We start from the raw sequence: 55,003 nt of genomic DNA on the forward strand, positions 1-55,003 counted from the left end.
GGCCAGGCCGGCGGCCATGCGGTCGGCGGCGCGGCGTTCGCGCGTGGCCGTCACGCGCTGCTCACCGGTGGTCCCCGCAGGGCCGGGACGGCCCCGCAGGTAACGGCGCTCGGCGGCGTGCCGACTGGCGACACCGAGAGGAGCCGCGAGGTCGGCCCAGCTGGCCCCCGCATCGCGGGCGGTCTCGATCAGGCCGGTCTCCCATCCGACGAGCTGCTCACGCACCTGCCGCAGCAGCATCAGCGAGGCCAGCGCCTGCTCCGGGCCCGGGCCCGGGCCAGAACCGTGGAGGTCGGGGTCCCCGTGCTGGGCGGTTCGCAGGGCGTCGTCTATAGCGGCCAGGGCCGCCGCGGCGGCGAGGAACGAGGCCGGGCTGTGGGCGTCGGCGTGAGTCGTGGAGGGCGGGTCGGCTGTGGTCACGAGCACCTCCTGAAAGCTGTCATCGAGTCATTGACATCATGTTTGTCATCCATTGGATGACATGTTGCAACGGTGTCAGTGCAGCGCATTGGCAGCAACCGTCTGGACCTGTTGGGGGTGTTTCACGATGTTGATGCGCACTGACCCTTTCCGTGAGCTGGACCGTCTGGCGCAGCAGCTGATGGGCCCGGGTACCTGGTCCAAGCCGTCGTCGATGCCGATGGATGCCTACCGCGAGGGCGACGAGTACGTGGTGGCCTTCGACCTGCCCGGTGTGACCGCGGACGCGATCGACATCGACGTCGAGCGGAACATGCTGACCGTCAAGGCCGAGCGGCGACCGGTGGCGAAGGCCGACGACGTGCAGATGGAGCTGTCCGAGCGGCCGCTGGGGGGCTTCTCCCGCCAGATCGTGCTCGCCGACACCCTCGACACCGAGCATATCCAGGTCGACTACGACGCCGGGGTCCTCACCCTGCGTATCCCGATCGCCGAGCGCGCCAAGCCCCGAAAGATCTCCATCGGCGTCGGCTCCGGCCGCAAGGAGATCTCCGGCTGACATCCTCCGACCGGAGACGGTGCGGAGGACGGGGCTCCTGATCTCCCCCTCACCCCCGCCCTCCGCACCTCCGCGAGCAGTCCCACGAGGTAGGGGTGGCCGAGATGACTCTGCGACGCGAAGCGTTCCTCGACCGCGTGAAGGAACGCGGCGAATACGGCACTGCGGCCGAAGCCGAGCGTGCGGCCCGCGTGGTTCTCGCCCTGCTCGGCGCACACCTCGTCGGTGACATCCGCGCCCAGCTCGCCACACGCCTGCCCGAAGAGTTCGCCCTGATCCTGCTCAACCCGCTGCAGAGCGCCGAGCCGCTGTCCCCGGAGAGGTTCGTCCGCGCGGCCGCCGCGTGGATCGAGGGCGCAACCGAGCAGACCGCGACCTGGGACGTCAGCGCCGTGCTGTCCACCGTCGCCGACGCCGCCGGCGAGGACCTGCTCGGGCAGATCCTGCTCCAGCTCCCCGTCGGCTACGACCTGCTCTTCGGCCGCCCACGGCCCACCTGACTCATCCACGCCCGGCGCCCGAAGCGCCGGGCATCACCTGAGCCCCGGGCGTACCATCCGGCGCCATCGGGCCGCTGACAAAGGCATCCAGACGTGATCACCGACGTGCGCGTACCGCTCGAGCCCCCGCAGCCGTACGGGGCGGCGTACGAGCAGATGCTGGGAAGGTCCGCTACGAGGGTGCCTACCCCACCCGCGAGCGGGCCGACGAAGCCGTCCGCCTCGTCCTCGCGGGACTGGGGCGGCAGATGACCGGCGACGAACGCGTCGATCTGGCCGCCTGCCTGCCCCTGGAGGCCGCACGCGTCCTGACCGCGCAGATCCCCGATACCCAACCGCTGACCGGCTGGGCCTTCGTCAAGGACCTCGCCACCCGTACCGGCGCGAGTCTGGCCACCACCGGCTGGGACACCGGCTCCGTCTTCGCGACCGTCACCGCCTACGCCGGACCCGACCTGATCACCCGCATCCTGGCCCAGCTCCCCACCGGCTACACCCTGCTGTTCGGCCGCGCCGAACTCCATCCGGCCGCATAGAGCAGGCCCGTGTCCTGTCGGCGCCGGGGAGCGTTAGACAGCGCGACGCGTGCACGGGTCGGCCAAGACCCACGGGACTCGTGCCGTCCGCGGTCCCTGGTACCGCGCCCGGAGCCAGGGACCGCAGCACGTTAGGCCTCTCCGGGCCCCGCGACGGCGAAGGTCCCGCCCCCTGCGGCCTTCGCCGCCGCATTCACCCTCCGGGCCAGGGGAGGCGGCGCACCAGCATGGTCCACTCCTCATCGCGCTGTCCGGGGACAAGCCGTCCGGCGGTTCGCCACTGGTGCGAGAGCTCGGTGAAGATCGGCTCCCCGTCGGGCCGGTGAACCGTTTCGTCCCCGCCGTGCGGTACGCCGACGGCACGTGCCGGGCGCATCGTCGTGGTCGTCATACCAGGTTCAACGCGTCGCAGTTCGGACGGGTTACCCGCCTCGGACGGCTTCCCCCAGCGCCGTGCATGCGGCGTCGGAGTCCAGGAGGAGGGCGAACTCTGCGAATCCGATCCGCCGGACGTCCTCGTCGGCCGGATTCCCGCCTTCGCCGGCGCGGGTGCGGGCGAGGTGGGCGGCGCCCAGAGCCAGGATGCGCTCCCGTTCCCCCGCTGTCCAGGTCCGTGTCGGCAAGTGCGGTCAGGACCCGCCGCCACAATGCGTCTGGTCGGTAATGACCCGGCCCCCTCGCTCTGGTGCAGCGCGGCGAAAACTCGCTCCGCGTAGTCCTCGCAGGCCGACACGCACTAACCCAGCCGCTCGGCCGCCCGGGCGGCATCCGGCGCACCGAACACGTCCCGCGCCGTCAGGTCCCGGTGCCAGCGCCGCAGCCGCTCCAGGCTCTGTTCCTCCTCCTCCAGTTCGGCCAGCGTGAACTTGGCGGTACGGATCTCCTTGGCGATCTCCTGCTCGAACTTGTCGCAGTCCGCTAGGAATTCGGCCCAGTCCTCTGATCGTGCCGCGGTGAACATCGCCTCGAAGCGGGCCGCGTCCTCGGGGGAGCGTCCGGACGCCTGAAGGGTGACGGTCTGCCCCTGGGCACGCTCGGCCAGCTCCACCGCACGCCGGGTCCCGTCGGCGAAGACCGGTACGTCCGGCACCGCCCAGATGCCCTGGCCCAACGAGAGCGCGCCGATCTTCCGCAGCTCGCGCCACACCGCCACCCGGTGCCTTGTCGGCTCGGTCGGCAGCTTGATCACGAGCACCAGCCACCGGACCCTCGCATTACTGTTCGCCACGCACAGGAATGTAGCAACCGTTACAGTTACGCCTGTATCGGCTGACGCGGGGGCGACCCGCCTCGGGTTGGGGGTGAGCGATGACCCGACGATCGTTTTCTGTGGATGACATGCGTCGGCGACGTTGAAGATCTTTGCCATGCCGATGATCAGCGCGGAGGTGGCGCGATGTGGGTTCAGGCCCGCAGGGTGCGTCGCAGTCGGCGTCCGAGGACCTCGACGGACATGCTGACCAGCAACGACGCCAGCAGGATGCTGGTGACTACGGGGAAGTCGAAGGCTGCGAGGCGTTCGCTGAGCAGTCGGCCCAGACCCGCGGCGCCGACTACGCCGACGATGGCGGTGTCGCGTACGCAGATTTCGAACCGGTAGAGGGTGTAGGTGATCAGGTGGTTCGCGGAGGGCGGTGCCATGGCCACCGCGGCGGCTGCCGCTCGGGGTACGCCGGTGTTGCGCAGGGACTCGCGGGGGCGCAGGTCCATTGTTTCCCAGGCTTCGGCGACGAGCCGGCCGAGGATGCCGCCGGTGTAGAGCCCGAGCGCCAGGGCGCCGGGCAGGATGCCGGGGAAGAGGGCGAGGAGCGCGATGATGGCCCACACGGTTGGGGGGATCGACCGCAGCGCCAGGAGCAGCGACTGGGCCGCCCACCAGAGGGCCTGCCGGCCCCCGGCCGCCGGGCCGCGGCGGTCGGCGCGTGGGCGGCTGGCCCAGGGGCCGACGACCATGGTGATCAGGACCGCGATCACCATGGCGAGGAGGGCCATGGCCACGGAGTCGAGTGCGGCGCCGGCCAGAACCTGCCAGCCGCCCTCCGGGAGTGTGGGAGGCCACAGGTCGGACAGGAGCCGGGCGCCGAGGTCGTGGGTGCGGTCCGAGGTGAGTCCGGCCGGTGAGAGGCCGGTCCACCACCAGGCGAGGGCGGTCGCGGGGATCACCAGGATCAGAGACCAGCGGGTCGTGCGCGACAGGCCGCGTGGTGAGCGGTCCTCGTCGTGGGAGCGCTCGTGTCCGACCGACCAGTCGGCGCAGGTCACCACCGCGACGTCGGAGCGGACTCGGTTGCTCCACAGTTCGATCAGCCCTGCGAGGGCGAGCAGGGCCGCGATGAGTGTCCAGACCTCGTCCCAGTTGCGTGATTGCAGGCTGACCGTGAGTTCGAATCCCAGGCCTCCGACACCCGCGAACCCGAGCACGACGGTGGAGCGCAGCGCGCACTCGAAACGGTAGAAGGAGTAGGACAGCAGCAGCGGCGCTGTCCCTGGAAGAAGGGTGTAGGCGAGAGCGGAGCCCCGTTTGGCGCCGGCGGCGCGCAGGGCTCGCAGCGGACCGTCGGGCACGCTGTCGAAGGTCTCTGCGAAGACCTGGGCGCTCTGCGCGCCGAACGGCAGGGCGAGTGCGAGGACGGCGACGAGCGGGTTGAGGCCGAGCACGCTGACGAACAGCAGTGCCCATACCAGCTCGTGGACCGAGCGGACGGCCACCAGCGCACCGCGCAGGACAAGGCGCCCGGCACGTACCGGCCAGGGCGGCGAGCTGCTCCACGCCACGTTGCAGAGGATGAGTCCGCCGGTCAGGCCGAGCATCAGCGCGCCCGCCGTCCCGAGCAGGGCCAGGGCGAGCGTCATTGCCGTCGCCTTGAGTACTACCGCGAGGAAGTCGGGGGCGAGGGAGGGATGCAGCGCACTGGCCGCGATGTCGTCGAGCAGGGCCAGACCGCCCTGGTTGACGAGCTCGCCGCCCGGGGGCAGGGCGTGCCGGGCCGCCCAGGCCAGCAGCGCGGTCACCGCCGTCAGGGCCGCGAGTCTGTGGAGCTGTACCCGTCGTCCGCTCGCGGGCTTGCGCCCCGGCACGGGGGCGGGCGGTGGCGGTGGCGGGGTGTCCAGCCGGAGTGTCATACGAGCGCGTAGAGATCGTGCAGGTCGGCGTCGCTGGTGTCGGCGGCGGGGCGGTCGAGGACGATTCGGCCGTGGCGCAGGCCCACGACGCGGGTGCAGTGCTCGCGTGCGAGGGCCGGCTGGTGCAGGCTGACCACGAGTGTTCTCGCGCTCGGAAGGGTCGAGGTGGCGAGCAGGGCGAGGATTCTGGCGGCGCGCACGGGGTCGAGACTGGAGACGGGTTCATCCGCCAGTACCAGTTCCGGTGCCTGTACCAGGAGGCGGGCGATCGCGACACGTTGCCGCTCGCCGCCGGAGAGGCGTTCGGTGCGTTCGTGCAGGGCCCAGCCGAGGTCGACGCGGTCGAGTGCGTCCTTGACCACGTCGAGTGAGTGGGGCCAGACCAGTGAGGCCAGGGCGCGGGTGGTGCTCCATCGGGCGAGCCTGCCCGCGTTGACGTTGTGCACCACCCGGACTCGTTCGATCAAGGCCAGGTCCTGGCTCACCGAGCCGATGCGTCGCTGCAGCAGTCTGCGCCGTGTGGCGGAGAGACGTGCAAGGTTCTCGCCGAAGACCTCCACGCTGCCGGTGGTCGGCTCGAGCGACCCGTTGAGCAGGGCCAGGAGCGTGGTCTTGCCGGCTCCGCTGGTGCCGAGTACCGCGATGCGCTCCCCGGTGTGGACGGTGAGATCCAGATCGCGCAGCGCCTGGTGCGAGCCGAACCGGCGCCCCGCTCCGCACAGCCGGATCACCGGAGCAGTGTCGCTCACTGCAGCAGCCCCAGTTCCCGGGCCACACCTTCGATCCGGTCGTATGCGGAGTTCGTCGTTCGGATGAACGATGTGGCGCCGAAGAGTGTGAGTACTTTGGCGTCCTCTGTGTTTCGGTGGTCGAGCCCCAGGAGCAGGGCCAGGATCTTCTGCCTCGTTCCGGCGCCGTAGGTCTTGTCGAGGTCCGGGCGGGCCAGCCAGTGGTAGTCGGCGTATCCGGGGGTCTGCCACAGCACGACCGCTTTGCTCAGGTCGACCTTGCCCGCCGCTGCGGTGGCGTCCCAGACCTGTTTGTTGACGGCGCCGGCCTCGAAGCTGCCCTTCGCGACGAACTCGATGGTGGCATCGTGGGAGCCGGAGAAGCCGGGCTTGCCCCGCAGGTCACTCTGTTCGAGTCCGGCCTGCCGCATGAAGTACTGGGGCATGAGCCGGCCGGAGGTGGACGTCTCGCTGCCGAAGGTGAGGGTGTGCCCGGCGAGGGCGCGCAACCCGTCCATCCGGTCGAACGGCCGCAGGCCCGAATCGGTGTGGGCGATGAAGAGGCTGTGGAAGTCGGCGTCGATGTCCCGTTGCGCGATGGCGGTGGCTCCCGGTACACGCGCGCGTGCCTGGACGCCGGTCAGTCCGCCCATCCACGCAAGGTGAATGTCGCCGATCTCGAAGGCACGAACCACGGCGGTGTAGTCGGTGACGGGCCGGTAGGCGACCTTGAGGCCGGTCGCTTCGGCAAACCGTTCGGCCACGGCCGGGTAGAGCCGGTTGAGGAGCTCGGGGTCCTGATCGGGAATGGCGGAAATCCCGAGCTGCCGGGAATCCGACCCGCCCTGGCGGCCGCAGGCGCTCAGCACGAGCGTCACTCCGGCACCGAGGAGCAACGTGCGACGGGTCACCGGTTTCACAGACATGGCCATCTCCCTGTCACTGGTGTCACCGGTGCTGCCGGCCGTGGTGGTGAGCGGCGGCGTCAGTCGCGCGGTGCCGCCCGGCCTGAGGCGGCGACCATTGCGGCGACCACGGCGAGGGACAGCAGGAAAGCAGCCGAGGTCGCGGTGCCGCCCAGGAACGGACCGCTGAAGCCGATCTGGGCGTACAGGGACAGGGCGGCCGCCCCGCCGACGCCCGCCGCCGCCCAGCCCAGGAGGGCGATGTGCCCGCGGGCGGCTACCAAGAGCAGTACACCGGCCACGAGCAGCACCAGGCCGCCGAAGAGGTTGTACGCGCCGAGGCCGACCGCGAGACCGGTGGACGTCAGGCCGGAGCCCCGGGTGGTGCCGGGATCGCCGGCGGAGTTCAGCACGCTGTAGGCGCCGACGACCACCGCGAGCACACCCCAGAACTGACCGAGGTTGCGGGCCGGGGCCGTGCCGGAGCGCACCGCGTCCACAGCCAGTACACGCCCGGCCGATGAGAACAGGACCGCCACATGAGCGCCGATCATCAGCCAGTAGGCCCACGGCCACTCACCCGGGGCGGACGCCACCGAGAGGGCGATGGCCATGGACTGGGCCACCCCTAGAGCCGCGGCCACCCGTACCCACGCACCGGTGAGCAGCATGACCGCCAGTGCGGTCTCGACGATCAGCACCGCCCAGCCGAACACCACCATGTTGGGCAGTACGAGATGTTCCACAATCCAGCTGTACGGAGGGAACACCGGGTGGCTCACGGCCAGGGACGTGAAGTGGAAGAGCCCCCCGCCGGTATCCCTGCCGAAGTCCGGGGGACGTTTCCACTCCACGTTGTACAGCCACATCAGGCCGAGCAGGACCCGGAGGAAGGCCGCGCCGGCTGCCTGCTCACGGCGGACCTCGTCGGTCGCTGGGGCGAAAAGCCAGCGGATGAGTGTGCGTACGTTCTCAGGCACAGCGGAACACCTCACGTCCCGAGCGGGCGGCGGCGTCCTGGACGGCGAGTGTGTCCCGCACGACGCCGAACACCTCGGCCAACGGCAGCGGGGCATCGGCGATCCGCAGACGCGGGTTGGTGACCGCCACCGGATGCCACCACGCTCCATCGGCGGTGAGCGTCGGCTCGGGCTCCAGATTCTCCAGGGTGACGCGCACACCCGTGGCGGCGAAGCCTTCACGGGCCACCGGCCGGATGACACGGTCCCCCGAGGCGATCCCGGCGTCGTCCAGACGCCGGTGCAACTCTTCGACGCCCTTGGGGTCCTCGTCGTACAACGTGGCTGCCACCCGCACCCGGAAACCCAGCGAACGGGCCAGCTCGATGCCCTCGACCGCCCGCGACCACGACCCCGCACCCCGCTGCCGGTCGTGCAGATCGGGCGTGGCCGAATCAAGGCTGATCTGAAGCACCACATCGCGGTCCAGACGCTCCAGGGTCTCCCGGCGCCTGCCCTTGGAGAAGATCATGGCGTTGGTCAGTACGGTGCGATCCAGACCGGCCGCCGCCGCGACCACGGCGCCGAGCTCGGGATGCATGAACGGCTCGCCGCCCGTGAAGAACACCTCACGGCCGCCCTGGGCCACGAACTCCCCGCACACCGCGGTAGCAAGGTCCGTGCCGAAGCGCCGGGCCGCGGCCTTCGGAGAGGACTCGGCGCAGCAGTACACGCAGGCGAGGTTGCAGTCGAAATTGGTGTAGATCCACAGCCGCCGGCCCACCGGCGTCCGCTCGCCCCGGGAGAAAACGGTGTCGGTCTGGGCGGCCCTGCCCGCCTTGCGCACGGCGAACCACCACGGGCCCCCGGCCGACTCGGCGACCGCGGTGGCCACCTCATGACCGGTCAGCTCGGCCCAGGCGGGCAGATCGGTGACGACACTGACCTGCGCGCTGCGCACCCCGAGCAGCTGCCCGGGCTCGAGCCGCCGCATCGCACGGGTGATCAGCAGCAGCAGACCGCTGCCGCAGTCCATATCGCCGCCGTCGACCAGGGCCTCGACCAAGCCGAGGGGGTTCGCCGCCGGGTCAGGATCCGCCAGTTCGACCATGGCGTCATGCTAGCGGCAGAAAGGCCCGATATCCGACATGCGGGACATTACCGAATCATGACGCCGCGGGGCCGTGCCGCCAGGTCTACCCTCAAGCCATGACGGACCACGCCATCCCCCGCCCCGACACCCCGACGGCCCGAGCGGCGTACTGGGAGGAGATCCATCACGGCAAGGACGTCGACGGGGTCTCCTGGTGGCAGTCGGTCCCCGGGCTCTCCCTGAGCCTGGTCGACCGCACAGGCCTCGCCCGCGACGAGCCGATCATCGACGTCGGCGCCGGCTGGTCAACCCTGGTGGACCATCTCGTCGAGCGCGGCTACCACGACCTGTCGGCCATCGACCTGTCGGCCACCGCGCTGCAGACCGTACGCAACCGCCTCGGCCCGGCAGCCAAGGACATCGCCCTCACCGTGGCCGACGTCCTCGACCTGCACACAGGGCGCACCTACGCCCTCTGGCACGACCGGGCCGTCTACCACTTCCTCACCGAACCCGAGGAACGCACCGACTACCTCGCCTCACTGGAGCGCTCACTGCGACCGGGCGGCTGGCTCGTCGTGGCGACGTTCGGCCCGGACGGCCCGACCACATGCAGCGGCCTCCCGATCAACCGCTACTCCCACGCCGAACTCGCCCACCAGTTCCCAGGGTTTCACCTCGTCGACACCGCCGGCGAGGACCACATCACCCCGTGGGGCACCTCCCAACAGTTCACCGCAGTGCTGATGCAACGCCGCTGAACCGCATCGGCGCGCCCCGGGCCCGTGCGGCATCGCGGGTCCGGTTCCGCCTGCCCTCACCTCATCACGCTGTCGGCTCGCCCTGGTCGTCAGCTCGGGCCCACGTTGACTCATGGCGCCCTTCTCTCCCTCAATGAACATGGGTCGCCAAGCTCACGGCACGGGGGCGCCGCCCGGTACCGGGGTGCGCCGCGGTCCGGCCGTTGCTGCCGGTGCCGGGCTGGATGCGAGGCCGCGGCGGGCAGCCGGAGGCGTACTGCCACCGCGCAATGTTGGACGCGATCCGCACCTCGTGGACGACGGAATCAAGTGGCGCGCCATGCCGGCCGACTTCCTACGCCGTGGGACCGGGCATACGCCTTCTTCCGCCGCTGGCGCGACCGTGGCCTGGTCAAGGAGTTCCACCGGCTGCGCGCCAGGGTCCGCGCGAGGCTGGGCAAGGATGCGGAGCCCACGGCCGGGGTGATCGACTCTCAGTCAAGGCGGACGCCGTGGTGGGCACCGACAGCCGCGGCTACGACGGCTGCAAGCAGACATCCGATGCGAAGAACGGCACGTCGGGGTCGACACCCTCGGCCTGCTGCTCGGCGGATGGCCACCGCCGCGGATGTCGGTGACCGCATGGCCGCGCAGGTTCTGCTGGCGCGGGTGGCCGCCACGCACCACCGCCTCGCCCTCATCTGGGCTGATGGCGGCTACACCGGCAGCCTCGTCGAGCACTGCCTGGCCGCGCTCGCCCTGGTGCTGGCGATCGTCAGGCGCAGCGACGACATGCGCGGCTTCGTGGTGCTGCCGAAACGGTGGATTGTCGAGCGTCTGTTCGCCCACCTCATGCGCAGCCGCCGCCTGGCCCGCGACCACGAACGGCGCACCGTCAGTGTCGAGGCGATGATCCTGTGGTCGATGACCATGGTCATGAGCCGCCGCCGGGCTGGGCCACACCCGGCGCGGGCGTGAACCGGCCCGGTGCCGGCTCGGCCAGCCAGCCCCGCGCCACCAGGCGTTTCGCCTTCGACCGCAGCGCCTCCACCCGCGCCGGCACCACGTCCGTACCGAAGGCGGCTGCCATCTCCTGGCAGGTCACCGGCCCCTGACCGAGCCGGGCCCGGTCCGCCCCCAACTGCAGGATTCGCTGGTAGTCCACCGACAGCACTGACCAGGCCAAACCCTCGCGCCACATGGGCACCTGCGACTTCGGCTTCGCCACCGCCGTCGACTGCGGGGCCTTTCCTGGCTGCCCTTCGGTGGCCGGCGCACTCTCGTCGGCCCGGACAGAGTCCTGCCCGGTCTCCTCCGCCGGGGCGAGCACCTCGCCGACCTTCGAGCGGGCAATCGCCCACTCCTGCCACTCCCGCTCGGCCACGGCCAGTTCGGCCTGGATACGGTCGGCTTCCTCCCGCAGCGCGTCCACCCGAGAACAACCACCCAGCTCGCGCTGTTCCAGCAGTCCGACCACGGCAGCCGGCTGTCGGGCGAGTGGGCACGGCCCGTTCGGCCGACAGCGCGAGCAGCGCCCCGCTCGTTGTGCGGATGTGCAGGACGAACGGACAGCGGTAGACCCCTACGGGGCCGGGCAGCTGCGCTGCGCGCTGAGGTTCCGCATCGAGACCGTCCTCGCCCAGCGCCTGGGGGTGATACCGGCGTCGGTTGCGTCGTCCGACCCGGAGCCTTCCGGCGGGACCAGCTGCTGCGACGGCGGGTACCGCCTCGTAGGCTGCGGCCATGACCGAGACCCAGACCCCGACGCCCCACGACGCCTTCGACCTGCTCATGGCCGGTAACCAGCGCTTCGTCTCCGGCACCCCCGAGCACCCGAACCAGGACGCCACCCGCCGCACCGAGACCGCACCGTCCCAGCAGCCCTTCGCCGTGCTGTTCGGGTGCTCCGACTCCCGGCTGGCCGCCGAGATCATCTTCGACCGCGGCCTGGGCGACCTCTTCGTGGTCCGCACCGCCGGACACGTCACAGGTACCGAAGTCCTCGGCTCCATAGAGTTCGGCGTGAGCGTCCTCAACGCGCCGCTGGTCGTCGTCCTCGGCCACGACTCGTGCGGCGCGGTCGCCGCGGCCTGCTCCGCCCTGGAAAACGGGCAGACACCGGGCGGCTTCGTCCGGGACGTCGTCGAACGGGTGACCCCCAGCGTGCTGGCAGCCCGCGCCGCCGGACGCGAAACGGCCGAAGAGATCCTGGACGAGCACATCGAGCACACCGTGGACCTGCTGCTGGAACGCTCCCGCATCCTGGCCGATGCGGTGGCCGCCGGCCGCCTCGCCGTGGTGGGGCTGTCCTACCGCCTGTCCGACGGCAGCGCCCAGCTCGTCGCCACCCGCGGCCTCGACGCGGCGGTCCCCACCGCATCCTGACCGCCCCGGCAGTGGCTGCTCACGCGGAGGGCCGGGGCCCCGCGGCCCGGCGAAGCCGGTTGGCGACCGCCAGCCCCAGCCCCTCCTCCACCGGCAGGGACGCGACGATGAGGTCGCACCCTTGCTGGTCGAGCTCACGCAGGAACCCGTACAGCCCGTGCGCGTAGGCGTCCAGCGAACCGGGCAGCGCCACCACGGCGTGCGCCTTCACCGTAGCGTCGGCGAGGGACGGGGGAAGAAAGACGCCCACCTGGTGCCCCGCCTCCTGGGCGAGCTCGGCTTCGGCGACGACCTGCTCCGGCTCGACCAGGACGACTCGCGCACGCGGCGCATAGTGCGACGGGTGCTGGCCCGGCACCCGGACACCGCTCGTAGACGGGACCGCGACCGGATGCCCCAGCACCGCTTCGAGGTCCTCACGCGTCACCCCGCCAGGTCGCAGGATGCTCAAGGTCTCGCCCGTGACGTCGACGATGGTCGACTCGACGCCGACCTGGCAGGAGCCGCCGTCCAGGACGAAATCGACGGCGTCACCGAGCTCCTCCCGGACGTGGTCCGCGGTGGTGGGGCTGACCGAGCCGAAGCGGTTGGCGGACGGGGCCGTGACGCCGCCGCCGAAGGCCGACAGCAGCGCGAGAGCCACGGGATGGTCGGGCACGCGCACCGCCACCGTCTCCAGACCACCAGTCGCTTCGAGCGGCACGCGGTGGCCGCGTCGCAGGACCAGGGTCAGCGGCCCGGGCCAGAAGTGTTCGGCCAGCAGGCGCGCGGTCGCGGGCACCTCCTCGACCCAGTCGTCCAACTGGTCCGCGGCGGCAATGTGGACGATCAGCGGATGAGAGGGCGGCCGACCCTTGACCTGGAAGATCCGCGCTACGGCGACGGGGTCCTCGGCGTTCGCGCCCAGACCGTAGACGGTCTCGGTCGGCAAGGCCACCAGGCCCCCCGCGCGCAGCACACCCGCTGCCCTCTCGATGTCAGTGGATATTGCCGTCACCCTCGTACTTCCCTCTCACGGTTCCATTCGCCACGTACCTGATCTCGCCGGCGTATGACGACGAGACCCATGCACGCCCTACCGCCCCCATGATGCCGCGCAGACCGGATGGCCAGGCCGCGCCGACCGGACCAACATGTGCAGGCCCGAGGGGGATCGGACCGAACGTGCTGCGGCTCCGGGTGCCGGGCATGTACCGGGGGCCGCCGACCTGCACAAGTCCATGAAGGCTTTCTACGACCCGTGCACGCGTCACCCCACCAACGCCACCGCGCCGGCCAGGACACGCCCGGCGTCAACACCGCGCCGCCCCCGCCTGGCACCATGCCCCTCATGCAGTCGCTGCCCACGCCCTACCCCGCCGACTTGGTCCCCGACGCCACCGCGGTCGACGCCTTCAACGCCACGTACAAGCAGGCCAAGCGCCAAAACGCAGTGTTCATCGCCGTCGAGAACCAAGGCCGGCGCTGGACGGTGAAAGCCGACGCACTGACCGCCGGCCCGGACCATACCGTCGGCAACGAGGCGTACGACACAGTCCGTGGCTCCGTCATCCGCCTGAACCGCGCCCGGGAGATCCACTCTGACTCCTCCGCCGGCCCGGTCTACTTCGTGCTGTACGGCGTGGAGACCGAGCCGCGCCCGTGAACTTGCCGCCGTGCTGCACGCGGCGCCGCACGGGAACCTCGAACCCCTCACTCGCGCCGTGCCCGAGGCGTCGTCCTGACGCCCGCCCTCACCTCGTATGAGCCGCTGACACTTCACGTGGCAGGACGACTGACGTTCTCGTGGCAGACGGCACCCACCTGCGGAAACGCCGTGTGAGGCTTGTAGATGGCGGGCCGAGTTGCCGAGAGATCGCCCCTGCGGCCCGCCGCGCTCGCTACGGTGACGACCATGGCGGACCAGAGCGAGGCGCAGGCGTGGTCGGGGCCGGCGCGGCTGGGCGCTGTCGAGCCGCCGCCCTGAGCGCCGCCCGGCACGGTGCGGATGGTCACCGGCACCCGGGCTCGGCAGGTAAACGACCAGGAGGCCCGGGACTTCGGGATCTCCACCGACCGGGTCTGCCTGGTGATCGAGCTCGTCTTCTACGAGCCGACGACGACGTACTGCGGCACACGGTCACCGTCGACTTCAGTGGCCAGCCGTACGTCACCCGGCACGTGCCCACGCCCGAGGACCTGGCGCGGCGGGAGTAGACGGGCTGTCGGGCGGTCTCGGAAATGCGTGAGGCCGGGCTCCCGGTAGTGCCCCGGGCGACCGGCCTCACGTCTTCCAGGAGCCTGCGGCTCCTGAGGACTTCCTCAGGCTGCTGGGCTCGATGAGCGACTCTGTCGGTGATCTTGGTTTGCCAAGGTCACTGTGCTTGGCGCCAACAGCGGGGCCGAGGCACTCCGAGGGCGGCGAGGTATTGCTGGAACGTGGTCGGAGGGCGGGGCCGGTAGTTGGTGTCGGTGGGTTCCTGGGTGCTGAGGCGTTCGATGTTGACGGCGATGGCCGTCAGGACGTGCTGGACGTGGGCTTTTGGGCGTGCCTCGGTAGCGGCAGCGGCGCATCTGGTGGCCGTTGACGATCTCGTTCACGGTGCCCTCGATGCCCGAGCGGGAGGCGTAGAGCCGTCGCCATGTCGGGTCCTGCTGGTCGGCGCGGTTCGATACGCCTCCGGAGTGCTGCTTGCTTCGCAGCGGAGCGCCGGCCGGATTGGAGGCGATGTTCGGCAGCAGGTGAGGGACACGTGACGGGGGGTGCCGGTTCAGGTGGTGAGGCGGTCCAGGTGCGCGTTCAGGGTGGTGGCGGGCGGGTAGGTGGCGCCGACTGCGGTGACGTGTTTCCAGTGCAGGCGGCTGTCGCTGTCGATGATGAACACCGAACGTCGCAGGCCGATCAGGGGTGCGGTTATCCCGAAGGACCTCGCTACCGTGCGCCCCTCATCGGACAGCAGCGGCATCCGCAGGCCCCTGTTGCGGGCGAACCTCTCGTGACTGTCGACTCCCTGTGGGCTGATGCCCCACACGGTTGCCCCGGCGGACTCCAGTTCGGCCAGGCCGTCGGAGTAGGAGCACAGTTGCGCGGTGCACACCGGGGTGTCGTCGCCGGGGTAGAAGGCGAGAATGAGGGGTTTGCCACGCTGTTCGCACAGCGTGTAGTCGGCCCGTTGGAAGGTTTCGCCGTCCAGGCGGCCGCCGGGCAGGCGGAAGTCGCCGACGGTGTCTCCGATCTTCGGGGTGTTGGCCATGAGGGACCTCGATGGTTTCGGGTGCGGACACTGGGCGGGGGCCTTCCGTCAGGTGGGAAGGGCCATCAGGAGGAGGGGGTCGGTGGTGGGCTGGGGTGACCCCCCGGTGGGCTCGAGGGTGAGGCCGACCGCTCCCGCGTCGGCGGGGTCGCCGGTGAGGAGGACGGTGCCGTCGTGGTCGATGAATCCGGCCGGGCGCATGGTGCCCTTGTGGTCGAGCCACAGCTGGTACGTCTTTCCCGCTCCGGGGGCGGGGAGGCTGGCGGCGGTGAAGACAGCCTTGTTCTGCCGGTCGGAGGTGACGACCGTGGTCAGGGCTCCGTTGGCTGCCCGTCCGTGGGCGGTGCGGGCGTCGGGCGCTGCCAGGACGGTGCTGACCTCAGCCAGTTGCTGTTGGGCTTGTCGGGCTTGCTGTTTGAGGTCCTGTCCGTTCTGGATCTGCCACACGGCGACGCCGCCGAGTGCGGCAGCGGCCACGCTCGCTGCCAGCGCCAACGGCATAGCCCCGCGGCGCAGCACGCCGCCGAGGGAGGATGACGCCACAGGGGTGGGGGGGATGCGGGGAGGGAGCTGGCGTACGCCGTCGATGGCGGCCATGACCTGTGCCTTGGCTGATTTGGGCGGCGTTTGGGAGACCGCGGCTGCCAGGCGTGCCGCGGTCGCCTTGAATTCCGAGGCTTCCTGTCGGCATGCCTCGCAGGTCTGCATGTGGGTGTCGAAGTCGTTGCGTTCGCTGGGGTCGAGTGCGTCGAGGGCGTAGGCGGCAGCGAGGGTGTGGGTGTCGGTGGCGTGGTGTTTCATGTGGTCACCCCCATGCAGTCGCGGAGCCGGATGAGCCCGTCGCGCATGCGTGTCTTGATGGTGGGAAGCGGTGTGCGCAGGGCTTCGGCGACTTCACGGTAGGTCAGCCCCCGGTAGTAGGCCAGGGTCACTGCCTGACGCTGGAGTTCGGTCAGTCCGCGCAGGCAGCGGCGGACCTGTTCGGACTCGAGGCGGGTCTCGACCTGTTCGGCGACCTCGTCGAAGGCGGTGGTGTGCTCGCGGGCGGCCTGGGCGTGTTCTCGGTCCGTGGACGCCTGGGCGGAGCGGACCCGGTCCACGGCCCGCCGGTGGGCGATCGTCGCCGCCCATGTGGTGACGGAGCCGGCGTCGGGGCGGTAGCGGGCGGCTTGCCGCCACAGGTCGATCATGACCTCTTGGGCGACTTCCTCGGACTGGGCCCTGTCGCGTACGACCTTGGTCACGATCCCGAACACGAGGGGTGCGAGGGCGTTATAGAGGGTGGAGAAGGCCTGTTTGTCTCCGTGGGCGACCTTCTGCATGGTTTCGGTGAGGCCGGCGTGTCCTGCTGCGGGGCCGGGGCCGAAGGGGAGTGGTTGGTTCACCGGCGCCGGTCCCGCCGTGGCGAGAAGACGGAGGGACGGCCGGGCAGGGCCGTCGTGGGGCGGGGTGTCCATCGCATGCCGGTCCTTGAAAGCTCGTCGCTCAAGCGGGGCCGGGCCGCCCCAGGGGGTCGGCCCGGCCACCACAGCAGGTGGGTGTGTCAGCAGTTATTCGTAGCCGACGGGCGCGCGGATGGGAGGCGGTTCGTCACCCGCGCACCCGCGGTTACCCCGTTCGAGGGAAGCGAGAGGTGTCGGCCCAGCCGGGGGGCGCCTGGCAGCGAAGGCATGGGTGTGGGGGCCCCAAGGCGTTCGGAGTTCCCGCACTGGCCGGCGGACCGATCGACCGGTTTCGGGTATCCCATGGAGGTAGTTCAGATGCTTCGTGTGCGACGAGGTCTTGCGGTGGCGTTGGCTGCCGGTGCGGTCGTGGTGGGTGGCGCGTCGGCGGCTTCGGCCGACGCCGGTGCGCAGGGTGTGGCGGCGTACTCGCCGGGGGTGGGGTCGGGCAGCCTGATCCAGGTGCCCATCCATATCCCGGTCAACGCGTGCGGCAGCACCGTCAGCGTCATCGGGCTGCTGAACCCGTCCTTCGGTAACAGTTGCGTCAACGCCTGATCCGGCACTGCTAGAAGAGCCCCGGTTCGCCGCCGACAAGACGGGGTGGCGCGAACCGGTGACCTGCCCGGCATCGGGTGCGTTCGAGGCCCTGGGGGTACGTCGAGCGCGCTGCGGGCCGGGCGGGTCGGCTGCGGGTGGCTGTCGGCACAGCCACCCGCAGCATCCCGGCTTTTTGCACGGACTACCAGGTGAGGACCGCGATGACCTGCTTGCCGTGAGCGCAGGGGCTGACGAAGAGATCCGCACCCAGCGCCCGGATGATCTTCAGTCCCCTCCCGCCCGGCTCGAGTCGTTGCCGGCCACCATGGTGGCGGTGGAGTTCTGCTGATCCGTCGCTGACGGCGATGCCGGCCCGGCCGTCCTCCAGGGTGAAGGTCAGCGCGTAGGGTCCGTTCGCGTGCCGGATCGCATTGGTGACCAGTTCGGAGACGATGAGGACGATGTCCCCGGCGATACTGCGGGGGCAGGCCGCTGACCGGACGGCCATGAGTCGCTCTGCGGTCTGACGTGCTTCGTGCGGCGCCTGCATGCTGGACGGCAGCGGTAGGTGCAGTGTGGCCGGACACGCGCGCGGTGCGATGGCGGTGTCCATGGTGATTCCTCACGGTGAGTGCGGCCCCTGTGGTCGGTGGCCGAACGGATGGAACGGCAAGGGGGCTCCGGTGATTCGGAACCCCCTCATCGGCAGTCCGGCGCTACCACTTGTTGTGGCAGTTCCAGTGGCCGGGAACCCAGTGACTGACGGAGTGGCCGGGCACCCAGTGCTGCTTCCAGTAACCCTTGCCCCACCATCCGTCGTGCCAGTTCCCGTGATGATCACGGTAGCCGTGGTGCCAGCTGCCCTGGTGCCACTTCCCTTCCCAGTGGCCCTTGACCCACTTCTCGGCCCGGTGGCCCTGGTACCAGGTGCACCGCTCGTGGCGGTCCCATCGGTCATGGCGGTGGTCCCGGTCGCCGGTGACCGTCGAGGTCACCGCGGACGGCGCCGTCGCGGCGCTCGCCGACGCGGAGAGGCCCAGCACGGACGCGCCGGCCACGAGTCCGGCCGAAGCCGCCCCGGCAACCAGCCGCCGCATGTGCAGGGATGCTCTCATCGCACTCACCTCCTCCCACTGCTCGTTCCGTGTGATCCGCGGCTCCTCACCATCAGGAGCCTCGTGAGGAGATTCGGGACCAATCACCCGAAGGATTGCCGGGTGCCTCGAGTCCCTCGGAGCCGTTCGGGTGACATCCGAGGTTCACGGCCATCCCTGATCTGCTCCGGTACCGAATCGGATGAGGACAGCAACGCCGGACGCCGCCTGTTCTGCGGCGGGACGGCACCGGACGGTGATCAACGAAGGGGTGAGTCTTCGTGCGGAGCTTCACTCGGACAGGTCCGCTCGTCGTGCTCCTGCTCTGGCTGGTCCTCGCCTTGGTCACCGGCCCCTACACCGTGCGGCTCGGCGAGGTCACGCAGGCCGGGCAGGACATGCAGCTGCCGCCGGGGGCGGAGTCCGCGAAGGTGGCCCGGCTGCTCAACCCGACCGGTGCGGAGCAGCCGCTGCCCCTCGCCGTGATCTGGACACCCTCTACCCGGGGAGGCCAGATCACCGAGCGCCAGTTCGAGGCGACACGTCAGGTCACCGCCCGTCTTACCGGCCCCGGCCCGGCCGTGGTGCCGGTCCTCGCCAGGAACGGCCGTGCCCTGACGTCGGTGATCGCCGCCGGGCCCGCCGATCTGCCCGCCCACCTCACCGCCATCGGCCAGGCGGCGGCAGCGGTCGAGGGTACGACCGTGCACCTGGCGGGGCCCGCGGCCGCGCAGCGTGACCTCGACGACGCCTTCGCGAGGACCGACGGCACCCTGCTTGCCGTCGCCCTCGGCGGCGTCCTGCTGATTCTGCTGCTGGTATACCGCAGCCTGCTCATGCCGCTGCTGGTGATGGCGGGAGCGGTACTGGCCCTGGCTGGGGCATGCACGGCGTTGTACGCGCTGGCAAGGTCGGGCAGGCTGCCGATCGACGGCCAGACACGGGGCATCGTGTTCGTCCTGGTCGTCGGCGCCGGCACCGACTATGCCCTGCTCCTGGCGGCCCGCTACCGCGAGGAACTCGCCGGGCAGGAAGACGCCGCGCAAGCGATGGCCGCGGCGTGGCGGGCCACGGCCCCGCCTGTGCTTGCCAGTGCCGCGACCATCGCCTTCGCGATGATGACCCTCTCCTTCAGCGCCCTGCCCTCCGAGCGGGCGCTGGGACCGGCGGTGGTGATCGCCATGATCTGCTGTGCTGCCGTTTCGCTGACCTTCCTGCCGGCCGTCCTGACGCTGTGCGGCCCACGCGTGCTGCGGCCACGCGACAGGGCCCGGGCGGGCGCAGGGCGGGCATGGCCGACGCGGGGGATCGAGTGCCGGCCGCGCCGGATGTGGCTCGGCTGCCTCGTCCTGCTCGCGGCGGGAGCGGCGTGTGCGCCGCTGATCTCGCAGAGTGGTGTTCCGCTGCACCGGGCACTGCCGGCCACCGCGCCCTCGGTGACCGGGCAGAGCGTCCTCTGCCGCCACTTCCCCGCCGGCACCGCGAGCCCCGTCGTCATCCTTGCTCCGCCCGCCGGGACCGCCGAGGCTCACAACCGGGTCACTGCGACGCACGGTGTGGCGACCGCGGTCGCCACACCGTCGGGGCCTGGCGCCAGGGTTCAGATCATTGCGACGCTGACAAACGCCCCGGACAGCGCACAGGCCCGGCACACCATCGCCCGTCTTCGCGCTTCCCTGGTCGGCACGGGGGCGCTGGTCGGCGGGCAGAGCGCACAGCTCGCAGACCTGCACGAGGCGTCCGTGCGCGGCCACCGGCTGATCATGCCCCTGGTACTGCTGGTGGTCCTGGCCGTCCTCATCGTCCTGCTGCGCTGCCTGCTCCTGCCGCTGCTGCTGGTCGCGGCCGCCTGGGTCAGTCTGCTCACCGCGTTCGGCGCCGCCGCACTGGTGTTCCATCTGGTCCTGGGCAGCACGGCCACCGAGCCCGCTGTGGTGCTGTTCTCCTTCGTCTTCCTCGTGGCGCTCGGTGTGGACTACAACATCTTCCTCGTCCACCGAATCCGCGGCGAAGCAGCCGAACGAGGCACTACTGCCGGTGTGCGGCGGGGGTTGGAGACCACCAGTGGCGTCATCAGCGCCGCCGGCCTCATCCTGGCCGCCACGTTCGCCGCACTGTGCGCGATGCCTCTCCTCTATCTCGCCCAGATCGGCTGCATCGTCGCGATCGGTGTCCTGGTCGACACCCTTCTCGTGCGGCTGTTCCTCGTCCCCGCCCTCATCCTCGACCTCGGACACCGCACCTGGTGGCCCGCGCGCCTGCCTGGTGACCGGGCTCGTGGTGATGGCACTCGGTGCCCCGTCCCGGGAGTCGGTGCCTCGGCCCGGCCCGCGCAGCCCACATCCGCGCCATAGCCCCGAGGCCGGGCGGTCACTCTTTCGGGTGTGGGACCAATCCGACGGGCAAGTGCCGCCGAATGGGGGGTGTGAGCAGCTTCCGCAGCACCCTCTCCCGCGCCGCCCTGGGCGCGTTGGCCGGTCTCCTGGCCGGGTTCACGGCACTCGCCGTGGCTGAGCTGGTAGCAGGGCTGGTGCGGCCGACCGCGGGGCCGGTGACCGTCGTAGGCGGGGCGGTGATCGACCGGACGCCGGCCTCGGTGAAGGACTTTGCGATCCGCACGTTCGGGGAGAACGACAAGACCGTCCTGCAGCTCGGCATCCTCGCCGTACTCGCGATCACCGCCATGGGTCTGGGCGTGCTCAGCCTGCGGCACCGCCGTGCCGGTTCCGCAGGCGTGCTGCTGTTCGGGGTCGTCGGCGCCGCGGCGGCCCTGAGCCGGCCCGACTCCACCGGTTTCGGCGACGCGCTCCCCTCGATCACCGGAGCGGTCGCGGGTGCGTTCACTCTCTACCTCCTGGCGTCGAAAGGCGCTGCGACACCCTCAGGAGGTGAGGCCGGAGGGTCCGGGTGGAGCAGGCGGGGTTTCCTGACCGCGGCGGTCGTGACCGCCGCAGCGGCCACAACCGCAGGCACACTCGGACGGTTCCTCGTCGGCCGCAAGGGCCAGGGTGCCATCGCCTCCCGCAACACCCTCGTGCTGCCCAAGCCCGCCTCCCCGGCGCCTCCGGTTCCTTCGGGTGCCCAGCTGAAGGTGCCCGGCATCAGCCCCTTCACCACACCGAACCGGGACTTCTACCGCGTCGACACCGCGCTCGTCGTGCCCCGCGTGGATGCCGGCACCTGGCGGCTGCGGATCCAGGGCAAAGGCGTCGCCCGTCCGCGCACCTACTCCCTTGACCAGCTCCTAGCCCGCCCGCTCATCGAACGCGACATCACTCTCGCCTGCGTTTCCAACGAGGTCGGCGGCCCCTACATCGGCAACGCCCGCTGGCTCGGTGTCCCCCTCGCCGAACTCCTCCGGGAGGCCGGCGTCCAGCCGCCTTCCCGGGGAGGCAAGGCCGACCAGCTGGTGGCCCGGTCCGTGGACGGGATGACCCTAGGCTCCCCGGTCGAGGAGGTCATGGACGGACGGGATGCGATGCTCGCCGTCGCCATGAACGGCGAACCCCTCCCGTTCGACCACGGTTTTCCCGTGCGCATGCTCGTCCCGGGCCTGTACGGGTATGTGTCGGCGTGTAAGTGGATCACGGACATCGAACTGACCACCTTCGACGCGTACGACCCGTACTGGGTCAAGCGCAAGTGGGCCCGAAAGGCCCCGGTCAAGACGCAGGCCCGCATCGACACGCCCACGCCGTTCGCCCGCCCCGCCGGCGGGACGATCACCGTCGCCGGTGTGGCCTGGGCCCAGCACCGGGGCATCACCCGTGTCGAGGTCCGTATCGACGACGGGCCCTGGCAGGTCGCCGACCTCGCCGTCCAGGACACCCTCGACACCTGGCGCCAGTGGTCATACCGCTGGAACGCCGCCCCCGGTGGACACACCATCACCGTCCGCGCCACCGACGGCACCGGTGCGGTGCAGACGGAAGAGCGCAGCCGGACTATCCCCGACGGGGCGAGCGGCTGGCACAGCGTCTTCGTCACCGTCCCCTAGACCACCGGACCGGCCCGCGAACCCAGGCCGTCTCGGCAGTACCACCCCCAAGCCAAACCCAGACAGATATACCCCTTCAGGGAGTAACTCTCATGAACAGCATGAAGATCCGCCGTACCGCGATCGCCGTGACCGCTGCCGCCCTGCTGCCCTTCTCACTGGCCGCCTGCTCCGACTCCGGCAGCGACACCAAGGCCGCCCCGACCGCGGCTGCCGGGGACCAGGCCAAGACCGGTCAGAGCACTCCCGCGGATGACACGATGACCGGCGACAACCCCTTCGGCCCGGCGTGTGCCGGTGTTCCCAAGGAGGGTGCCGGTTCCTTCGACGGCATGGCCAAGGACCCCGTGGCCACCGCCGCATCCAACAACCCGGCCCTGTCCACCCTGGTCGCCGCGGTCAAGCAGGCGGGCCTGGTCGACACGCTCAACAACGCCAAGGACATCACGGTCTTCGCGCCGACCAACGACGCCTTCGCGAAGATTCCGAAGGCCGACCTCGACAAGGTCCTCGCCGACAAGGCCACGCTCACCAAGATCCTCACCTACCACGTCGTGGGCCAGAAGCTCACCCCCAAGCAGCTCGAGAAGGGCTCCTTCGAAACGCTGGAGAAGGGCATGGTCACCACCATGGGCTCCGGCGAGTCCTACAAGGTCAACGACACCGCCAGCGTGGTCTGCGGCAACGTCAAGACCGCCAACGCCAACGTCTACATCATCGACACCGTCCTCATGCCCAAGTAGCGGCTCTCGGCATCCGCCGGTGCGACATTCGGCCCGGCACGTCCATGGAAGACAAGGACGTGCCGGGCCTGCCGTCGGCTGTGCGGACAGCAGGCCAAGTCCGAGGGCAGCAGCGACTCCCCGGCCTCCCCCGCCCACCCACAGATCTTCGGCCGCGACTGCGGCCCACCGGAGCAAGACCAGCGCGATCGAATCGGCCGGGCGGGTGCAGGGGGCGTCCAGCACAAGCCGCAGCCTGTAGTCCGCGCGAGTGATTCCGCCTATCCGTGCCGCTTACCGCAGGCGAGGAACGGTCGCGGAGCGGAAGATGAATCCGAGGCGGCGGGCAGCGGCATGACCGTCGCCGGGCTGTGGCCGCCACCTCTTCTCGCGGCCACAGCCCGTCACACGGACACCGCAGGAGCCGGCTTCACGGGCTCGGTCTACGAGATGAGCCACGGCGCCGCTCGACCGAGGCCCAACGATCGACCTGACGACGCAGCGCACGGCCGTTGCCCAGGGAAGGCGGCCACATGGACGGCGACCACCCGCCCGAGTACGGGAAGAAGCGCCCGTCCGGGGAAGCGAACGGGAGGCGTCCTTCCCCTGACCGTCGTCCACCGCACGATGCCCAGCCGCAGTCCGGCCCGAAGCACGAGGCGAATCCCGAGCCCGCTGCGGGTGCCGGCTCGCCCCGGTCGGTCAGCGGTCCCTTGGAAGGTCCTGTGCCGGTACGTGGACCCTCGCCGCACCCTCAGCCAGAACGGCCTCGGATCCGTGACCGGATTCGCATGCTGCTGGACTCGGTCCCGCCGCCGGGGCCGACCCGGCCGGGATTTTGGCGCAGTCCCCTGCGGGGGCCGTGGCTGACGGCCGTGTTCGGGCTGGTCCTGCTGTTCGGGATCAGCATCCTGTTCGTGACCGGACTGCTCTCCTACGCCGCCTACAACCCGGATCTGGATCCGATCAACGACCAGACCCCCGGCAAGGGGCTGCTCGGTTTCTACCTGGTCACCTGGCCCACCTCACCGTACTGGGGTTATCGCCTCAGCCAGGGGATCCACGTCACGCTTGGGATCGTGCTGGTCCCGGTCCTGCTGGCCAAGCTGTGGTCGGTGATCCCCAAACTGTTCGAGTGGCCGCCGGTCCGCTCGGTCAGCCACGCACTGGAGCGTCTGTCGCTTCTGCTGCTGGTGGGGGGAGCCGGGTTCGAGTTCGTCACCGGGATCCTCAACGTCCAGCTTCACTACATCTTTCCCGGATCGTTCTACACCCTGCACTTCTACGGCGCGTGGGTGTTCATCGGCGCGTTCGTCGTGCACGTCGTCTTCCGGCTCCGGCGGGCCCTGATGGCGGTCGTATCCCGCGAGCAAGGGCCGGCTCAGCCGCCCCCTGACACCGAGCCGCCCGCGCCCGCCGACCCGATGGGCCTGACCTCGCCCCGGCCCGCCGCGCCCACCATGTCCCGCCGTGGGGCGGTCCTGATGGTCGGTGCGGGATCGGCGGCCCTGCTGGCCGTGACGGTGGGACAGAGCATCGGCGGCTGGATGCGTGCGACTGCCCTGCTCGCCCCCCGCGGACAAACTCCCGGCTCCGGCCCGAACGGCTTCCAGATCAACAAGACCGCCGCCTCCGTGGGAATCCGCGCCATCGACGTCGGGCCCGCCTGGCGGCTGACCGTCCGCGCCGGCAACCGGCAGGTGCTCCTGACCCAAGACGAGCTCTACGAGCTGCCCCGGCACACCTCCCGGCTGCCGATCGCCTGCGTGGAAGGCTGGTCCACCAACGACCAGGAGTGGAGCGGCGTCCGCTTGGCCGACCTCGCCGCGCTTGTGGGCCTGACCGAGCGTCTGCCGCAGGTTCTCGTGCAGTCGGTACAACGCGGCGGTCCGTACAACGCTGTCGTCCTCGCCCCCAACCAGGTACGCGACCACCGTTCCCTGCTCGCGCTGGAGGTCAACGGGGCGGTCCTCTCACAGGACCATGGCTACCCGGCCCGGATCATCGTTCCCAACGCGCCCGGCGTCCACAACACCAAATGGGTGGGGCGCCTCACCTTCGGCGAGCCCGCATGAACCACCTCCCTGCCCGTTACGGCGCCTCCCCTCTCCACCTCGCGCTCACCCTGTGTTCTTTCGTACTCGCTCTCTACGCCGGCCTCCGGCTGCTGGAGGGCGATACCTGGGGCGTGGCCGTGTGGTTCGTCGGCGCCGCCCTGCTGCACGACCTCGTTCTGCTGCCTCTGTACTCGGCCGCCGACCGGGGGCTCCAGCGGCTCCTGCCACCGAGCGACCCTGCTGCGGCCGGGGGCCGAACGGCCTTGGGCGTCAACTACGTCCGAGTTCCGGCGTTCGTCTCGGGCCTGCTGCTGCTCGTGTGGTGGCCTTTGATCCTCGGCCGGGTGGATCAGTTCACGGCGGTCTCGGCGCTGCCTGCGGATGTGTTCCTCGGCCGCTGGCTGCTGATCACCGCCGCGCTGTTCGCGGGCTCGGTGCTCTGGGCGCTGATCCGCACGGCACAAGCCACCCGGCGGTTGCGGGCCGTGCGACGTGCTCAGCGGCCGGCGGCCCGCAAGGACACGAAGTGACGCCCCCGCCGTGACGTCCACCGTTCCCCCGCCGCCCAGCCCGCATCCGCCGCATGGCGGGGGAGAGCGTCCGCTCCGACCGTGGCCCAGGGGAATGAGCCGCGTACGGGACGGTGCCCCTCGTGCAGCCGGGCCAGATGTCGCCGGTCGGTCCCCCCGAGCGGGACCTCGACGATCAACAGGCCCCCCTCGGCCACCAACGCCCGGATACGGCGCATCAGCGCGGGCGGGTCTCCGCCGATGCCGATGTTGCCGTCCAGGAGCAGTGCCGTCTGCCAGCGGCCCTCGTCGGGAAGCGGGTCGAAGACCGACCGGCACAGTACGCTGCTTCCCCGGCTCACCGCCGCCCGGACCGCGGGCAGGGAGATGTCGATGCCCAGGGCGCGATGGCCTTGTTCGTCAAGAGCCTTCACCACTCGGCCGGGTCCGCATCCGATGTCGAGCACGGCTCCTTTACAGCGGCGGACCACCCCCATGTCGCAGGCGTCCGCCCGCCCGCACCACCGGGTGGTCGCAAGCGGCAACACCCACCCCGTGCCGTCCCTCAGTGACAGGTCCGTGCTGCTGCAGACGAGAGCCCGTGCGTAGGGGGCGGCGTTCCAGTGCTCCAGCGACCGGTCGCGCCGCTCGGCGCCGGTACCCGAATGAGCAGACAAGGATTCCATACCGTTCGTTGAAGTCGGCGTAGCCACATCATGTGGAGGACGGAAGGGACGATGAACCGGCGGTGGTGTGCGGGTGGCCGCACTATGGGCGGCCACCCGCACGCCGAGGCCGGTTCAGGACTCGGGGCTACTTCTGGTTGAGGGGCAGGGCCAGGTCGGTGACCTGGTACTTCTTCGGGAAGGCACCCTTGTTCGTGGCTTTGCCGGTCAGGAGGTCGACCGAGTACAGGCGGTAGGAGCCTGCCGTGCCGATGGCGGCGAAGCCGTAATTCGTGCCGGCGGCCGCGTTGAAGTAGATGTCGAATCCGGCGTCCAGGTCGGCGCTGACACCGAGGCTGCCCGTGGGAGCGAGGGTGCCGGCGTTGGCCGGGGACTGCAGGGAGATCCGGTCGGCCATCGTGTCCAGGTCGAACAGGGTCGTCGCGGTCGCGGTGTTCAAGTCGTTGTTGGTGTAGGCAGCGCCGGTGACGCCCATGGCGGTCGACGGCGGGGTGGTGGGGTTGGTGAGGGTGCCGTCGACCGTGGTGGTCAGCGGGGCTGCCGGGTCGTCGATGTTGTGGCGCAGGTTCTGGCCGGTGTTGGAGATGACGCGCAGACGGTTCGCTGCGGGGTTGAAGTCCACGCCGAAGGTGGTCCCTGCCAGCGCGACGGTCAGCTGGGACACCTTCGTCGCCTGGGCATTCATGGTGTTCAGGGTGTAGATGCCGCCCCGGTTGCCGACGCCGTAGAGCTTCTCGTTCTGGACGCGGAAGTCGATGCCGACGAGCTTGGTGTCGCCGGAGAGGCCGGATACCTTGCCCAGCGACCAGGTCTTGGACGGCTTGTTCACGTCCAACTCGACCAGCCGCTGGTCGCCGGTCAGGCCGATCGCGCTGAGGCCGCCCTTGTGGTCCATCGCGGGCATCGTCTTTGGCGGGTTGTCGTCGGCCGCGGCGAGCGAGGGCGCCGCGCACAGGGCTGCCAGAACAGCTGCGGATACCGCGGTCGCGGTGAGATTGCGCATGTTCACTCCATTCATCGGTGCCTCGGCAAGGGTGGCCGACGGCTTATCGGGGGATTCGTCACCACCACCGCAGCGGACAGGCACCTGGAGCGGAAGCCACCCGCACGGCCCAGGAAACGGCGCCCGGGCTACGCCAGCCGGGTGGCGACATCGTGTCCCCGGCAGTCCACGGCGTCCCGGCCGTACTACCGGCGCAGACGGTGTGTTCATGCATACGGATGAGGGATGGCAGCGCACGGAGTGCGCGGGGCTCGAGGTCTGCCTGAAGGGGGACGAGGTTCGCGGACTGAGGCTGTTGGGCTGGGAGGCGGTCCTGCCCCGCTCACTGGCCGTCGTCCTGGGCGTTCAACCGGCCATGGCCCCGCATCATCCAGCGGCACGATCACCGGGAGGAGCCTTCGCACAGTCCGCCCGGTCGATCGCCTGAGGGGAATCGCTCTCGCCCGCAGCTCGCGAGGACAACTTCCCTCCGGACCGGTGGCGAGGCCGTGATCAGGCGCAGAACAACAGGCCCACGCAGAGATGAGGCTGTTCCTGTGTGAGCTGGGCCGTCCACGGGGAGAGCCGCGATCCGGTGGTGCCGTTCGTACACGGCGAAGTGCCTGCCGGCGCAGTGCCGGACGGCCCCGTCGCGAACGCTGCGGCACCGACACGTCACGGCTCCACACCTCCGTGGCGCTATTGCAACTAGCTTGCAATAGAAGACTGTTGGCTCGTTCGGGCTAGCGTGAAGCTGCGTGTCGCCGCAGCCTTTAAGCCGATGTAGCCGAGCGCCCTCGTGGGGCTGGCCTGCGGGTTCGTCGTCCCTCTCGCATCGCGGATGCCGGCGTGGACTGGCTGGCGGGCGCGCGGCGGGTGCCGGGCGTGGTTTCCTTCGGCCTGCGCGACCCCGCGCGAAAGTGTGTCCGGGCCTGGTCAGTCCCCGTTGCCTTTCCTGACGCTGCCCGGGCAGTGCGAATCCCGGTTCGCCGCGGTGCCGACCGCCACCCGAACAAACCCGAAGCGGCACCGACGCCCGCCCGATCCGGCCGGGCCCGGTACGCACCCTGTTGGGAAGGAAGCACCTCCAAGTGAAGGCAACACCTGCGGCGTCCGGCCGACGCCGGCTGCTCGACCACTCCCTGCTCGTCCTCGGCTCCAGCGCACTCGCGACCGCTATGGCCGTCCTGACCCTGGGCCCCGGGGTCAGTTCCGCCTCCAGCCACCGCGAGGCACCACTGATCGCGGGCGACCCGCGCGCGGACAACACCGACGTGTACGCGTTCACCAGCCCCGACCGGGCCGACACGGTCACGATGGTGGCGAACTGGATCCCGATGGAGGAGCCGAACGGCGGCCCGAACTTTTACGCCTTCGGTGACGACCTGCGCTACAACATCAAGGTCGACAACGATGGCGACGGCAACTCCGACGTCACCTACACCTGGCGCTTCCGTAACAGCTACCGCGACGCCGCCAACCAGTTCCTGTACAACACCGGCCAGGTCACCTCGCTCAACGACCCCGACCTGAACTTCCGTCAGTTCTACGATCTGGTCGTCACTACCAAGGGCAAGAGCCGCACCATCCTGGAGAACGTGCCGGCCGCCCCGTCCCGCACGGGCAAGGCCTCCATGCCTGACTACACCACGCTGCGCAACCAGGCCACCCTCAGCCTGCCGGGTGGCGGCAAGACCTACGCGGGGCAGGCCGAGGACCCGTTCTTCGCCGACCTGCGCGTCTTCGACCTCCTGTACGGCGGCGACCTGAGCGAGCGCGGGCAGGACACCCTGGCCGGCTACAACGTCAACACCATCGCCATCCAGGTCCCCAAGAGCCAACTCGCGCTGAACGGGAACAGCTCGCGCAACCCCGTGATCGGCATCTGGTCGACCACCGAACGCCAGGGCGTCACGATCAGCGACTCCCGCGAGGCGCAGCACAAGAAGGACTGGAAGCAGGTCTCGCGTCTGGGCAACCCGCTGGTCAACGAGGTCGTCGTCCCGATCAAGTACAAGGACGCCTTCAACACCCTCAACCCGTCCCAGGACCGCACCGTCCAGCCCGTCGTCGACAAGGTCCTCGACCCGATCCTGCCCAAGCTCATCCAGCAGGTCTACGGGATCCCGGCCCCGCCCACACCGCGCAGGGACCTCTTCGAGATCTACCTCACCGGCATCTGCAAGGCCTGCGGCCCCATCCAGGCCGATCTCAACGCCCACCGCCTCAACCAGGACGCCAACCTCAAGAAGATCGTCCCCGCCGAGGAACTACGCCTGAACACCGCAGTCCCCCCGACCGCGATGCCCAACCGTCTCGGCGTCCTCGCCGGCGACCTGGCCGGCTTCCCCAACGGACGCCGCCTCGCCGACGACGTCATCGACATCTCCCTCCAGGCCGTCGAAGGCGCCGCCCAGACCGGCCAGCTCGTCCCCGCCCTCGCCGACGGAGACAAGGTCGACACCAACGAAGTCCCGTTCGGCACCACGTTCCCGTACGTGGCGCTCCCGCACACCAAGAACGTCAACACCGGTCCCAGCGGCCCGGAGCGCAACGCCGAGCAGTCGACGATGAAGAACTCCGCCGCCGAAGTACCCGCCCTGACCACGTCCCACGCCGCGGCCATCGGCGGGCTCGGCGCACTGCTCCTCGGAGCCGGCGGCTTCCGCCTGCGCCGCCGCAACAAGAACAGCTGAACCGGCCGCAGCCCGACGACGGCTGCGACCCACGGTGTCAGGGCCCGGGCACAGGACCGTCCGGGCCCTGACACCGGTACCACCAGGAACCGGGGAGGACCCTTTCGTGCCGCACCATGCCACCGCACCGCCATCCACACCTCAACCGTCACCGGCGCGCAGACGGCTGCGCAGCACCGCGGTCGTACTGGCCCTGGGAGCGGTCATGTTCACCGTCGGCGCGGTCGCCCTGAACCCGAACGGAGGAACCGCCGCCCAACCCGCAGCCACCGCCCGGGCGGCAGGACCAGCCCCCGGCTCCATCCAGGCGCTCCAGGCACGCGTGACCCGCCTACCGAAAGACCCCGGCGGTTGGGCGGCGCTCGGCATGGCCTACGTACAGCAAGGACGTACGACCGCAGACCCGGCCACCTACGCCCGTGCGGAGAAAGCCCTGCGGACCTCGCTGACCGTTCAGGGCACGGACAACACAGACGCCGAGATCGGCATGGGAGCCCTGGCCGCGGCCCGGCACGACTTCCCCACCGCCCTCGACTGGGCTCTCAAGGCCACCACCAGTGACCCCTACAGTGCCTCCGCCCACGGAGTGCTCGCCGACGCGTACACACAACTCGGCCGCTACGACAAAGCGGACGAAGCCGTGCAGCAGATGGCGGACCTGCGCCCGGACGCGGCCTCCCTGGCCCGCGCCTCCTACGCCTTCGAACTCAAGGGCGACACCAAACAGGCCCGCGACCTGATGCGCCGCTCCCTCACCGCGGCCGCCACCCCGGCCGATTCTGCCTTCGCCCGCGCGGTCCTGGCCTCCCTCGCCCTCCAGGACGGCGACGCCCAAGGCGCGCTGACCGAAGCACAGGACGGGCTGAGGGCCGCGCCCGGCGATGCGGCCCTGCTCGAAGCGCGGGCACGCGCCTACGAAGCCCTGGGCGATGCCCCCAAGGCGGTCGCCGACTACCGGGCCGCCATCGCCGTCGCCCCGCTGCCGCACTACCTGCTGGGCCTGGGGGAACTGGAACAGTCCCTCGGCCACCGCGACCAAGCGGAAGCCCAGTACACACTGCTGCGCGCTCAGGACCGGATCCGGGGGAACAATAAGGCACCGGCCGATGCTGACGCGATCCTCTTCGAAGCCGACCACGGCAACCCGCAGCAGGCCGTCACCATGGCCGAAGAGGCCCTGCGTACACGGCCGTTCATCGCCGTCCACGACGCCTACGCCTGGGCACTGCACCGGGCCGGCCGCGACACCGAAGCACTCGAACACGCCGACCGGGCACTGGCCCTGGGCACCCACAGCGCGCTCTACCACTACCACCGCGCCGCCATCCAAGATGCCCTCGGCCACCTCGAGGACGCACGCCAAGACCTTGCGCAAGCACTGCGTCAACCCGGCTTCCACCCCCTGCACGCCGGCGATGCCCGCGCCCTGCTCCAGCCAATCGACACCAGCGAATGAACCACACCCTTCACCGCACCCTCACCGCCCTCGCCGGCGCCGTCCTCGCCGCCACCGCGGGCGTTGCCGCAGCCCCCGCCGCGAGCGCCCACCCACTGGGCAACTTCACCGTCAATTACCACACCGGCCTTACCCTGCGCCCCGACCGCATCGACGCCAAGGTCATCGTCGACCGCGCCGAAATCTCCGCCCTCCAGGAACGCACCCTCATCGACACCGACCACGACGGCAGCATCAGCGCCCCCGAAGCCCGTGTTTACTCCGAGAACGCCTGCGCCGTCCTCAAGCGTCAGCTCCACGTCCTCGCGGGCGGCCGTAACGCCGACTGGAAGGCGACTTCGGCCAGGCTCGAATACCAGCCCGGCGAGGCCGGCCTCAAGACCAGCAGACTCACCTGCGAACTCACGGCCCCCACCGCGCTCACAAAGCCGACCGACATCTCCCTGACAACCAGCTACGACACCCAGCGCATCGGCTGGAGAGAAGTCACAGCCACCGCACAAGACATCAAGATCACCCAGTCCGACGTCCCGGCCGTCTCCACCACTCGCGAACTGCGCGCCTACCCGCAAGATCCTCTCGCCTCCCCCCTCGACCAGCGCGCCGCGAACCTGCGCACCGAGCCCGGGCAGGGCGCGGGCCTGGTACCCGCAGCGGCGGACATCCCTGGGGCCGGTCTGGTCACCGGCACCATCGGCAAGGTCACCAGCATGTTCGACTCCCTGGTCGGAGCGAAGGAGATCACCCTGCCCGTCGGGATGCTGGCCCTGCTCCTGGCCGTCGTGCTGGGAGCCTCGCACGCCGCCATGCCCGGCCACGGCAAGACCATCATGGCCGCCTACCTCGCAGGACGCCGCGGCACCCGCCGAGACGCCGTCACCGTCGGCGCCACCGTCACCCTCACCCACACAGCAGGCGTCCTCATCCTCGGCCTCGCCCTGCCCGCCGCCACCCACCTCGCCGGGGAATCCGTCCTGCTCTGGCTCGGCGCCGCCAGCGGACTGCTCGTCACAGGCATCGGCCTATGGCTCCTGGCCGGCGCCCTCCGCGGCAAAACCACCCTCCACAACCACCATGACCACGGCAATCACGGGCACACCCACGATCACGAGCACCCGCACGACGCCCACCATCACCACGACGACGATCACAGCCACACCCATGACCACCACGGGCTCGGGCCTGCTCGCAGACCCGGCAAGCTGATCCCCTCCAGGCGCGACGCCCTAACCGACCAGCCGCACGAGAGCGGCCGCGTCGCCACACTCACTCCCGCGCACCACGCACACTCCCACCCCACTGCGCCACTGGCACCGAAGGCCGCCAGGCGCCCGGCGAAGACCGGCCTCATCGGCATGGGCATCGCAGGTGGCCTCGTCCCCAGCCCCTCCGCCCTCGTCGTCCTCCTCGGCGCCGTCGCCCTGGGCCGAACCACGTTCGGCATCACCCTTGTCATCGGGTACGGACTCGGCATGGCCGCCACCCTCACCCTCGCCGGACTCCTCCTCGTCCACGTACGCGAACACATCGAAACCCACCGCCGAACCCACGTACTGCGCGAGAACGTCCTGCTGCGCAAGATCGCCCGCACCGGCCCCGTTCTCACCTCCCTCCTCGTGATCGCCGTCGGATTCGGTCTCACGGTCCGCGCAGCAACGGGAGGCGGATAGGGACATGGGCCGGCTGCGTTCAGGGAGAGCGATAGCACCGCGTTACGCCTGAGCGTGCCAGCCTCCTGCGGGGGTCTGTACGGTCTCCGGCCCTGTCTCACATCCGGCGGTGACGGAGAGTCATCGAGGTATGCGCTGGTCGAGAAGGTGAATGTTCATCCGGGCCAGCTGTCTCCCCTCCCGTACGCCCGGAGTTCCGGGGCGCTGAACGAGGGGCCGAACTGGGAGAATCGCTGCACGTGACGATCGTGGCGGTACGTCACCACCAGATGTGAGACAGCCCGCAGGCTTTACAGACCCGCACCCGAGAAGCAATCACAGAAGCGTTGAAACGAAGCATCCGATCCATACTTGGCGACGACAGCGCAGGGTGCCCGTCAGGGGCCGCCAGTCGCTCCCGACGGGCGGCGAGAACCTCCCCTCAGGTCCCCCGGGTTGGGCAGTACGTGATGTCCGCCACAGGCAGCAGCTGGGAAAGGGACACGATGGCTCGCCGTAACGCGACACGAGCCCGGGGCTCGGCTCCTGCGTAAAGCGACACGACGTGCGGGGGACACGGCCTTTGCCGAAACAAACCTGCTCGACCGGCTCGGCACTTCCCCGGCCGCGTTCGGCGTGATCATGGGCATCGGAGGCGCCGGAGGTGTGGCCGGTGCGCTGCTCGCGCCGAGGATCGCCGCCCGGATCGGCATCGGCCCCACGATCATCACGGGGTTCGCGGTCAGCCCCCTCGCCCAGGTCCCCCTGCTGTGCGCCGGCCCCGGACTGCGGTGGCAAATCGTCCTCGCCGTGACGCTGGCCGGGCAGTTGTTCTGGGCGGTGGCGTCGGGGACCAGCCAACGCGCTCTGCGTCAGGCCGTGTGCGACCCCGCTTTCCAGGGCCGGATGCAGTCCGCAAGCACCACGCTCACCGCCGGGATCCGACCGCTCGCCGCCGCCACCGCCGGCGGCCTGGTCCTTCTCATCGACGTCCGGGCCACCCTCGCCGTCGGCGCGCTCCTCCAAGTCGTGCCCGTCGTCCTCCTGCTCGCCTCCCCTATCCGCGCACTGCACAAGATCCCCGCCCGCGCGGCCGTGCCGCCCGCCCGGGAAGGAGCCTCACCGTGACCACCGCGCCCACCGCGGCCGCGCCCCACTGGGAGCCGCTCTGGTCCCAGGGCCGCCGCTACCGGCAGCTCGACGACACCGAGAACAGGCTGCTCGAGAGCCGACTCGGCCCCGGGCGCGGCCGCCCGGCCCTCGACATCGGCAGTGGCGACGGTTTACTCGCCCGGCGCCTCGCCGAACTCGGCTACCGCACGACCGGCATCGACTGCTCCCCCACCGCCATCGCGCTCGCCACGGCCCAGGACCCCGGGCGCGGCCGCGTGCCCGCCTGGCAGTGCCTGGACTTCACCACCGACGCCCTCAGCACCCTGCCGGAGCCGGCGTACCCGGTCATCACCTGCCGCCTCGTCTACCGGTGGATCGACGACGCCGCAGCCCACCTGCGCCAGGCCGACCCGTACGACGTCATCTACTCCGTCTGCTCCGTCCCCTACCTGGACCCCGACAGGCTGCTCCCCATCCTGGCCACCAGCCTCAAGCCGGGCGGACGCCTGCTCTTCTCCGCGCTCCACACCAACTCGGCAGGCACTGGCCCGTCGGCCGCGGTCTCCTCCCGGCCCGAGATCCTTCGGCTCCCCGGCACCACTGACGACCATCCCGTCGACATGTGGGTCTTGACCCCACAGCTGTGGGAAGACCTCCTCGTACAGCACGGCCTCACCATGGAGGCGGTCACCACGATCGACTCGCCGAAGCCGGACAGCCACGTCTCCTACCGGCTGTACTCCGCCCGCCGCCCCCACCGCGTACCGAGCCGCCCCCGCACCAGCGCACCGCCGCCGCCACACGCGGCGGTGGGCGTGGGCGTCATCGTCCAGGGCCCGGACGGCATCCTGCTCGGCCGGCACCAGCGCGGCACGTGGGAGCTCGCCGGCGGAGGCGTCGAGCCGGGCGAGACCTTCGGCGAGGCGGCCGTACGCGAGCTCCGCGAGGAGGCCGGTCTCGCTGCCGAGCCCGAGGACGCACAGGTGCTGGGCACCCTCCTGGACCGGGTGGGCGACGTCGTACGCATCACGGTGCCCGTCGTCGTCACCCGGTGGTCCGGGGTCCCGCAGCAGCGCGAGGACGCCATCGGGGCCTGGCGGTTCTGGCCCCTGGACAGCCTGCCCGCCCCGCTGTTCGTACCCAGCGCCCAGTGCCTGACCGCCTGGATGGCGGATCTGCCCCTCGACCACGCGCCCGCCGACTTCCAGCGCTACGAGACCCCCGTCCGCGCGTAGCCCGAAGACCACGCCCACCCGCCCGCCATTTGACAGAAAGGCTCCACCCTCGTGAACCCGTACCCTCCGGATGCGCCTCTCACCCCGAGCATCCCGGACCCGTCCGCCCTGTGGGACACGATCGGCCAACTCGGCAGGTTCTTCACCGGCCTGGACACCGACCGCGGCATCGCCCCGGAGCAGCAGTGGACCCTCCAAGTCCTGAAGATCGCCGAGGAGGCCGGTGAATCGGCCCAGGCCGTCATCTGCGCCTGGGGCACCAACCCCAGGAAGCCCCAGGGCACCTGGCTACACGTCCAGGAGGAGGTCGCGGACACCGCGATCACCAGCCTGATCACCCTCTACCGGATGCTCGGCGACCAGGCACCAGGCTTCCTCACCAGCGTCCTCGCCCAGAAGTCCACGAACTTCCTCCCCCAGACCGGCATCAAGGAGAACCTGTGAACGGGCGCACCGGGCGCTGCGAATGCGAGCACATCACCTACGAGGTGGCGGGAATCCCTGACGATCCGCACACCTGCTTCATGCAGCCACGAGCGGCGCATCTCCGGTGGGCCCGCCGTCCTGTGGGTCGGCTTCCCCCTGTCGACACTGAAGTGGACCGGCCCCGGAGGAGAGCCGACCTGGTACGTCTCAGGAACCCTTCGCCGCGGCTTCTGCCCCCCCCTGCGGGAGCCAGCTCGTCTCCGTCGCCGACGAATCGACCATGATCATGATGACCGGCTTCAGCCTCGACGACATGAGCGGCACAGACCCAGTCGGCCACTCCTCCCGTACGGAAGCCCCTGCGTGGATGACCATCACCCTCGCCCTCGACGGGCAGAAGCCCGACAACCCGTAGGAGACCTCGGGACAACCCGGCGTGGACTGCTACTCGTGCATGCTGCAACGCCCACTCTAATTCCCAGGTCGACACGGTTTGGATGAACGCCCGATCAGCTAGTGCGGACCGCCTCATCCCTGCCGGGGCGTGTGATCGCGCAGGAACCGTCGCGGGACTTCGGCGTCCCGGGCCGGCGCGAGCCGAGTGGATCCGATGGCCCGTGGCCGAAGTGAGCCTCGTCGAGGGAGCCTGTCCCACGGCCGTCACTGGTCCTCGGGTACAGACGTGTCCAGCTGGCGGGCGCGATCGGAATCAGTACCCCGAGGGCTACAGCCGCGCGCCGGCATCCCGCCCTCACCGCAGCCAGTTCGGCCCGCACATCCGCAACCGGCGACTCCTCGGCGGCCGCCGCCCGGACGGCGGCCTGGCGCAGCTCACGGCGGGCGGCTTCGTCGTCGCCGGGCAGGACGGTGCAGTCCGCGGCGTCGGCGACCGCCGTCACGAGCACGGCCACATCTCTAGGAGCGTGCGCCCGGTCGCGTACGTGCACACCGAGTAGCTGGGGCGCCCAAGCGGCCAGCACGTTGCGGATGTCCTCACAGGTCCGGGCAACCCCGTCACTGGTCGGCGCCCGGACGACTTCGTCGTCCATCCCTCCATCGTTGCGGCCGCCACCGACATCCGACGCTCGCGCGACATCTGCCACCATCCGAAGCGGCGGCCGCGGTCCACTCGGACCGGGTGCTGGCCTCAGTGCGTAGGTCCCGGCGGTGCCGGGCAATGCTCGTACGGTCTGCGCTGCGCTTCGAACCGTACGGTTTCCCCCACCCTCCCTGCTCTTCGATTCTGGAGACCAGGCGGCCACGAGCAAGGTCGTCTGGTGCGTGTCCTCGCCGGCCCGCTCCTGCGTCGCTCTACCGGCTCCGGCACTCCCTCCCTCCCCTGCACTCCGCCGCCCGGTCCTCCGACATCTCATTTCGCAGGGAGGGAGGAGGAAATGGTCCGCGGCCACAGGCTGTCACCGATCACCTGCCGTACCCGGCCAACCCAACGACTTGGGCGCGGGAGCCTCTCGCGAAGGGGGTTGATGGGCCTGGAGTCATCTGCAGGCCCTGGATGGGCGTTGGAGATGGCCTACGGTGGCGCAGCTGGGCCGGAGCTTTGCGGGTGGCCGTCGCACGGGCTGATACGCGACGTGCTCGCAGACGCTGACACCCTTGATTCATGCCGCTCACCTGCGAAACTGATGGTGAATGATCATCAGGGGAGGTTGACAGCCCTCCCTCCATCGCGTAGATTAGTACATGTCGGAACGGGGAGGGCAAACCTCGGGACGGACACCACAGACCATCCAACCAAGGAGACGGCCGCCATGACCGCCATCGTCGAAGAGATCACCACCGAAGCGACCACATCGGCCAACAATGCCGAGAACATGGCGCTCATCTGGCTCGACCCCCGCGCGATCCAGGCCGGGCGGAACATCCGGCCCGTCGATCTCGACCCCGCGTTCGTCGGCTCCATCCGGGAGCGCGGTGTCCTGGAGCCCGTCACCGTCGTAGCAGACGGTCTCGGAGGCTACTCCCTTGTCTTCGGGTTCCACCGGCACGCCGCCGCCGTCGAGGCCGGACTCGACCGCATGCCTGCGATCGTCCGCAGCGACATCAGCACCACCGCCGCGAAGATCATCGAGCAGCTCACCGAGAACCTGCACCGCTCGGACATGCGGCCCAGCGACATCGCCGCCGCCTACGACCAGCTCGCACTCGAAGGCCTCGACGTAGACGAGATCTCCCGCCAGGTCTCCCAGGACAAGACCAAGGTCGCCGCCTCCCTGCGTCTCCACAAGATGCCCCAGGCCGCGCGGGACGCTGCGGACGCCGGGCAGCTCGACCTCGAACAGTCGATGGGCCTGGCCGAGTTCGAGAGCGACACCAAGGTCTACGCCCGACTCATGAAGGCCGTCGCGAGCGGCGGCAACCTCAAGTACGCGCTGGAAACCGAGCGCCGCAGGAAGAAGAACCGGGAGTCGAAGGCCAAGGCGAAGGCGAAGCTCCTGCTCGCCGGGGTCACCATCATCCCGAAGCCGGGCTGGGAGGCGAAGGCGTTGCGGCTCCACAGCATCCGCAACGGCGAAGAGACCCACACGGAGGAGACGCACGCACAGTGCCTCGGCCACGCCGCCTACCTCAGCGAGGAGGGCTTCATCACCTACGTGTGCCGCGAGCCCAAGAAGTACGGGCACGAGGTCCTGGGCTACTACAAGCACCTGAGCGAGGAGGAGCAGGCCGCCCAGGACGCAGCCCAGCAGGCCCAGGCGGAGCGGAAGGAGGCCCGCAGCATCGCCGGGCAGGTGCGCCGGGACTACGTGGCCGAACTCGCCCGCGTGAACAAGGTGCCCAAGGGGCTCTACAAGGCGGTCGTCACCAACCTCTTCGCCTTCGGGATGACCGAGAACGTGGACCGGGCACGGCTTGGCGATGCGTTCCGCCTCCTCGGCGCCAACCCCGCCAAGGACGTACCGCTCGGGGAGTCCATGCGGCGCCGGGTGGACCGCACGCCCGAGCACAAGCTCCCGCTCGTCCTGTTTGCCCAGCTCGCCGTCCTCGCGGAGACGAACATGCAGCACAGCGAGTACCGCTACCGCTTCAACATCGACTTCGCCATCGCCTGGCTGGAACTGCTCAGCACGTACGGCTACACCCTCACCGAGCCGGAGGAGGAGATGCTCGCCGAACTGCTGGAACAGCGCGCGGAGCGCGACGCCCCCGACCCGCAGGATGAGGAGGAGGACGAGCAGGAGGAAGACGAAGAGGATGACGTTCAGCCGGACGACACGGCTCCGTCCGACGAGGTGATCGCGGCTGCGATCGCCCCCGATGGTGAACCGACCGAGGGCGACGCCACGGAGACGGAGGCCGCGCCGGACGACCGAGCCGATGAGGACGCAGACCTGGCCGAGGCGCCCGAGAGCGGCGACCACACCGCCGCTGAGACCGGTATGTCACTGGCCGCCTGACCCGCCACGGCCACCGGGGCCGGGGGTGCCCGCGAGGTACACCCCGGCCCCGGGCCGCCCGACGATCAACACCAACAACCGCCGTTCCGAGGAGGGCAAACCCCGGACGGCCACCACGACCCACCGAAGGAACCGACATGGCCCGCATCACCCCGTCCCACGCCGCCGGTCACCGCGCCAACTTCGCCGTCTACCTCGTCGGCCCGCACACCGCGCAGGCCGTACCGATGGCCCGCTCCCTGCTCATCACCCTCCCGACCGCCCGGATCCGCATCAAGCACCCCCAAGCCCTCTACGCCGCCCTCACCGGCTGGTGCGAGGCCGAGCGGCTGGCCAGGAAGACGTTCAGCCCCACTGTCGTCCCGCACAGCGCTCCCCCGCCCACCGATTCCGAGGCCGCCGCGCACATCGCGTTCAACGGCCCCGTCCCCGGCCCGCAGGTCGACACCCGCGCGGCCGCCGTCAGCCTCAGCGGAGCAGGCCAGGTCCGCGTCCAGGTCGGGCCCCTCAGTATCACCACCGGCGACCTCGCCGCCTTCCAGGACCAGTTCGACCTGTGGACCCGCGCCTACAAGCTCGGCGCCGACCTGTGGGCCGAACTGCCCTCCCTGGAACAGACCCGTGACGACATCGCGCGCGGCGACAAATGCGTCTCCTCCCTCACCGGACGCCTCGCCCTGGCCGCAGTCGCGTGAACCGTCCGCCGCAGCCCCTCCCCCGGGGCTGTGCACGGCACGGCATCGAGCCGCCCCATGCACATCGCGCCCGACCCGCTCGTCCGACCGGGCCGCCGGCGGGCGCACGCCGCGGGCCCTCCGGACACGGGGCTTCGCCCCGGGAATCCATCCCGTTTCCAACTCGCTGGCGGCATCCCGGCGAACAGGTAATGTACTCAACGTCGAAGCAGGGAGGGCAAACTCTGCGGCGCCACCACGACCCCCCTTTCAGGAGAGAGCTCTGTCACCCATGGACAACACCGTCCGCATCGTCGAAGGCCGTGTACTGCTGCCCGCCGGAACCTGGGGAGTACTCCCCGACGTGCACCGTGAACTCAGGGGACACGACTTCTACCCCCCGTTCCCCGAGCTGGCCGGCATACCGGCACCCGGCACCACCGCTGACGTCCCCGCTCCGGCCAGGACCATCCACATCCATTACGCCATCCCGGACGAGCACTACGACTGGTACGTCGCTGAACTCGACCCCACCACGGGCCGGGCCTTCGGCTGGCTCCGCGCGGGCGGCCCGTACGGCGAGTGGGGGGAGTTCGTCCTCGGCGAACTCGAGACGTTCATCCTCCCCGAGCGCGGCCGGGCACACCGCGGCCGCACCGCGCCCCAGCCCTCGCAGCTCATCCAGCGCGATACCGCCTTCCGCCCCGCACCGGCAGCACTCTGCCTGCCCGCACCCACGATCTAGACGCCAAAAACGTCCGTTTTAGCGCAAGAAATCAGCTTCCCTGACGCTTTGAACAGGAGAAACACACCCATGCCCCACTACCCACACTGCGTGGTCCCCGCATGACGCAGCACATCGTGCAGTACTCCGGCGGGATCGGCTCCTGGGCCGCGGCCATGAGGGTCGCCGAGCAGCACGGAGTCGAGAATCTGGTGCTCTTGGTCGCAGACTGCCGCGCTGAAGATCCAGACCTCTGGAGATACGTCGCGGAGACCTCCCGCTACTTCGGGATCGAACCGGTCGTCGTCGCCGACGGCCGCGATCCGTGGCAGGTGTTCCGCGACGTGAGGTTCCTTGGGAACTCCCGCCTCGCGCCCTGCTCGACCCATCTGAAGGTCAACCCGTGCCGGCGCTGGGTCGAGGCGAACGCCGACCCCGACGATGCGATCCTCTACGTCGGGTTCGACCACACCGAACAGCGTCGAATCCCCGGCACACGGAACGGCTGGGCGCCGTGGCGGGTCGAGTTCCCGATGTGCGACGAGCCGTTCCTTACCAAGGGCGAGATGCTCCAGTGGTCCAGGGACATCGGCATCGAACCGCCCCGCCTGTACGCCTGGGCCGAGCACAACAACTGCTCCGGCCTGTGCGTCCGCGCAGGGCATCGTCACTGGGCGAAAGTGCTACAAAATGCCCCTCTGCTCTACGCCGAGGCTGAGCGCAAGGAAGAGGAGATCCGGGCGGAGTTCGGCAAGGACGTGGCCATCCTGCGCGAGCGCCGCGCAGGAGCTTCCCGCCCGCTCACCCTGGCCGAACACCGGCGCCGCCTGCAACGCGACAGCGCTGCTTCCGCGCCGCCTCAGGCCCTCCGGGAGGCCGGGTGAACCAGCCTGAGCAACTGGAGCTGCTGGAGCCTGGCGCGGACCGCTGGTGCCAGCGCTGGGAGAACCGGATGCCGACCTGGAAGAGGACCCGGGACGGTGGATTCGACTCCGCCGTGCACCGGGTGATTCAGATCGCCGAGCCGGCCGCGAAGCGGTTTACGATCACTCATCATTACAGCGGGAGCTGGCCGGTTATCCGCTTTGCCTACGGCCTCCAGCGGATCGACCAGGCCCCGGGGCCCGGCGAACCAGACGGCGGTCGCCTCGTCGGGGTCCTCGCCCTCGGCGTGCCGATGAACACGGCCGTCCTGCGCAACGCCTTCCCGGATGTCGAACCGATCCGGCGCTCCCTCGAATTGTCCAGGATGGTGCTCCTGGACTCCGTGGAGTCCAACGGGGAGTCGTGGGCCTGCGCAAGGATGATGTCGCTCGCGGCGGCCCGCGGCATCCAGGGGATCATCGCGCACGCCGACCCGGTCCCCCGTCTGCGGCAGACCCCGGACGGCCCCGTCCAGGTATCGCCGGGCCACATCGGCCACGTGTACGGGGCCGGCCAGGGCTTCGCCTACCTGGGCCGCACCCGCGCACGCCGTCAGCTGGTCCTGCCCGACGCAACGGTACTGACCGACCGCGCGGCCGGAAAGATCCACCGGGACGAGGCGGGACACGCCGCGGTTGAGCGGCGTATCGCCGCCTTCGGCGCCCCTGCACGGAAGCCTGGCGAGGACGGCGCCCGCTGGCTCGCGGCCGCGCTAGAGCAGATCGGGGCGACCGCGGTGGCCCACGGAGGCTGTCACCGCTACGCACGCACCATCGGCCGGTCCCGGACCCGCATCGGCGGCACAGCCCACCCGGCCCCGAGGCGATCGGCCTCCTGAACACCATGACGAGGAAAGGTTTCTGCGCATGAGTCACGGACTGAGCCCTTCGGGCATCAGGATCCTCATGAACCATGACGACGGGGTGGTCGAGGGTCACGGCGCCGCCATCGACAGGCTCGTCGCCTCCAAGCTCGTCCAGCGGGACCCCGGCGGCGTCAAGACGCTCACCGCGGACGGATGGGCCCTCTACGCGGAGCTGACGCGCGAAGGACCCGACTAGCGACGTTCTGAGGGGCGGTGCGGGGCGCACCCTCGAGCCGCCTCCTCGGGGCAGGCCGTGCGGGTGGTCGGCCGAGTTGACACCACCCCGCCGAATGGGCAAGGGGCACGCCTACCGCAGTGTCCAGCCGCTGGACACCGGCTCCCGCACCTCGATGACCGCTCTCCTGGAGGGCCTGGCCGCCGAGCACGACAGCACCGTCGTAGTCGACGAGCACGGCATCGCCCGAGCGGGGCTACGTACGGCCGGAGACACCTACCCGACCGCCGAGCACTTCCTTGCCGTCGGACCGTCCTTGAGCCCAGCCAAGGCCCGCGACTGTTTCGACACGGTCTTCGCCGAGGTCACCCACGGCGCCACCTCCATAGCCGCCCGCCGTCCACAGCTGCTCGCAACCGCCGCATGAACCCGCGGGGCGGCCCCCGCCGCCCCGACGTACCCCATACGGAAGGAACTCCGCCTGATGGCCCGCCACACCGCACCTCTGCGCGCGCACCACGCCGACCCGCAGAACACCGTCTGCCCGCCCGATCACCGCTACACCACCAGCGGCAAGCCCCTCACTCCGGGCTGCCCCGGCCGGGCCTACCACGAGGCCACGTGCAGCTGTGGCGCCTTCACCTGTCGGGCCGGCGCGAAGACGTATGTCGATGAACAGCGCAAGCGTCACCTCCTCGCCCACGGGCAGCCTGCCGTTCCGGCCGCGGGAGGACCGCGATGACCGTCTCTCCGTTCGGGCGCGGTGCCGACAACGCCCTCCCCCAGGAAGGGACCCCCGCCTACTGGCGGCTCGTGACGCGCGCCGGCGTAGCCTTCGTCGACGCCGCGCGATCCGGTCTGGTCAGCAGGGAGGCCATCGCGACCATTTCCGCCCTCCAGGGCCGGTATCCGCGCGGGACCCTGGACCTGACCACCACCGTCCTCGCTGATGTGCTGGTCCGCTGCCCGGCGCAGCAGCGGACCGAGGAGGGGCTGCCGGATCTGGACCGTCTCGTGCCGGCCAGGTCCGATGCCGTCACCGTGCTGGAGGCGACGTCGAAGTCGAACGCCTTCTTCGGCCGCGGCCTCGCGACGGCGGCCGACATCGAGGGCGTCGAGGAGCAGGTGCGGGTCAACGACCGGACCCGTGATCTTGTGACGGCCGCGTGGAGGGCGGCCGCCGCGGCAGCTGATCTGGAATCGGCGAGCTCAGCGATCCGGTCCTCACTCGCCCCCTTGGCTACCGACGCCCGGGCCGTCGCTGCCGCTCTCACTCTCGCCACCACCGCGGCCGTTCACCTCGACTGACGGGTATACGGCAGCAGCACTTACGGACCGGCGAGAGCCTTTCACCAGCGAAAACGCTCCCGAAGCGGACGGGGAGGGCTTGACCAAGCCCTCCCCGACGGGTAGACTGGTCAATGTCGAGAAAGGGAGGGCAAACCCTGGACCGGCCGCCACAGAACCACTTCGACAAGGACTCCACGTGACCGTACGGACCGTGGCCGCCCCCGGCATGCAGCCGGGGCCCGCCCCCACTCCCCAGCGTCGGGGATCGGCTCCATGAGCGACCCCCGGCAGGCCATCGCCACCGACCAGGGCCGCTACTACGAGGACCCGCAAGGCGGCCCCGATCTCATCTCCGTGACGAACGTCTTGGACCACTCCGTCGCCAAACCCATCCTCGTCCCCTGGGCTTCCAAGATCGTCGCGAACTACGTGATGGGCAACCTGCCGCGCGTCGTCGCCCAGGCCCGCACCGACCCCGACGCCATCCTCAAGGAGCTCAAGAAGCAGCCCGCCCTCGTACGCGACACCGCCGCCGACCGGGGCTCGCGTGTCCACCAGCGGGCCGAGGCGCACCTCCTGCGCGCACCCGTCTCCGACGCCGCGGAGCCCGACGTCGCCCCGTACTTCAACCAATTCCTCAGGTTCCTCGACGTATGGGGAGTCGACCCCGAGCGCGACCTCGAAGCGGCTGAGGCCACGGTCGCACACCGGCGTCTCGGATACGCGGGCACCATGGACATGCTGCTCCACCTGCCCACCGGTCCGACACTTAGACGCCGCCGCCAGCTCTGGCTTATCGACATCAAGACCTCCGAGACGCAGGCGTCCACGAACGTGTGGCCCGAGTACGACATGCAGCTCGCGGCCTACCGGTACGCCCCCGTCATCTGGGCCCCCGACGGCACGGACATCCCCATGCCCAAGGTCGCCGGGGCCGCGATCCTCAACCTGCGTCGCCGCCGCGTCAACCTCGTGCCGATGAACGCGAACCGGGCCTCCTTCGCCAGCTTCCGCTCCGCCCTCACCGTCGCCAAGCACCTCCAGCTCACCGCGAAGACGAAGTTCCGCCCGCTCACCCCGCCCGCCGACCCTGACCCCACACCCCTGAGGAGCGCTGCCTGATGGCCGGACGAATCCTGAACCTCCAACGGCAGGCCGCCGAACTCGGACGTCTGCGCACCGGATGGAGCGTGCCCACCGACAAGGGCCGAAACCGGCCCGTGAAATCCCAGACCTGGATCGTCTCCAGCCACGACCGCACCCGGGTACAGGCCGCCGCCGACCTGTGGGGCGGCACCGTCGAACGCTGGTCACCACAAGGCAACCACCCCGACCAGTGGAGGGTGATCACCGAAGCCCAGAGCATCGAAGCGCTCTTCCCTCCCGGAGACCCCCTCCAGCAGTACAACGAGAAATGGGGCGGCGGCGGCTGCGAACGCCGCTGCGACGGCATCACCGAGAAGCTGTCCAAGAAGCCGTGCATCTGCCTCGACCGGCACGGAGAGAACTGGTACCTCCTCGGCCCCACGCAGGTGTGCCGGGCTACCAGCCGCATCAAGGTCATCCTCCCCGACCTTCCCGGCATCGGGGTGTGGCGGGCCGATACGCACAGCTTCTACGCCGCGAACGAGTGGAGCGGAACGGTCGACATGGTCGTGTCCGGCACCGGCGGCCGAGGAGTCATCCCCATCAGCATGCGCATCGAGCAGCGGCAGCGCCTCGCCGAGGGCAAGACCAAGAAGTTCCCCGTCGTGGTCGTCGACGTCAGGGGCACCGTGCGCCAGGCCCTCACCGGAACGATCCCCGGCTCCGAGCTGAGCCCGCTGCCGCCCGCGCACCTGGCGATCGAGCCGACCGGCCGGGACTACGCCGCCGAGGCACGCAAGGCCCCCACAGCCGATGCCGCTGTCGCCGTCTACCGCGAAGCGGAGGCCGCCGGAGACATGACCGACACCCTGAAGGCCGAGCTCATCGCCATCGGGAAGGAGAAGCGCGCCGCCGAGAAGGCCAAGGCCACCGTACGGAAGACATCCGATGCGAAGCCCGAGAACGCGGCGAACGCCGCCGACGAGGAACCCATCGACGCCGAGATCGTGGACGACAACGACCCCGAGGCCATCTGGTTCGAGATCGTCACCGAAGCCGGGGAGCGCGGCTGGAACTCCGAACACCTCGCCGGGCAGTTCGCCGCCCGCCACGGAGGCCTCTCCCCCGACTCCGCCGACGCACCGCGACTGCGCGCCTTCCTGTCCGAGCTCCGCGAGACCGCAGCGTGAACACCGCCTTGCGCCACCGGTCCGGCCGTCAAACCCCGTAGCCGCCGCCCTGGCGCTGTACCGCTGGAAGCCGTACACGGAGTTCCTGGGCAGCGACAACCCGTGGTGGCAAGAGTGTGAGCTGTGCGGCTGGCAGGAGTTCGGGGCGCCCGCCGGTTGCGTCGGCGAGGCGAAGGTTCGCGAGCTGATCGCCGCCTACCGGCAGTAGCCACCTCCGAAGGAAGCCGGGCCCGGACGAGCGCCGGGCCCGGCGCAGGGTCTCGAACTCGGACTATGCCGCAGGCGAAGGCGGTCTACGGAGCTGGATCAGTACTCGCCCGGAACCCGAAGGGTCACCAGCCAGCGGCCCGGAGCCGTTTCCTCGGTCGCCGTCGCTGACGCGCCGCGCAGATCGTCGTCGTAGTCGTTGTCGATGTACGCGAGCAGCCGCAACTCGGCCTGCTCGGCGGAGCCGGCGAGGAGGGTGAAGTCGGCGACCGCGACCGGCCGGCCCTCGATGCCCTCGGCAGGCCGCTCGATCCCCCGGTCGCCGAGCTTCTCGGCATCCCACCGGTTCTGGGGGACGGGAGGCAGGCTGGTCGGATAGGTGGTCGCCATGGTGCTCCTCGATATCGTGGTGGTTCGGGCCGGAAGGCGCCAGGAGGCGGGGCAGGTTCTGCGCCTCATACCCTCGGCGGCGACCACAGCGCGCACCGCGAATGCCCGCCGTACGCCCGCTTCCCGCCCTAGGGTGGATTCATGATTCCTGGTTTTGTATCAGATCTACGGAAACGGGTCGGCCCTGATCACCTGTTGTGGCTCCCGGGAGTCGTCGCGGCTGTCATCGACGAGGACCAGCGGGTGCTCTTGCAGCGACGGTCGGCTGCGGACCAGCGGTGGACGCTGTTGAGCGGGATCCTTGAGCCCGGCGAAGATCCGGCCCCGGCGGCTGTGCGGGAGGTCGCGGAGGAATCCGGGGTGCGGGTGGTGGTGGAGCGGCTGGTGGCGGTGACGAATTCCCCGCCAGTTCGGCACGGCAACGGGGACAGGGCGCAGTACTTCGAGGTCTTGTTCGCCTGCCGCCCGACAGAGGCGGGGCAGGCGCCGCAGGTCTGTGATGACGAGTCCTACGAGGTCGGCTGGTTCCCGCTGGACGCCCTGCCGCCGATGACCGAGCGGATGCGGGAACTGATCGCGCTCGTGGAGAAGGGCGAGACCCAGGCCTGGTTCGTGCCGGCGCCGTGATAGCCGTAGTGGCCCCGCCTTCCCCGACGGGGGGAAGGCGGGGGCTTCGTGTCCCATGGCTTGCATCGGCTGGTGAGGGCCGTTGCCGGGGTTCAGGCCAGGGCTTGGCCAAGGAGGTCTTGGGGGCGGCCGGCGAGCGTGCGGTGGAGGGTGGTGGCTCTGGTGCGGATGAGTCCCTCGCGGTAGGGGATGGGGAGCTCGCCGAAGACTCTGGCCGCCATCTCGGCCGCAGCACCAGGCTCTCCGTCAGCGCGCAGGCAGGCGGCGGTGTCCATGGCCAGTAGCGCGCGGGTCATCACCGAGGGCGAGGCGGTCAGTGCGAGGGCCTGGTCCTGCGCCTGATAGGCGGCCGTGGTGTTGCCGAGCAGGGTGTAGGCCTGGGACAGGTGAACGAGGTGCTTCTGCTCGGGATAGCCGAACCAGGTGTCCGAGGTCGCGTCGCCATCGAGGCGTTCGGCCAGGGCGCGGACGTTCTCCAGCGCGGCGGTGGCTCCGTGCTTGTCGCCGAGGGCCGCCAGGGAGCGGGCAGTGACGGCGGCGGCGAGCGCGCCGGCGGCAGTGGGGGCGCGTCCGGCTTCCCGGCGGGCCTGGGCGGCGATCTTGGCGGCGGCCGCGGGGGCACCGTAGTTGAGGGGGACCATGGCCTGGCGGGCGAGGACCCAGGCAGTCATTCGGCGGTCGCCGGATTCGCGGGCAGCTCTGGCGGCCGTACTGAACCAGCCATGTGCGTCGGGCTGGTCACCGCGGTCGTGCTGGACGATGGCCACCAGTCCGGCGATGCCCGCGGCGGTCCGGGCAAGGTCGGTGCGCTCGCGTACGGGGTGGGGGCGGGCGAGAGCTTGGCCAAGGAGGTCCAGGTCCTGGCGCATCTCGGCGAGGACGGCGTCGGGTGACCGTCCGTGGTACCCGCTGCGGTGCCGCTCGAATGCGGCCTCCAGGTATTCGAGCTCCCCTTGGGCGGAGCCGGCCAGGGCACCGTCGATGCCCTGGCGGGCTTGCGCGATGCCAGGCAGCACGCTGGCCCCGGCGGCCACGACCGCCAGGCCGAAATTGCGTCGCTTCACGTCGTTCTCCTTGTCGCTCTGGGCCTTTCGGTATCGCTGCGACGTGGCGATGGCCGCGCGCACTTGCTCGACGGTGATCCCGTAGACGGTGGCGATGGTGGAGTGCCAGTGCGGGACGGGAAGACGCCGCTCCGTCTCCCACCGCTTCAAGTTCGCTTCATCGAACTGTCGCCCGTGCACCCGCTCGATCAGACCCCCCTGCTGTTCCCGGGTCCGGTCGGCGTCCTCCCGGATTGTCCGGAGTAAGACGCCGATCCCGCCTGGAGCCACCATGGCATGTCCCCTCAGCCTGCTGCCGGTGTGAGAGCCCATCCTGGCCCCCCAACCTGGTACCCCGCCCCGGAAATGCACCCCTTGCTGGCACCCCCCTTGAGGTGTGCCCGCGCTGCACCATGAGCGAACTCCGCCCCCTGACTGTGCCGGGCTTCCTGCACCAGATCGTCGGGCGGCCTTTCCCTTCCCCTTCGCGGAGGCACCCTTGAACCTCCTGATCACCGGCGGTGCCGGCTTCATCGGCTCGGCCCTCACCCAGGCCCTGGCCGCGGCCGGGCACACGGTCACCCCGCTGGACAACCTCTCGGTCGCCTCCCGGCGCCCGCGCCCGAAGGAGCTGATGGTCCGTGACGTCCGGACGCTGACCGCCCAGGACCTGAACGGTGTCGACACCGTCGTGCACCTGGCCGCGCTCAAGTCCGTCCCCGCCAGCTTCGAGATCGGCGGGTTCGAGCACAACGTCGCCGTCGACCGCCACATCCTGCACACCTTCGCCGGCTCGACCGCGCGGCGCCTGCTGCTCGCCTCCTCGTGCGAGGTCTACGGCCAGCAGTCAGGCCCGCTCGCCGAGAGCGCGCCGTACTTGCCCCGCTCCCCGTACGCGGCGGGCAAGGTCGCCACCGAGCAGCTCGTCGGCATCTACCGGTCCCTCCTGGGCGACGACCGCCAGATCGGCGTCGTCAGGTTCTTCAACACCTTCGGGGCCTACGAGGACCCCGACGCCGTCGTCCCCGCCTTCCTCGACGCCGTCTCCGAGGGCAAGCCGCTGATGATCGACGGCGACGGCACTCAGGCCCGCGACATGACGTACATCGACGACTCCGTCACCATGCTCACCCGCATCCTGGACGCCCCCGAGCTGCTGCCCGTCGTCAACTGCGGCTCCGGCACGGCGGTCCCCGTCCTCGACCTGGCCCGCGCCGTCATCCGTGCCGCCGGTACCGGCACCATCACCCACACCGAACCGCGCGTCAACGAGATCGATTCGTTCACCGCCGACCTGACCCTGTTCACGAGCACGTACGGGGCCGTCGACCGGATGCCTCTGGACGAGGCCCTGGCCGTGAGCCTCCAGAACGGCGCGCGCACCCTGACCCCGGCCTGACTCGCCACGAACCCGTCCCCGTGCTGCTCCCGGTCCCGCGCCTCTTGGGCGGGGCCGGGAGCAGCACCCCGTCACGCCTCACACCACCGGGGAAGGTACCCGTGAACGCTCGGACACTGCCGTCGCCCCTCACCGACACCCGAACCATCCGCGTCACCGGCGGCCACCGCCTGGAGGGCACCGTCGCGGTACAGGGCAGCAAGAACGTGGCCTTGCACCTGTACGCCACCGCCGTGCTCGCCGACGGGCCGCTGACCCTGACCGGGGTCCCGCACATCCTGGACACCCAGGTCTGCGCGGAGATCCTCACCAGCACGGGCACCACGGCCACGATCAGCGGCGACCGATGCGAGGTCACGCCGGCCGCCGCCTGGGACCCTGTCATCCCGGACGAGTTGGGCAGGCGCATCCGCACGACCGCCGTCATGGCCGCCGGACTCCTCGCCCGCGCGGGGCGGGCCCGGTTCCCCCTGCCGGGCGGCGACGCCTTCTGCCACCGCCGGATTGACCGTCACCTGGCGGCGATGGAGAACGCCGGCGCCATCGTGGACGTCACCGACACCCACGTTGACGCCCGCTTCACCGGCGGGGGCCCGGCGCCGTTCACCACCGACGTGATGACCGAGGCGTGGGGCCCGAGCCTGGGAGCCACGGTCACCGCGATGCTGCTGGCCGCCCGCGCCCCCGGCACCTCCACCATCCTCAACCCGAACTCCGAGCCCGAAGTCCGGGCGACCGCTGCCCTGCTCGAAGCGGGCGGGGTCGGCATCGCTTGGGAGGGCACCACCGCGCTCCATGTCTCCGGCACCGACCGGATTGCCGGCGGGACTTTCCAGGTCCCGCCGGACCGGCTGGAGGCCGCGACGCTTGCCCTGGCCGCCGCGATCACCGGCGGGACGGTCCTCCTCGCCGACGTGCCCGTCGCCACGTTTCCCGCCGCCCTGGTGACGATGCTCGCCGACGCCGGAGTCGAGCTGGTCCCGGTGGACGGCGGCACGCTGGCCCGCTGCCCTGCGGGCCCCCGGGCCGTGCAGATGGCCACCACTTCCGCAACGTGCACGGACGTTCAGCCCCAGCTGACCGCCCTGCTCACCCAGGCGCCGGGCGCCTCCCGCATCGAGGAGCGGATCTACACGGCCAGGGCCACCCACGTCGAGCCGCTGCGCAGCTTCGGCGCCGCGGTCACCGCCGACGGCCCGGCCATCACCGTGCACGGCCCGTCCCGCCTTACCGCGGCCTCCGTCGCCGGTGACGACATCCGGGCCGTCGCCGCGCTGGTGATCGCGGCGCTCGCGGCGGAAGGGACCTCGACGATCCACGGGATCTACCACCTGGAACGGGGGTACGGCGGTCTGCTGCCGAAGTTCGTGGAGCTCGGCGCGGAGGCGGAGGTCGTACAGGGGTAGCAGCGAGCTACGCGCCGACCTGGACAACCCGATTCAAAACGACACGAGATGTCGTTTTCCACCCGCTACTGTGGACTGCAGAACGGTCCGAACGCATCCCCCCGCGTCCGGACCGTTCTCTGCTGTCCATCCGCTACCTGCACCCTCCGAGAAGTGGAAACGGCCTCTTGAGAGTGCGGCAAAAACGGACGTTTTTGCGCAGCGCCCGATAGGCTGGGCAGTGTCTCATCAGTGCCTCGGTGAAGGGGAATTGGCCATGGCAGCAGGCGACTTCGAGGGCTCACCCGACACTGCAGTCCGGTTGCGAGCGATCACTTCAGAACTGTCTGCACGGTTCTACGAGCGGGACGACGTCGTGCGGACCCTGATCGTCGCGATGCTCGCCGGCCAGCACTCGCTACTCCTCGGCCCGCCCGGGACAGCGAAGTCCGAGCTCGCCCGGGAGCTAACGACCCGCGTCGAGGGTGCCAGCCTTTGGGAGATCCTGCTCAGCAAGTTCACCAGCCCCACCCGGATGTTCGGCCCGATCGACGTCGCGGCGCTCAGCCGGGGCGAGTACCGGCAGGTGTTCGACGGCCGGGCCACGACCGCGCACGTCGCCTTCATCGACGAGATCTTCAAGTGCAGCACCGCTGCGTTGAACGAGACGCTCGGGTTCCTCAACGAGAGGCTCTACCACCCCGAGAGCGGCGGCGCACCGATCCACTGCCCGCTGATCACCGCGATCACCGCGTCCAACGAGCTGCCCTCCGGTGAGGAGAGCGCGGCGATCTACGACCGGCTCCTGGTCCGCCTGGAGGTCGACTACCTGAGCGACCCCTCGAACTTCGCCGCGCTCATCCGCTCCGCAGTGACACTGCCCGTCCCCGCCGTCCGTACGACGATCACCTTGGCCGACCTTCGGCACGCCGTTGCCACCGCGGTGCCGGAGGTAGAAGTCCCCGACGTGATCGTGGACGCGATGTGCACCCTGCGTGCTGCTCTGCGCCGGCGGGAACTGATCTGCTCCGACCGTCGGTGGCGGGTGTCGGTGCGGCTGCTCCAGGCTTCCGCGTTCCTCGACGGCCGAGACGAGGTGGCGGAGAACGATCTGTCCGTGCTGATGCACGTGCTGTGGGACTCCCCCGCGCAGCGGCCGGTCGTCGAGCGGGAGGTCCTCCAGATGATCAACCCCGACGCGAGGGAGGCTCTCGATCTCGCGGACGCGATCGAGGAGCTGGCGGCCGAGCTCGACGCGAAGGCCGGCCAGTCCCGTGACGCCCTCTCGGAGTGGGCGATCAAGGAGGCCAACACGAAGCTGGCCCGGGCCGGGAAGAAGCTCGGCAAGCTCCGCAAGGACACGGTGGAGGCGGGGCGTTCCGCGATCTCGATCGACCGGGTCATCGCCCGGCAGAAGGCCGTACACGCCCGGGTCCTGACGGAGGCTCTCGGTGTCGACGCCTCCCTGGTCCACGTCCAGTCCTGACGGGGGGATACATGACCATGGGGAAGGGACTGAGGAGGCTCAAGGACCTGGCCGGGCGGGCGGGCCGTTGGCTGGGGCTGACGGGCAGGCCGGTGGAGGCGAAGGCCACGGTGGCCGTGGCCGCGGACCGGTTTGACGTCATGACCTGGCAGGAGACCTTCGACCAGGCCACCGCTCTGCAGGACCTCGCCGAGGAGCTGAACGAGCGCTTCGATCACACCGAGGACTTGCTGCGTGATGTGTTCCTGGCCGCGTTCAAGGCCAGCCCGCAGCTGCGCGGCCGGCAGGAGATGGACGTCTCGCGGCTGGTCAACCACCAGGTGGTGGCCGCGATGCTGGACAGTGCGGAGTACGAGGAGCTGCACCGTGCGACGGCCGGTGATCCGTACGCCGCGGCGATGGCCGTCCTCGCCCAGGGCCAGGTGCTGCGTCGTCTCCTGGAGCAGACCCGGGATGCGGAGGAGAAGGGCCGGCAGGCTCGCGAAGCCCAGGACGAGGTGGCCGAAGCTGCGCGCGAGGTCGCCGAGGCCTTGGCCGCCGCTGCCCGGGAGGAGGCCGGGGACGGGACCGTGCCCGAGGAGGCAGCGGACGCCGTGGAACGGGCCCTCGCCCGAGCGGAAGCCGCGGAGGAAGCAGCCCAGGAGGCCTCCCTCGCGGCCGCGCAGGCTCTCGCCGCGGTGACACCGGCCATCCGTACGGGGGTGCGGCGCGCGATGGCGCAGGCGGCGGAGGCCGCCCAGGAGGAAGAGGGCCTGATGCGGGCCTGGGGCCTGGATAGGGGCCAGCTCGAGCGGATGCCGTTCGCGGAGCGCGCCCGGCTCGCCGAGCGGCTGCGTACGGGCCGGCTCGGCGCGTACGCCGACCTCATCGGCCGGTTTCGGATGATGGCCTTCGGCGAGCGGGCGCGGCGAGTGGAGAACGCCCCCGGCGAACTCGTCGGGATCACCCTGGGCGACGATCTTGCCCGTGTGGTGCCCTCCGAGCTGGCGAACCTGGGTGTCCCGGTGATGCGCGCCGTGTTCGCGGCGAAGTACGCCGAGGCCGGGCTCATGGTCTATGACAGCCAGGGCGAGCAGTCCACCGGGCAGGGGGCGATCATCGCCTGCGTCGACACCTCGGCCTCCATGGCCTTCCACCACGGAAACCCCGACGCCATCACGGCGGAGGCGTGGGCCAAAGGGTGCGCGCTGGCGCTCCTGGACCAGGCCCGGCAGGCCAAGCGCGACTTCGTCGGGATCCTCTTCAGTTCGCCGGACGAGATCAGTGTCCACCGCTTCCCCGCCACCTCCCCCGCCGTCATCGCCGACGTCATCGGCTTCGCCGAGATGTTCTACGGCGGCGGCACCGACTTCGAGAGCCCCCTCGGCGCGGCGGTGGAGGTGCTGGAGGCCGAGTTCAACGCCGCCGGCCGGCCCCGGGGCGACATCGTGCTGATCACCGACGGAGTGTGCGGGGTGAGCGAGGAATGGGTGCACGGCTGGAACGAGGCCAAGCGCGAGCTGGGCTTTCGCCTCTTCGGTATCGCCATCGGCGGGGGTGCGGCGGCTGGGCCCGGGTCGGTGCTGGACGCGCTGTGCGACAACCTGCGGGCGCTGGAGGACCTCACCGACCCGCGGGCCGTGTCGGACCTGTTCCGCCTGATCTGACCCTGCGGGCACCCCGCTGCCCGTCCCTGTCCTTCGACCACCCGATTTCGCTGTGGAGCCGACGACCATGACCACACCCCCGCCCCAAACCGGGCAGCCGGACCTGAAGACCGGCGACGCGGCCTTCGACGCCTACGCCGAGGCCATGCAGGGCGAGGGCACGCCGCTCCTGGGCCACCTGGTGCTCTACTCGATCTTCGACGGTAGGGTGACCCGCGACGACCTCGCCGGCTGGTTCGCCGAACTGGACCTGGACGAGGACCTTCTGCCCCCACCTGTGCGGTACGTGGATGCCTTCGAACGCGTCACCGGACCCGACGGCGTCCGCGTGACCTACCCCCTGGACGATCCGACCGCGACCGGTCCCGCCAGCCGGCACGGCCGGCGCCGCAGCCGAACCGAGCTCGTGCGGACCGCCACGCTGATGGTGCGGCCCGTACGGCGCGACGGCGGACAGATCGTGCGGCACGTCGTACGGGAGGTCCGCGACGAGGCGCGCACCAGCCTCAAGTACGACGTGCGGCTGGCGACCTGCGTCTTCGACCGGGACAACTCCCTGAACAGCCCCGAAGGGGCCGGCACCCTCACCATCGAGGAGAACACCGCAGCCATCGCCAAGCTCCCCGAGGCTGAGCAGAGCACGGTACGGCAGATGCTCACCGACATCGACAACGCCTTCCGCCTGCGGTGC

The 55,003-nt window shown here is 70.3% G+C and carries 57 protein-coding genes and 2 pseudogenes (1 of these 59 cut by a window edge); 37 read left to right on the forward strand and 22 right to left on the reverse strand.

Annotated features, from left to right (window positions below; all coding sequences use genetic code 11):
* A pseudogene (locus AB0M99_RS29610) lies at window positions 1-420 on the reverse strand (type III effector protein); the annotation flags it as partial.
* Window positions 421-547: 127 nt separating this feature from the next.
* Between AB0M99_RS29610 and AB0M99_RS29615 the strand changes: the two are divergent.
* From AB0M99_RS29615 to AB0M99_RS29625, 3 genes and pseudogenes are all read left to right on the forward strand, one after another.
* Window positions 548-979, forward strand: coding sequence for an Hsp20/alpha crystallin family protein (locus tag AB0M99_RS29615; RefSeq protein WP_365925776.1), 432 nt, complete (start codon window positions 548-550; stop codon window positions 977-979).
* Between the two features lie 104 nt (window positions 980-1,083).
* Complete coding sequence (locus AB0M99_RS29620; RefSeq protein WP_365925778.1) at window positions 1,084-1,479, forward strand: DUF2267 domain-containing protein; 396 nt, start codon at window positions 1,084-1,086, stop codon at window positions 1,477-1,479.
* A 93-nt stretch (window positions 1,480-1,572) separates the two neighbouring features.
* A pseudogene (locus tag AB0M99_RS29625) lies at window positions 1,573-2,015 on the forward strand (DUF2267 domain-containing protein).
* 193 nt (window positions 2,016-2,208) lie between these two features.
* On the opposite strand, the gene AB0M99_RS29630 reads toward AB0M99_RS29625, so the two are convergent.
* From AB0M99_RS29630 to AB0M99_RS29665, 8 genes are all read right to left on the reverse strand, one after another.
* A complete protein-coding gene (locus tag AB0M99_RS29630; protein WP_365925780.1) occupies window positions 2,209-2,406 on the reverse strand; it encodes a hypothetical protein in 198 nt (65 codons plus the stop codon).
* A gap of 31 nt (window positions 2,407-2,437) precedes the next feature.
* Complete coding sequence (locus AB0M99_RS29635; RefSeq protein ID WP_365925782.1) at window positions 2,438-2,638, reverse strand: hypothetical protein; 201 nt, start codon at window positions 2,636-2,638, stop codon at window positions 2,438-2,440.
* A gap of 113 nt (window positions 2,639-2,751) precedes the next feature.
* Complete coding sequence (locus tag AB0M99_RS29640; RefSeq protein ID WP_365925784.1) at window positions 2,752-3,243, reverse strand: Chromate resistance protein ChrB; 492 nt, start codon at window positions 3,241-3,243, stop codon at window positions 2,752-2,754.
* 176 nt (window positions 3,244-3,419) lie between these two features.
* Complete coding sequence (locus tag AB0M99_RS29645) at window positions 3,420-5,138, reverse strand: ABC transporter permease subunit (RefSeq protein ID WP_365925786.1); 1,719 nt, start codon at window positions 5,136-5,138, stop codon at window positions 3,420-3,422.
* Window positions 5,135-5,887 (reverse strand): ATP-binding cassette domain-containing protein, encoded by a 753-nt coding sequence (locus AB0M99_RS29650; protein ID WP_365925788.1) that lies wholly within the window; start codon window positions 5,885-5,887, stop codon window positions 5,135-5,137. The genes AB0M99_RS29645 and AB0M99_RS29650 overlap by 4 nt, the downstream gene beginning before the upstream one ends.
* A complete protein-coding gene (locus tag AB0M99_RS29655; RefSeq protein WP_365925790.1) occupies window positions 5,884-6,792 on the reverse strand; it encodes a putative selenate ABC transporter substrate-binding protein in 909 nt (302 codons plus the stop codon). Before AB0M99_RS29655 ends, AB0M99_RS29650 begins: the two co-directional genes overlap by 4 nt.
* Before the next feature lie 59 nt (window positions 6,793-6,851).
* Complete coding sequence (locus AB0M99_RS29660) at window positions 6,852-7,751, reverse strand: hypothetical protein (protein ID WP_365925792.1); 900 nt, start codon at window positions 7,749-7,751, stop codon at window positions 6,852-6,854.
* Window positions 7,744-8,841, reverse strand: a complete 1,098-nt coding sequence (locus tag AB0M99_RS29665; protein ID WP_365925794.1) for a radical SAM protein — start codon at window positions 8,839-8,841, stop codon at window positions 7,744-7,746. The genes AB0M99_RS29660 and AB0M99_RS29665 overlap by 8 nt, the downstream gene beginning before the upstream one ends.
* A 98-nt stretch (window positions 8,842-8,939) precedes the next feature.
* Here AB0M99_RS29665 and AB0M99_RS29670 point away from each other — a divergent pair, with 98 nt between their 5' ends.
* Both AB0M99_RS29670 and AB0M99_RS29675 read left to right on the forward strand, forming a co-directional pair.
* Window positions 8,940-9,584: a class I SAM-dependent methyltransferase gene (locus AB0M99_RS29670; RefSeq protein ID WP_365925796.1), complete on the forward strand. Its 645-nt coding sequence runs from the start codon at window positions 8,940-8,942 to the stop codon at window positions 9,582-9,584.
* Window positions 9,585-10,175: 591 nt separating this feature from the next.
* The gene (locus AB0M99_RS29675; RefSeq protein ID WP_365925798.1) at window positions 10,176-10,541 is read left to right on the forward strand and encodes a transposase; all 366 of its coding nucleotides are present in this window, start codon (window positions 10,176-10,178) and stop codon (window positions 10,539-10,541) included.
* Here AB0M99_RS29675 and AB0M99_RS29680 read toward each other — a convergent pair.
* Entirely contained in the window at window positions 10,498-11,040 is a 543-nt protein-coding gene (locus tag AB0M99_RS29680; RefSeq protein ID WP_365925800.1) for a hypothetical protein, read from the reverse strand. The two genes, AB0M99_RS29675 and AB0M99_RS29680, sit on opposite strands and share 44 nt — an antisense overlap.
* Window positions 11,041-11,306: 266 nt before the next feature.
* On the opposite strand from AB0M99_RS29680, the gene AB0M99_RS29685 reads away from it, so the two are divergent.
* Complete coding sequence (locus tag AB0M99_RS29685; protein WP_365925802.1) at window positions 11,307-11,948, forward strand: carbonic anhydrase; 642 nt, start codon at window positions 11,307-11,309, stop codon at window positions 11,946-11,948.
* A gap of 19 nt (window positions 11,949-11,967) precedes the next feature.
* On the opposite strand, the gene AB0M99_RS29690 is transcribed toward AB0M99_RS29685, so the two are convergent.
* Window positions 11,968-12,945 carry an L-threonylcarbamoyladenylate synthase gene (locus tag AB0M99_RS29690; protein ID WP_365925804.1) on the reverse strand — a complete coding sequence of 326 codons (978 nt, stop codon included), beginning with the start codon at window positions 12,943-12,945 and terminating at the stop codon, window positions 11,968-11,970.
* 333 nt (window positions 12,946-13,278) lie between these two features.
* Between AB0M99_RS29690 and AB0M99_RS29695 the strand changes: the two genes are divergently transcribed.
* Entirely contained in the window at window positions 13,279-13,593 is a 315-nt protein-coding gene (locus tag AB0M99_RS29695; RefSeq protein WP_365925806.1) for a hypothetical protein, read from the forward strand.
* 656 nt (window positions 13,594-14,249) lie between these two features.
* Here AB0M99_RS29695 and AB0M99_RS29700 read toward each other — a convergent pair.
* Genes AB0M99_RS29700 through sigK form a run of 4 tightly spaced genes read right to left on the reverse strand, consistent with a single transcriptional unit; the run spans window position 14,250 to window position 16,638 of the window.
* Window positions 14,250-14,780 (reverse strand): transposase, encoded by a 531-nt coding sequence (locus AB0M99_RS29700; protein WP_365925922.1) that lies wholly within the window; start codon window positions 14,778-14,780, stop codon window positions 14,250-14,252.
* Complete coding sequence (locus AB0M99_RS29705; protein WP_365925808.1) at window positions 14,699-15,181, reverse strand: peroxiredoxin; 483 nt, start codon at window positions 15,179-15,181, stop codon at window positions 14,699-14,701. The genes AB0M99_RS29700 and AB0M99_RS29705 overlap by 82 nt, the downstream gene beginning before the upstream one ends.
* A 48-nt stretch (window positions 15,182-15,229) precedes the next feature.
* Window positions 15,230-15,982 (reverse strand): anti-sigma factor, encoded by a 753-nt coding sequence (locus AB0M99_RS29710; RefSeq protein ID WP_365925810.1) that lies wholly within the window; start codon window positions 15,980-15,982, stop codon window positions 15,230-15,232.
* A complete protein-coding gene (gene sigK / locus AB0M99_RS29715; RefSeq protein ID WP_365925812.1) occupies window positions 15,979-16,638 on the reverse strand; it encodes an ECF RNA polymerase sigma factor SigK in 660 nt (219 codons plus the stop codon). Before sigK ends, AB0M99_RS29710 begins: the two co-directional genes overlap by 4 nt.
* A gap of 303 nt (window positions 16,639-16,941) precedes the next feature.
* Here sigK and AB0M99_RS29720 point away from each other — a divergent pair, with 303 nt between their 5' ends.
* Window positions 16,942-17,181 (forward strand): chaplin, encoded by a 240-nt coding sequence (locus AB0M99_RS29720; protein ID WP_365925814.1) that lies wholly within the window; start codon window positions 16,942-16,944, stop codon window positions 17,179-17,181.
* A gap of 184 nt (window positions 17,182-17,365) precedes the next feature.
* Here AB0M99_RS29720 and AB0M99_RS29725 read toward each other — a convergent pair whose 3' ends face one another.
* Both AB0M99_RS29725 and AB0M99_RS29730 read right to left on the reverse strand, forming a co-directional pair.
* Window positions 17,366-17,776 carry an ATP-binding protein gene (locus AB0M99_RS29725; protein ID WP_365925816.1) on the reverse strand — a complete coding sequence of 137 codons (411 nt, stop codon included), beginning with the start codon at window positions 17,774-17,776 and terminating at the stop codon, window positions 17,366-17,368.
* Window positions 17,777-17,879: 103 nt separating this feature from the next.
* On the reverse strand, window positions 17,880-18,278 hold the full coding sequence (locus AB0M99_RS29730) for a hypothetical protein (RefSeq protein ID WP_364852269.1): 399 nt from the start codon (window positions 18,276-18,278) through the stop codon (window positions 17,880-17,882).
* Between the two features lie 260 nt (window positions 18,279-18,538).
* Here AB0M99_RS29730 and AB0M99_RS29735 point away from each other — a divergent pair, with 260 nt between their 5' ends.
* The 5 genes from AB0M99_RS29735 to AB0M99_RS29755 all read left to right on the forward strand — a co-directional run bounded on the left by AB0M99_RS29735 (window position 18,539) and on the right by AB0M99_RS29755 (window position 25,563).
* Window positions 18,539-20,611: an MMPL family transporter gene (locus AB0M99_RS29735; RefSeq protein WP_365925818.1), complete on the forward strand. Its 2,073-nt coding sequence runs from the start codon at window positions 18,539-18,541 to the stop codon at window positions 20,609-20,611.
* Window positions 20,612-20,673: 62 nt separating this feature from the next.
* Complete coding sequence (locus AB0M99_RS29740) at window positions 20,674-22,254, forward strand: molybdopterin-dependent oxidoreductase (RefSeq protein WP_365925821.1); 1,581 nt, start codon at window positions 20,674-20,676, stop codon at window positions 22,252-22,254.
* Window positions 22,255-22,346: 92 nt separating this feature from the next.
* Complete coding sequence (locus AB0M99_RS29745) at window positions 22,347-22,997, forward strand: fasciclin domain-containing protein (protein ID WP_365925823.1); 651 nt, start codon at window positions 22,347-22,349, stop codon at window positions 22,995-22,997.
* 770 nt (window positions 22,998-23,767) lie between these two features.
* The gene (locus AB0M99_RS29750) at window positions 23,768-25,051 is read left to right on the forward strand and encodes a molybdopterin-dependent oxidoreductase (protein ID WP_365925824.1); all 1,284 of its coding nucleotides are present in this window, start codon (window positions 23,768-23,770) and stop codon (window positions 25,049-25,051) included.
* Window positions 25,048-25,563: a hypothetical protein gene (locus AB0M99_RS29755; protein WP_365925826.1), complete on the forward strand. Its 516-nt coding sequence runs from the start codon at window positions 25,048-25,050 to the stop codon at window positions 25,561-25,563. The genes AB0M99_RS29750 and AB0M99_RS29755 overlap by 4 nt, the downstream gene beginning before the upstream one ends.
* On the opposite strand, the gene AB0M99_RS29760 is transcribed toward AB0M99_RS29755, so the two are convergent.
* Window positions 25,530-26,009 carry a methyltransferase domain-containing protein gene (locus AB0M99_RS29760; protein ID WP_365925828.1) on the reverse strand — a complete coding sequence of 160 codons (480 nt, stop codon included), beginning with the start codon at window positions 26,007-26,009 and terminating at the stop codon, window positions 25,530-25,532. The two genes, AB0M99_RS29755 and AB0M99_RS29760, sit on opposite strands and share 34 nt — an antisense overlap.
* A gap of 346 nt (window positions 26,010-26,355) precedes the next feature.
* Window positions 26,356-27,231, reverse strand: coding sequence for a DUF4394 domain-containing protein (locus AB0M99_RS29765; RefSeq protein ID WP_365925830.1), 876 nt, complete (start codon window positions 27,229-27,231; stop codon window positions 26,356-26,358).
* Between the two features lie 1,070 nt (window positions 27,232-28,301).
* Between AB0M99_RS29765 and AB0M99_RS29770 the strand changes: the two genes are divergently transcribed.
* From AB0M99_RS29770 to AB0M99_RS29800, 7 genes are all read left to right on the forward strand, one after another.
* A complete protein-coding gene (locus AB0M99_RS29770) occupies window positions 28,302-29,906 on the forward strand; it encodes a DUF4331 domain-containing protein (RefSeq protein ID WP_365925831.1) in 1,605 nt (534 codons plus the stop codon).
* Between the two features lie 106 nt (window positions 29,907-30,012).
* The gene (locus AB0M99_RS29775) at window positions 30,013-31,362 is read left to right on the forward strand and encodes a tetratricopeptide repeat protein (protein WP_365925833.1); all 1,350 of its coding nucleotides are present in this window, start codon (window positions 30,013-30,015) and stop codon (window positions 31,360-31,362) included.
* Window positions 31,359-33,032, forward strand: coding sequence for a nickel transporter (locus AB0M99_RS29780; RefSeq protein WP_365925835.1), 1,674 nt, complete (start codon window positions 31,359-31,361; stop codon window positions 33,030-33,032). The genes AB0M99_RS29775 and AB0M99_RS29780 overlap by 4 nt, the downstream gene beginning before the upstream one ends.
* 621 nt (window positions 33,033-33,653) lie before the next feature.
* Entirely contained in the window at window positions 33,654-34,139 is a 486-nt protein-coding gene (locus AB0M99_RS29785) for a hypothetical protein (RefSeq protein ID WP_365925837.1), read from the forward strand.
* On the forward strand, window positions 34,136-35,359 hold the full coding sequence (locus tag AB0M99_RS29790; protein WP_365925839.1) for a bifunctional class I SAM-dependent methyltransferase/NUDIX hydrolase: 1,224 nt from the start codon (window positions 34,136-34,138) through the stop codon (window positions 35,357-35,359). Before AB0M99_RS29785 ends, AB0M99_RS29790 begins: the two co-directional genes overlap by 4 nt.
* Before the next feature lie 51 nt (window positions 35,360-35,410).
* Window positions 35,411-35,803 carry a MazG-like family protein gene (locus AB0M99_RS29795; RefSeq protein ID WP_365925841.1) on the forward strand — a complete coding sequence of 131 codons (393 nt, stop codon included), beginning with the start codon at window positions 35,411-35,413 and terminating at the stop codon, window positions 35,801-35,803.
* A gap of 262 nt (window positions 35,804-36,065) precedes the next feature.
* Window positions 36,066-36,200: a hypothetical protein gene (locus tag AB0M99_RS29800; protein WP_365925843.1), complete on the forward strand. Its 135-nt coding sequence runs from the start codon at window positions 36,066-36,068 to the stop codon at window positions 36,198-36,200.
* 94 nt (window positions 36,201-36,294) lie between these two features.
* Here AB0M99_RS29800 and AB0M99_RS29805 read toward each other — a convergent pair whose 3' ends face one another.
* Window positions 36,295-36,834 carry a hypothetical protein gene (locus AB0M99_RS29805; RefSeq protein WP_365925845.1) on the reverse strand — a complete coding sequence of 180 codons (540 nt, stop codon included), beginning with the start codon at window positions 36,832-36,834 and terminating at the stop codon, window positions 36,295-36,297.
* 720 nt (window positions 36,835-37,554) lie between these two features.
* On the opposite strand from AB0M99_RS29805, the gene AB0M99_RS29810 reads away from it, so the two are divergent.
* From AB0M99_RS29810 to AB0M99_RS29860, 11 genes are all read left to right on the forward strand, one after another.
* Entirely contained in the window at window positions 37,555-39,201 is a 1,647-nt protein-coding gene (locus AB0M99_RS29810; protein ID WP_365925847.1) for a ParB/RepB/Spo0J family partition protein, read from the forward strand.
* Between the two features lie 137 nt (window positions 39,202-39,338).
* Window positions 39,339-39,896, forward strand: a complete 558-nt coding sequence (locus tag AB0M99_RS29815) for a hypothetical protein (RefSeq protein WP_365925849.1) — start codon at window positions 39,339-39,341, stop codon at window positions 39,894-39,896.
* Window positions 39,897-40,167: 271 nt separating this feature from the next.
* A complete protein-coding gene (locus tag AB0M99_RS29820; RefSeq protein ID WP_365925851.1) occupies window positions 40,168-40,620 on the forward strand; it encodes a hypothetical protein in 453 nt (150 codons plus the stop codon).
* A gap of 101 nt (window positions 40,621-40,721) precedes the next feature.
* Window positions 40,722-41,483, forward strand: a complete 762-nt coding sequence (locus AB0M99_RS29825) for a hypothetical protein (protein ID WP_365925853.1) — start codon at window positions 40,722-40,724, stop codon at window positions 41,481-41,483.
* Window positions 41,480-42,361: a hypothetical protein gene (locus AB0M99_RS29830; protein WP_365925855.1), complete on the forward strand. Its 882-nt coding sequence runs from the start codon at window positions 41,480-41,482 to the stop codon at window positions 42,359-42,361. Before AB0M99_RS29825 ends, AB0M99_RS29830 begins: the two co-directional genes overlap by 4 nt.
* Before the next feature lie 28 nt (window positions 42,362-42,389).
* On the forward strand, window positions 42,390-42,584 hold the full coding sequence (locus tag AB0M99_RS29835) for a hypothetical protein (RefSeq protein ID WP_365925857.1): 195 nt from the start codon (window positions 42,390-42,392) through the stop codon (window positions 42,582-42,584).
* A 94-nt stretch (window positions 42,585-42,678) separates the two neighbouring features.
* Window positions 42,679-42,990, forward strand: a complete 312-nt coding sequence (locus AB0M99_RS29840; protein WP_365925859.1) for a hypothetical protein — start codon at window positions 42,679-42,681, stop codon at window positions 42,988-42,990.
* Window positions 42,991-43,047: 57 nt separating this feature from the next.
* Window positions 43,048-43,305: a hypothetical protein gene (locus tag AB0M99_RS29845; protein ID WP_365925861.1), complete on the forward strand. Its 258-nt coding sequence runs from the start codon at window positions 43,048-43,050 to the stop codon at window positions 43,303-43,305.
* Window positions 43,302-43,871: a hypothetical protein gene (locus AB0M99_RS29850; protein WP_365925863.1), complete on the forward strand. Its 570-nt coding sequence runs from the start codon at window positions 43,302-43,304 to the stop codon at window positions 43,869-43,871. Before AB0M99_RS29845 ends, AB0M99_RS29850 begins: the two co-directional genes overlap by 4 nt.
* A 255-nt stretch (window positions 43,872-44,126) precedes the next feature.
* Window positions 44,127-44,975 (forward strand): hypothetical protein, encoded by an 849-nt coding sequence (locus AB0M99_RS29855; RefSeq protein ID WP_365925865.1) that lies wholly within the window; start codon window positions 44,127-44,129, stop codon window positions 44,973-44,975.
* The gene (locus AB0M99_RS29860) at window positions 44,975-46,129 is read left to right on the forward strand and encodes a hypothetical protein (protein WP_365925867.1); all 1,155 of its coding nucleotides are present in this window, start codon (window positions 44,975-44,977) and stop codon (window positions 46,127-46,129) included. Before AB0M99_RS29855 ends, AB0M99_RS29860 begins: the two co-directional genes overlap by 1 nt.
* Window positions 46,130-46,435: 306 nt before the next feature.
* Here the strand turns inward: AB0M99_RS29860 and AB0M99_RS29865 are convergent, their stop codons facing one another.
* Window positions 46,436-46,726 (reverse strand): hypothetical protein, encoded by a 291-nt coding sequence (locus tag AB0M99_RS29865; RefSeq protein ID WP_365925869.1) that lies wholly within the window; start codon window positions 46,724-46,726, stop codon window positions 46,436-46,438.
* 141 nt (window positions 46,727-46,867) lie between these two features.
* Between AB0M99_RS29865 and AB0M99_RS29870 the strand changes: the two genes are divergently transcribed.
* Window positions 46,868-47,353 (forward strand): NUDIX domain-containing protein, encoded by a 486-nt coding sequence (locus AB0M99_RS29870; RefSeq protein ID WP_365925871.1) that lies wholly within the window; start codon window positions 46,868-46,870, stop codon window positions 47,351-47,353.
* Between the two features lie 92 nt (window positions 47,354-47,445).
* Here AB0M99_RS29870 and AB0M99_RS29875 read toward each other — a convergent pair whose 3' ends face one another.
* A complete protein-coding gene (locus AB0M99_RS29875) occupies window positions 47,446-48,567 on the reverse strand; it encodes a transcriptional regulator (RefSeq protein ID WP_365925873.1) in 1,122 nt (373 codons plus the stop codon).
* A 328-nt stretch (window positions 48,568-48,895) separates the two neighbouring features.
* On the opposite strand from AB0M99_RS29875, the gene AB0M99_RS29880 reads away from it, so the two are divergent.
* The 5 genes from AB0M99_RS29880 to AB0M99_RS29900 form a co-directional block, all read left to right on the forward strand.
* Window positions 48,896-49,795 carry an NAD-dependent epimerase/dehydratase family protein gene (locus tag AB0M99_RS29880; RefSeq protein ID WP_365925875.1) on the forward strand — a complete coding sequence of 300 codons (900 nt, stop codon included), beginning with the start codon at window positions 48,896-48,898 and terminating at the stop codon, window positions 49,793-49,795.
* Window positions 49,796-49,896: 101 nt separating this feature from the next.
* Window positions 49,897-51,201, forward strand: coding sequence for a UDP-N-acetylglucosamine 1-carboxyvinyltransferase (locus AB0M99_RS29885; RefSeq protein ID WP_365925877.1), 1,305 nt, complete (start codon window positions 49,897-49,899; stop codon window positions 51,199-51,201).
* Between the two features lie 256 nt (window positions 51,202-51,457).
* Window positions 51,458-52,666, forward strand: a complete 1,209-nt coding sequence (locus AB0M99_RS29890) for an AAA family ATPase (protein ID WP_365925879.1) — start codon at window positions 51,458-51,460, stop codon at window positions 52,664-52,666.
* A gap of 17 nt (window positions 52,667-52,683) precedes the next feature.
* Window positions 52,684-54,312, forward strand: coding sequence for a VWA domain-containing protein (locus tag AB0M99_RS29895; protein WP_365925881.1), 1,629 nt, complete (start codon window positions 52,684-52,686; stop codon window positions 54,310-54,312).
* A 67-nt stretch (window positions 54,313-54,379) separates the two neighbouring features.
* Window positions 54,380-55,003 carry the 5' portion of a DUF6744 family protein gene (locus AB0M99_RS29900; RefSeq protein WP_365925882.1) on the forward strand. 462 nt of this gene lie beyond the right edge of the window, so the window shows 624 of its 1,086 coding nt (coding positions 1-624); it begins with the start codon at window positions 54,380-54,382; its stop codon lies beyond the right edge, outside the window.

This window comes from Streptomyces sp. NPDC051183 (assembly GCF_040682455.1).
Classification (GTDB): Bacteria; Actinomycetota; Actinomycetes; order Streptomycetales; family Streptomycetaceae; genus Streptomyces.

Bases quoted from the DNA above. Each gene is read 5' to 3' on its own strand.
- AB0M99_RS29615 (WP_365925776.1), top strand. From the start codon at position 548: ATGTTGATGCGCACTGACCCTTTCCGTGAGCTGGACCGTCTGGCGCAG.
- AB0M99_RS29620 (WP_365925778.1), top strand. From the start codon at position 1,084: ATGACTCTGCGACGCGAAGCGTTCCTCGACCGCGTGAAGGAACGCGGC.
- AB0M99_RS29630 (WP_365925780.1), bottom strand. From the start codon at position 2,406: ATGACGACCACGACGATGCGCCCGGCACGTGCCGTCGGCGTACCGCAC.
- AB0M99_RS29645 (WP_365925786.1), bottom strand. From the start codon at position 5,138: ATGACACTCCGGCTGGACACCCCGCCACCGCCACCGCCCGCCCCCGTG.
- AB0M99_RS29655 (WP_365925790.1), bottom strand. From the start codon at position 6,792: ATGTCTGTGAAACCGGTGACCCGTCGCACGTTGCTCCTCGGTGCCGGA.
- AB0M99_RS29665 (WP_365925794.1), bottom strand. From the start codon at position 8,841: ATGGTCGAACTGGCGGATCCTGACCCGGCGGCGAACCCCCTCGGCTTG.
- AB0M99_RS29670 (WP_365925796.1), top strand. From the start codon at position 8,940: ATGACGGACCACGCCATCCCCCGCCCCGACACCCCGACGGCCCGAGCG.
- AB0M99_RS29675 (WP_365925798.1), top strand. From the start codon at position 10,176: ATGGCCACCGCCGCGGATGTCGGTGACCGCATGGCCGCGCAGGTTCTG.
- AB0M99_RS29685 (WP_365925802.1), top strand. From the start codon at position 11,307: ATGACCGAGACCCAGACCCCGACGCCCCACGACGCCTTCGACCTGCTC.
- AB0M99_RS29695 (WP_365925806.1), top strand. From the start codon at position 13,279: ATGCAGTCGCTGCCCACGCCCTACCCCGCCGACTTGGTCCCCGACGCC.
- AB0M99_RS29705 (WP_365925808.1), bottom strand. From the start codon at position 15,181: ATGGCCAACACCCCGAAGATCGGAGACACCGTCGGCGACTTCCGCCTG.
- AB0M99_RS29710 (WP_365925810.1), bottom strand. From the start codon at position 15,982: ATGAAACACCACGCCACCGACACCCACACCCTCGCTGCCGCCTACGCC.
- sigK (WP_365925812.1), bottom strand. From the start codon at position 16,638: ATGGACACCCCGCCCCACGACGGCCCTGCCCGGCCGTCCCTCCGTCTT.
- AB0M99_RS29720 (WP_365925814.1), top strand. From the start codon at position 16,942: ATGCTTCGTGTGCGACGAGGTCTTGCGGTGGCGTTGGCTGCCGGTGCG.
- AB0M99_RS29725 (WP_365925816.1), bottom strand. From the start codon at position 17,776: ATGGACACCGCCATCGCACCGCGCGCGTGTCCGGCCACACTGCACCTA.
- AB0M99_RS29730 (WP_364852269.1), bottom strand. From the start codon at position 18,278: ATGAGAGCATCCCTGCACATGCGGCGGCTGGTTGCCGGGGCGGCTTCG.
- AB0M99_RS29740 (WP_365925821.1), top strand. From the start codon at position 20,674: ATGGGGGGTGTGAGCAGCTTCCGCAGCACCCTCTCCCGCGCCGCCCTG.
- AB0M99_RS29745 (WP_365925823.1), top strand. From the start codon at position 22,347: ATGAACAGCATGAAGATCCGCCGTACCGCGATCGCCGTGACCGCTGCC.
- AB0M99_RS29750 (WP_365925824.1), top strand. From the start codon at position 23,768: ATGCTGCTGGACTCGGTCCCGCCGCCGGGGCCGACCCGGCCGGGATTT.
- AB0M99_RS29755 (WP_365925826.1), top strand. From the start codon at position 25,048: ATGAACCACCTCCCTGCCCGTTACGGCGCCTCCCCTCTCCACCTCGCG.
- AB0M99_RS29765 (WP_365925830.1), bottom strand. From the start codon at position 27,231: ATGCGCAATCTCACCGCGACCGCGGTATCCGCAGCTGTTCTGGCAGCC.
- AB0M99_RS29780 (WP_365925835.1), top strand. From the start codon at position 31,359: ATGAACCACACCCTTCACCGCACCCTCACCGCCCTCGCCGGCGCCGTC.
- AB0M99_RS29785 (WP_365925837.1), top strand. From the start codon at position 33,654: ATGGGCATCGGAGGCGCCGGAGGTGTGGCCGGTGCGCTGCTCGCGCCG.
- AB0M99_RS29800 (WP_365925843.1), top strand. From the start codon at position 36,066: ATGATCATGATGACCGGCTTCAGCCTCGACGACATGAGCGGCACAGAC.
- AB0M99_RS29805 (WP_365925845.1), bottom strand. From the start codon at position 36,834: ATGGACGACGAAGTCGTCCGGGCGCCGACCAGTGACGGGGTTGCCCGG.
- AB0M99_RS29810 (WP_365925847.1), top strand. From the start codon at position 37,555: ATGACCGCCATCGTCGAAGAGATCACCACCGAAGCGACCACATCGGCC.
- AB0M99_RS29815 (WP_365925849.1), top strand. From the start codon at position 39,339: ATGGCCCGCATCACCCCGTCCCACGCCGCCGGTCACCGCGCCAACTTC.
- AB0M99_RS29820 (WP_365925851.1), top strand. From the start codon at position 40,168: ATGGACAACACCGTCCGCATCGTCGAAGGCCGTGTACTGCTGCCCGCC.
- AB0M99_RS29825 (WP_365925853.1), top strand. From the start codon at position 40,722: ATGACGCAGCACATCGTGCAGTACTCCGGCGGGATCGGCTCCTGGGCC.
- AB0M99_RS29835 (WP_365925857.1), top strand. From the start codon at position 42,390: ATGAGTCACGGACTGAGCCCTTCGGGCATCAGGATCCTCATGAACCAT.
- AB0M99_RS29840 (WP_365925859.1), top strand. From the start codon at position 42,679: ATGGGCAAGGGGCACGCCTACCGCAGTGTCCAGCCGCTGGACACCGGC.
- AB0M99_RS29845 (WP_365925861.1), top strand. From the start codon at position 43,048: ATGGCCCGCCACACCGCACCTCTGCGCGCGCACCACGCCGACCCGCAG.
- AB0M99_RS29850 (WP_365925863.1), top strand. From the start codon at position 43,302: ATGACCGTCTCTCCGTTCGGGCGCGGTGCCGACAACGCCCTCCCCCAG.
- AB0M99_RS29855 (WP_365925865.1), top strand. From the start codon at position 44,127: ATGAGCGACCCCCGGCAGGCCATCGCCACCGACCAGGGCCGCTACTAC.
- AB0M99_RS29860 (WP_365925867.1), top strand. From the start codon at position 44,975: ATGGCCGGACGAATCCTGAACCTCCAACGGCAGGCCGCCGAACTCGGA.
- AB0M99_RS29865 (WP_365925869.1), bottom strand. From the start codon at position 46,726: ATGGCGACCACCTATCCGACCAGCCTGCCTCCCGTCCCCCAGAACCGG.
- AB0M99_RS29870 (WP_365925871.1), top strand. From the start codon at position 46,868: ATGATTCCTGGTTTTGTATCAGATCTACGGAAACGGGTCGGCCCTGAT.
- AB0M99_RS29890 (WP_365925879.1), top strand. From the start codon at position 51,458: ATGGCAGCAGGCGACTTCGAGGGCTCACCCGACACTGCAGTCCGGTTG.
- AB0M99_RS29895 (WP_365925881.1), top strand. From the start codon at position 52,684: ATGGGGAAGGGACTGAGGAGGCTCAAGGACCTGGCCGGGCGGGCGGGC.